The organism is Acetanaerobacterium elongatum, assembly GCF_900103835.1.
Lineage (GTDB): Bacteria > Bacillota > Clostridia > Oscillospirales > Ruminococcaceae > Acetanaerobacterium > Acetanaerobacterium elongatum.
The window spans coordinates 1-41,100 of the sequence record NZ_FNID01000028.1; the positions used below are offsets into that span (position 1 = coordinate 1).

The window sequence follows — 41,100 nt, forward strand, 5'->3', positions numbered from 1 at the left end:
TTATTGCCGGAGAAATAGTTGTATTTATAAAAACTCGGGCAGGACATTTTCTTTCCTCTGCCGTCTGATTTCTGACCTCTTGTATTGGACGGCGTTCCCGACGTCCCCGATTATATCTGAACACTTAAGGTAATGGGACTTTACCCTCTGCGAGCCCGCCCCCAACCCCCTCCCGCGCCGTGGCGTTTCGGTTTTCTTGGGTTTCCTGCGCGGGAGGGGGAGGAATGTTCGGGGGCTTCGCCCCCAAACGGGTACCCCCGTCTATTCGCCGCCCTGCGGCGGGATGTAGTTGCCGGCGTCCCCGACGCCCCGCGGTATCTCCGCCCACCAAAGATAATGGATGTAGGCAACGGTCTTGACCGTTGTGCATTCTATCCACCCGCCCAAAGGGTTTTGTTGTAGGGGCGATTATCAATCGCCCGCGGTATTAAACATGGTGTTCGGTTAGGCCGCAATTGCGCTATGCTTCTATTTGTCCTTTGCCCTCCAAAAGCCCACCCCCAACCCCCTCCCGCATTGTAGGGCACATATTGCCCAAGATTGCTTATGCGGGAGGGGGAGGGATGTTTGGGGGCTTCGCCCCCAAACAGATGCCCCCTCGCTTACGCGGGGTGCACGCTGTTTAATCCCGCAGGGTTCTATTTGATATTGTAGGGGCGATTATCAATCGCCCGCGGTATTAAACATGGTGTTCGGTTAGGCCGCACACGCGCAATACGCGCCCCTGCGGCATAGATCTATATATTTGCAATACTCTCGATATAGCCGCTGCGGCGCTTGAGCGTTACCGATGAAATCTGCGAAACATACACCGTCACCTCGCCGTTTTGTATACACACGCAAAACGACTTGGGTATTTCCGAGGAAACGTTTACGACGCGCCCTTTCCGCTGCGCCTCGGCGAGATAGTTCTTGGTGTGCTTGGAGATGGTGGCGTTTTCAATGTCAAAGATGCCCACGATATCCTCCAGCTTCACCACGGTATCCTGCCCGAGATGTAGATACATAAGTGTAAACCAACCCTTTCCAATCTGACGGATTTATTTGCTTATATAAACTGCGGTGCTGCTTCAGATGCATATATGCGGCTGCTTCATCTTTCCCGCGCGCAAGTTGAGCATGCGGGAGGCGGGGAAGTTCAGCCGAAACCGCAGGGTACGCGCCTTTTTGTTACAACATTTCACGCAGGCACAGCAGCGGATGCAGGCTTTGGCATCGACCTGCAGGGTGCTCTGATCTATGGCACCCATCGGGCAGCGTATTGCACACAGCCCGCAGTGGTTGCAGCGGTCCTGCTCCAAAGTCGGAACCTGCGCATAGAACCGTGTGGTGTTATACCGCAGCAGCTGCTTAAAATAATACAGCAACGGGTTGTAAGGCATCGGGGCGAGTACGGCTTCATCCGGCGTTTTTGCATTCTTGAGCTTTTGGGCAAACTGCCTGCCGAATTCCTGCGCACAGGTGATATCCTCGCTGCTCGGACGCCCCTGTGCCACGGGGTATTTACTGTCAGAGTAGCTGTGCTCGGCAATCATCAGGGCGGCTCCTACCGGAATAAACCCCTGCTTAGAGCACAGCCGGTACAACTGCTGCACCGCGATACCCGCCGATATGTTACCGTAAACCGCCATACAAATTACCGGCTTGCCGTCCCCTTTCAGCTGTTGCAGAAAAGGGTACACCAAAAACGGTATGCCCATGGCGTAAATCGGCATGGCCACAATCACCGCGTCGCCTGTGATGGGGGGAGGCTCTGTGCCGCGCACCGACGGCAGGGTTAAATCCATTTCACCCGCCGCCCTTGCGCCCATCCCGCCGATGACGGCGTGAACCAGTTTGCGGGTGGTGCCGGTGGGGGAGAAGAAGATGGGTGTGACGGTTTGAATGTCCATACTGTCCCGTTTCCGCCGCGCGCCGGATAAGCCTCATGCCTAAACGATGCGCCCGGCCTCTATTTGAAACACCGCGCCGTCCTTTAGCGCGGAGCAGACATTGCTGTCGCAGCAGGTGATGAAAACCTGCTTGTCCTTCACGTGGTTTAGGATATACTCCTGCCGTTTTGCGTCCAGCTCGCTCATCACGTCGTCGAGCAGGATGACGGGGTTCTCCCCGAGGGAGTCCTTCAAAATATTGCTTTCACCGAGCTTTAAGCTGAGCACCGCACTGCGCTTCTGCCCCTGCGAGCCATAAGCCTTTGCCGAAAGCCCGCCTACAGTCACCTCAAAATCGTCCCGGTGTACCCCGCGGGTGGTATACCCCGCACGGATGTCCTCACCTAAGCTTTCCCGCAGCGCCTTCAAAATGGCCTCATACAGCTCCTGCTTCGAGGGCACCTCCGCCTGTGCTGCAACCGACGGCTGATAGACAAGGGTAAAAGGCTCGTCCTCTCCCGCAAGCCCGGCATAGATGGCTTTGGCCTCCTCGCCCAGCTTTTTCAGGTAGCGCAGCCGAAGCTGCATCACCGAGGCACCAAGCTGCGCCAATCGGTCATCCCACAGCTCCACCGTATCCTGCAGCTCGCTGTGGTAGGGAATATCCTTTAACAGGCTGTTGCGCTGGGCAAGAGCCTTCTGGTAATCGCCTAAAAGCTTGATATACATGGGGCGTATCTGCCCGATGGCAAGGTCTAAAAACCGCCTGCGCTCTGCCGGCCCCTCGGCCACAATGCCAAGGTGGGTGGGCGCGAACACCACGGCGCAGAACCTTCCCGCAAGTGCCGCCGAGCTTTCCTTCTGCGCGCCGTTTAGCAGCACCTCTTTCTTCTTTTGCTCATAGAATTTCAGGCCGGCGGTCTGCCCGCGCTCCTCGCCGGTGAATTCCAGCGAAAGAGCGGCAAAGGGCGACCCCATGCGGATAAACTCGTTCTCCTTGGCCCCTCTAAAGCTTTTCGCCCCCGTAAACAGCCACAGCGCCTCAATCAGATTGGTTTTGCCCTGGGCGTTGTCCCCGCAGATGATATTGACATTCGCGGCGGGGGAAAAGCTCATCTCGCTTATATTTCTAAAGTTTGTAAGCTTTACCTTATTAACAATCATGCGCTTTAGCTTTCTTTTCCGGTAACGGTAAGCGTAACGCCGTTAAAGGTTACCACGTCGCCCGCGCGAATCTTCTTGCCGCGCATCAGGCACACCTCGCCGTTTACCTTCACCTCGCCGCCCTGCACCAGCTCCTTGCCCTGCCCGCCGGTATCGGCAAGCCCCGCAAACTTCAGCAGCTGGTCTAGCTTGATATATTCGGTATGGATGGCTATCTCTTGTTTTTTCATCGTATCACCTTTATAGGTATTAGGAATCCTTTGTTACGGAATGTAGGGGAGACCTGTGGTCTCCCGCGGTACTCAATGTGATTCTCCGGTAATACTGCGGGCGAACACAGTTCGCCCCTACGGGGTTTGGTTTAGGGTTTGTAGGGGCGGCCATTGGCCGTCCGCGTAATCATTCGGCTTACGGTAATACCGCAGACGCGCAATGCGCGCCCCTGCATCACTGCCCCTTATACCCAATCACCAGCAGGTTAATCACCGCAAACAGCAGCAGGTGCGCGGGGTAGTAGATATAGAAAAACCACTTGCGCCACGCGCTCTTTTTGCGTGTGCCGTTATACAGCAGCAACAGGGGAATCACACAGAACAACCCAAGCTTTGAAAGCTCAACAATCGGGTTGTGCCCCGTAATAAGGTCAGAGGACACGTTATAGATGATTTTAGCGGCAGCAAACAGTGCAAACGCCGTCATCTGCTTCTTTTTGTCGCCGTAAAAAACGCCGAACGCCAAAATAAACAGCACGCCGAAGATCTGCCAGTCCGACCACCAGGTAACGGCACACAGCGCGATTACGGCAAGCAGGCGCAGCGCGGTATTCTCAATTCTATCCCACGCAATCAGCGCAATCAGCCCGCAAAACAGGGTAAAGATCATGCTAATCTGCGGCGGAAAGGCCAAAAGGTTGCCCAAGCCAAACAGCAGCTGGTAGGGAACCTGCGAGATTGCGGCGAATATGAAAAGCCTCAGGGCATATTTCTTTACGTCGTGCGTATAGTGGTAGCCCTCGGCAATAAAATAGCACATGATAGGTGCCGTAAACCTGCCGAAGAAATGGATAGCGATGCCCAGCGGCGATTCCGCCGAGGCCAGCACCGGGGCCGCATGGTCCAGGGTCATGGCTATTATCGCTATCATCTTTAATACGTCGGCTGAAAGACCTTTTGTTTTTGTTTCTGTCATAAAAGCTCCATATCTATCGGTGTTAAGCTTTTTTAATTAGGCGTTCTCGCTCTTAATGCGCACCGGCAGCACCAAAAACAAAAAGCTGTCGCCCTCGGGGGGCAGTATCTTCATGGGTGAAAGCGGGCCGCTCATCTCTAAAAACACCTCGTCGGTGTCGCAGGCGCGCAGCGCGTCGAGCAAAAACTTGTTGTTAAAGCCAATCTCAACCTTCGCGCCGTCATTCTTGCAGGCCACCTCGTCGTAGGCCTTGCCGATGGTGGTGATGCACGAAATCTTTACCACATCCTGCTCGAATACGCAGCGGATGGGGCTCTTTAAGCGGTCGGTAATCAGCAGCGAGGCACGCTCCACACAGCCGCCGAAACTGCGCACCGAAACCCGAACGCGGGAGGTTCCGCCCTCGGGAATAGCGTTTTTATAATCCAGAAAATCACCCTCCAGCAGGCGGGAGATTACCTTATAGCCGTCCACATCAAAGATGATATGCTTGCGCCCCACATAGATGTTTACCTTTACCTCGTCCTCGCCGATAAGCTTTGAAACCTCCGAAAGGGTTTTGGCGGGCACAATAAACCGCATTACCTTGCCGTTTTGCAGCCGCTCACGGCGCATGGCAAGGCGAAAGCCGTCTACCGAAACAATATTAATCGTATTCTCGTCCAGCTCAAACAGCGAGCCGGTCTGCACCGGGCGGGTATCGGTCACCGCCACCGAGAAGATGGTCTGGTTGATCATGCTCTTTAAAGTAAGCGCGTCAAGCGAAACCTGCTCGCCGCCGCTCACCTCGGGCAGCTCGGGGTAATCCTCGGCCGGAATGCCGATGATATTAAACTCGGTAACACCGCCGCTGATCAGGGTGTACCCCTTCTCGTCGCTTACAATCTGAACGCGCTCGGTAGGCATACGCCTTACCATATCCAGCAATAGCTTTGCCGAAAGCACGATGTCGCCCTCCTCGGCCACCGCGGCCTCCACCTCGGTGCTGATGCCAAGCTCTAAATCGTAAGCGGTCAGGCTTACCGAAGAACCGTGCGCCTTTATCAGAATACCCTCCAATGCCGGCAGCGTGGTTTTGGTCGCCACTGCGCGCGAAACGTTGCCAAGTGCCTCACTAAGAGCGTTCTTGCTGCAGTTTATCTTCATAGAATCAGTCCTTTCTACTGCTCCGGGTTTGCAATGCCATGCAAACCCCATGCCTGTTGTCGGTCTTCCGTACCCTTTGTATCTGCAAAAAGCAGTTATAACCATAGTGTTGGCATAATTTTTGCCGTTTGTACAGCGTAAGCGGTTTTTTATCCATGACGGATAGGATATCATATATAAAAAATAGTCGTAGTAGTAGGGGCCGTTGAGATGTTAAAACCCCATCCCTATGGCGTTCTTTCGGGAAAAAGCAGCCCTTTTTACTCCGCATTCTTTTGTGGACGGTTTGTTAAAAGGTGAGAACCTCGGCAGGTTTTACACAGTATTGTTGAAAACTATGTTGGAAAAGTTGAAAACCTGTGAATAAATAACGGTTTTATGTAAACTAGTTGTAACTTCGACCTGCCGCTGTTCTTAAAAGTGAATTGTTGAGTGTTGAAAACTTTTTGCCTAAAAAAAATTAGCTGTCGCGAATGTTCTTTAAAATATCATCTATGGTTTCCTTGTAGCGCTTGTCCTTTAGCATGCGTGACTCCACCTCTTTTATCGCGTAAACGATGGTGGAATGGTCGCGCCCGCCGAACTCCTCGCCGATGGCCGTCATCGGCATCTGCGTAATCTCGCGCACGATGTATACCGAAACCTGCCGTGCCTGTGAGATAGTGGCCGAACGCTTCTTCGAGCGGATATCGGAAGCGGCGATGCCGTAGGTCTTGGCCACCTCGCCGATAATGCGCTCCACCGTAACGGGTACGGGCTGGTTGTCGTTTAAGATATCGCGGATGGCGTTCTGAGCCATGGTAAGAGAGGGCATGGAACCCAGCAGCTTGTAAGCCTTCAGCTTCTTTACGGCGCCCTCTAGCTGGCGTATGTTGTTCTTTAGGTGGTTGGCGATATACTCCGCCACGTCCTCAGGTATATCGAAGTCTAACAGCTCGGCCTTGCGGCGGATGATGGCGATGCGGGTTTCAAAGTCGGGCGCCTGAATGTCGGCTAACAGGCCGCTTTCAAAACGGGTGCGCAGGCGGTCCTCCAGCGTTTTAATCTCCTTGGGCGGCCGGTCGGAGGTAAGCACAATCTGCTTGCCCGCGATATAGAGCGAATTGAAGGTGTGAAAGAACTCCTCCTGCGTGCTCTCCTTGCCGCCGATAAACTGGATATCGTCCACCAGCAGGATATCGGCGCTGCGGTATTTTGCGTGAAAGTCCGGCGTGGTTTTGTTCTGAATGGCTGCAATCAGCTCGTTGGTGAACTCCTCGCCCTTAACATAGATAATGCACTTGTTGCTGAAGCTCTTGCGTATCTCGTTTAGGATGGCATAGAGCAGGTGGGTTTTGCCAAGCCCCGATTCACCGTAGATAAACAGCGGGTTATACGCACCCGAGGGCTTGGTGGCTACCGCCACCGAGGCGGCGTGGGCAAACTTGTTGCCGTGGCCCACAATAAAGGTTTCAAAGGTGTATTCATATTCGCCGGCGCCGGAGGCAGTGCCCAGGTCGGGCGGCAGCAGGCTCTGTGCGGCTTGTGAGGAGGGGGCATTCTGGTTTCTGTCGCTGTCGGTAATCAGGTTGATGTCTACCTCAAAGCCCAGTATCTCGTTAAAGCCCTGCTTAATTAAGCGCAGGTACTTCTGGTCGATAATCTTTTTCTGAAAGTCGCTCTTTACATAGAGCGTAGCTGTGTTGTTTTCAAAGCCCACAGGTTCGATGCAGCGTATCCATATCTTATGCGCTGTCTCGGAAAGATCGTTTTTGCAGTAGTCACTGACCATCTGAAAAACTTCGTCGAATGATTCCATAAATCCGTTAAGCTCCATTCCGCTAATATATTCTATGGTATTTCAGTCAATCTTCTCAACAAAACAATGGGTACAGGCATGCTGCACCCTGCAAAGTCGCACCGTTATAAACCGGGCTGTTAAAAACCTGCTGAAAAGCTGTTGAATCCCGGTGGAATGGAGAGTGTTGTGAAAAAGTTTCCACCGATTGCACATCTTCTATTTTATCATAAAAGCGACTTTTTTTGCAACTATACATGGGTAAGCCTGCGGCGTTGCTCACGCTGCATCCGGCACACCTATATTAATAGTATACGGTTCTTATTGTAGCAGATTTTAATGCCTTTGAACAGTGCCGAACCCTTGAATTCTGTAAGAATTTTCTGCCGATCTGCAGGTTTGCCGTCATACATTTTACAACAAGTTGTGTACCTTTATACATTGTTTTTTTATACTATACCATATCTGCTAAACCCCCTTTTTTGATGAATTTTTTACTACTTTTTTGGTGAAAAAACCACCCCTTTCCCTTTGTGAATTTTCTGAGAATTACTTGACAATTCAAGCTTTTGTAGGCTATAATAGTACCTTGCAAGGTTTCACCTAAATTGGAACCGACTTGTTTGTTCTTTCTTATGCTGTTTGATGAGATAGAAACTGCAAGGCGTAGAATTATACCGGAATAAGGAGCAAAAACATATGTTAAGAACATACCAGCCCAAAAAGCGTCAGCGGTCTGCAGAGCATGGCTTCCTCAAAAGAATGGCGACCAAGAACGGCCGTAAGGTTCTGGCTCGCAGAAGAGCTAAGGGTAGAAAAAGCTTGACCCTCTAATTAGCAGGCCACAGAATATGTGGTCTTTCTTTTTAGTGGTATAATTTAAAGCCGGCCGCCGTAAACTGTTTGTGTTGCCGGCTTAAAGGTTTTTATTCTTCCTGTTTCATCATCGCATTGGTGATTGAAGCACAGATTATCGGACAAGGATTATAATACTAATCTTCGTTAAAGGTGCGTGCATCTCTTAAACGAAACGAAGTATATGCAGCCATGTTAGGCCTGTTGCAACAGTCAAAGAGCATTGTGCTTTTTATGGCTGTGCGGCGCTGAACACAGAAGTGAGGTTCTTGGCAAAAGATGAAGGTTGTGCAAACGTTTCGCCGCAATAACGATTTTCGCAGGCTGTACGCGCGCGGTAAGTCTTTTGTGCATCCGCTGTTGGTGCTCTATGTGATGAAGAACAACCGCGGGCTAAAGCGCATCGGCATTACGGTAAGCACCAAGGTGGGCAACGCCGTGGTGCGCAACCGCTGTAAGCGCATCCTCCGCGAGGCCTTCCGCCTGCTTGAGCCCGAGATTCCCGCCGGGTGGGATTTTGTTCTGGTGGCGCGCACCAAAACCGCCGCTTCCACCATGCCCGCCGTAAAGAACGTGCTTTCTGCCCAGCTAAAGAAGGCAGGAATTATCGGTTAAAATTAGCATTCAGACATCGTAAGAACTAATGCCGCAAACGCGGCGACGGCCTTTTCAAGGGGGTACTGTTACCATGCGTTGGCTTGCTTTAAAGCTGATACGGCTGTACCAGCGGTTTATCTCGCCGCTGTTTCCCCCCTGCTGCAAATACTACCCCAGCTGTTCTTCCTACGCGTTGGGCGTATTCCAGCGCTTCGGGTTTTTCCGCGGCTTTATTCTTGCCGGCTGGCGCATCCTGCGCTGCAATCCCCTAAGTAACGGCGGCGTCGACTATGTGCCGGAGCATTTCTTTGACGCTTTTAAGCGCAAGAAACGGCAAGCTCATAATTGTATTGAACATTCGCCCCATGAGTAGCCCGGGGCTTTGATAAAGAAACTGTTAGCTTTTGCTGCGTCGTGTGGTTTCACGCGGCAGGCAGCGGCTTAAAAAGAGGCGTATGGCGTGCTGTGCCAAAGTGACACAAGCGCCGGGAAGGGATGGTTGTATAGATGAATTTTATTTACGAGATATTCGGTTACCCGCTTGGTTGGATTATGTGGCTGTGCTATAATGTAATCCCTTATTACGGCTTTGCCCTGATTCTTTTTACCATCTTAATCCGCGGTGCGATGTTCCCGCTTTCCATCAAGCAGAAGCGCGCCACCGCCAAGATGGCCATCTTCCAGCCCAAGATTGCCGAGATACAGAAGAAATACGCTACCGATAAGCAGAAGCAGCAGGAAGCGACGATGAAGCTGTATGAGGAGGAGGGCTATAACCCCATGGGCAGCTGTCTGCCCTCACTCGTTCAGTTTGCCATCCTGTTCGGTCTTATCGATGTTATCTATAAGCCGATGACGCACCTGTTGCGTTTCCCCGCCGATATCATCACCAAGATTTCCGATATCGCCAAGGGCCACAGCATCAATGTCAGCCAGCTCTCCTGGCAGATTAACAGTGTCGGCGATTTTGTAAAGAATCCCTCCGCCTACAGCGGCATCGGTGAGCCCTACCTGCAGCAGCTTTCCTCTTTAAACATGCATTTTATGGGCATGGACTTTACCCAAACCCCGAAGCTCGCCCTTACGGTAGACGGTTCGTTTAACTGGCTTATCCTGCTGCCCATCGCCTCGGGCGTTGCGGCGCTGGTTCAAGGCATCTACACCATGCGGGCAAACAAGCTGCCCGGGCAGGAGAACAACCCTGCCGGCAACAGCATGAAGATTATGATGTATATCATGCCGATCTTCTCGGTGTTCATCGCCTTCAGCTTCCCCGCAGGCTTAAGCTTTTACTGGACCCTTTCCTCGCTCTTAATGCTCCTTCAGGAGTTTATCTTAAATAAGGTTTACAACCCCGCCAAAATACTCGAGAAGCTGCAGGCCGAGCAGGAAGCCAAGAAGGCGCTGCGTAAGGAGATGAAGAAAAATTCATCCGGTATGCAGGGCGCAAGGCGTCTGCCCGAAACCTCCAACGATACCGCTGCCGCAGAGCCCGAGCCGATAAACGAGGCGGCACTCACTCAAAAGGAGCTTGACCGCAAGCGCCTTGCCGAAGCCAGAAAGCGTAATGCCGAACGGTACGGAGACCAGTATGTTGAGGTTAAAGACGAGGATTTGAAATAACCGCTAACCCTTAGTTGAATTGATTATCTTGCCGGGAGATGGAATGCTTCGCTTAATTTGCATCATAGGCAAATAGATGTTTAGCACCTTCATTTATACCCATTTCCCGCATTATAATAGACAGCACTAAAGTATCGTTTATTAAGTAGTAGCGTGTTGTCTGCAAGCGATGTTTAAAACTGATTTTAAGCATTGCCTAGAAGGAAGGGCCGGAGCATCGGCAAAGCCGTAACCGGCAGAATGGAGGGTTGTATGGAAAACGAGATTATCGCTACAGGCAAAACCGTCGAAGAGGCGATTGATTCGGCCTGTGAACAGCTGGGCGTAGCCAGAGAGCAAGTTGAATGGGAGATTTTAGAGCTCCCGAAGAAGAGCCTGTTCCGCTCCACACCCGCAAAGGTTAAGGTAGTGCACAAGGCTTCCAAGGTGAAGTATGCCAAGGATTTTCTGCACGAGGTATTGGGGCAGATGGGCCTTTCAGCCACCGAGATTGCGGTGGAGGAAAAGGCAGACGGCGTAACCTTTACACTGGAGGGGGAGGGCCTGGGTGTTATCATCGGCAGGCGCGGTGAAACCTTAGACGCGCTGCAGTACCTCACCGGCCTTGTTGCCAACAAGATTGACGGCGACTACTTCCGTGTAACCATCGATAGCGGAAACTACCGCTTAAAGCGTGAAAAAACCCTGCAGGAGCTTGCCGTTCGCATGGCAAACACCGCGGTAAAAACCGGGCGCAGCACAACGCTGGAGCCTATGAACCCCTACGAGCGCCGCATCATCCATGCCGCGGTGCAAACGGTAGAGGGCGCAACCTCCAACTCCTTCGGCGAAGAGCCCAACCGCCGCGTGGTAATCTCCTCTAAAAACCCGGTAAAGACCTTCCCGCCCAGAGGCGGCTCAAGGCCCTACAACAACAACCGCCGCGACGGCGCCAAGCCGTACGGAGACCGTAAGCCCTATAACAGCGGTGATAAGCCCGCCAATGAGCGTAAGCCGTATAACAGCGACCGCAAGCCCTACAATAACGACCGTAAGCCTTATGACGGAGAGCGCAAGCCCTACAACAACGATCGTAAGCCGTATAATAACGACCGCAGGCCGTATAACAACAAGCCCGCCGCGGGCCCGGCACCCTCGCAGCAGCCCAAGGCCGTTCCGGCAAAGGATGCCGAGGATAAGCCGCTCTACTCCAAGATTGATCTGGATTAAGCCTTTAACTCAAACCCTCACACCAGTTCTGGCGTGGGGGTTCGTTCATGAAGCCGACAGTTTAAATCTCCTTTCACTAATACCCTGCAAAAGCATAAAGTTGCATAGTTTTTGCTGATGTGTTGAAATTTTTAAAAAATTATTTCACTGTAATGTGTGAAATATCTGCCTCTTTACGCTCACCTCTGGCTTTTAAAAGTCCACCCCCGCACCACCCACTGGCGGCGTTACCCCCACCGTGACAAGTTTTACCGTGCGCCACACAAATACCGCGAAACGGTCAAAACCGTTCCCTACACGGGGAACTCTCTCCCATGCCTATTTTCTCCCCGCCATTGGGTTGCTTTCTACGAAAAGCTAATAACTAGTTCCTAGCTGCTACTTGCCCACCCCCAACCCCCTCCCGCATTTGTAGGCACATATTGCTTAAGATTTCTTTGTGCGGGAGGGGGAGAAATGTCCGGGGGCTTCGCCACCGAACGGGTGCCCCCGTATATTCGCCGCCCTGCGGCGGGTTGTAGGGGCATACCCGTGTGTCTGCCCTAGTAATCGGCAGCGCATATTCCGTAGGGAACGACCCCCGTGTCGTTCCGCGCGCAAAAAGGTTCTAACCGTTGTAGGGGCGAACTGTGTTCGCCCGCATATAACCGCGAATCCACAGTAAGACATGTAGGGGCGCGCATTGCGCGCTTGCGGTTCATCAACCAAGGGCCGATATAATTCCGCGGACGGCCGATGACCGCACCTACAAATTCCAATCTAACCTCGCAGGAAACGGGCTTGACCGTTTTGTGGCAATATTGGACTATGTTAAAACCGCGTGCCAAATCCGCCTGTCGCCCCTGCGCTGTATTGGGGCAGGAGTTGTACCTTTCGCGATAATACCAATCACAGAATATTTGAAAGGCAGATTCAATATGAGCCAAACCATTGCGGCAATCGCCACCGCGCAGGGCGGGGCGGGGATAGGGGTAATCAGAATCTCTGGCGATAATGCCCGGGAGGTTGCCGCGCGCGTATTTACCCCCGCCGCAAAGAAGAAAAGCGTGCTTACCGCCGCCGGCTATACCGCGCTGTTCGGGCGGGTATATGATAAAAACGGCGCGATTGACGAGGCGGTGGCGCTGGTGTTTGCCGCCCCCAAAAGCTACACCGGCGAGGATGTGGTCGAGCTTTCCTGCCACGGCGGCAGCTTTCTGCTGCAGCGTGTGCTTGCTGCGGTACTTGAAAACGGTGCTGCGCCCGCGCAGGCGGGGGAGTTTACCAAGCGCGCGTTTTTAAACGGCAAGCTGGGGCTTACCCAGGCCGAAGCGGTAATGGACATCATCTCGGCTAACGGCGAGCAGGCGGCAAGGGCGGCGCTTGCGGCACACGACGGTGCGCTCTACCATAAGCTCAGCGGCATCGTTGCCGAGCTGGTGAGCCTCTCGGCAAGCCTTGCCGCATGGATAGACTTCCCCGAGGAGGATGTGCCCGCCGTACAGATTGACGCCCTTTCTGCTGCGCTGAACAGCTGTTGCGCCCAACTAGACGTACTGATAGCCGGTTATAATACTACCCGTATTGTCCGCGAGGGTATCCATACCGTGATTGCGGGCAAGCCCAATGTGGGCAAGTCCACCCTCATGAACCTGCTTGCGGGTGAAACCCGCAGCATTGTCACCGACATCCCCGGCACCACGCGCGATGTGGTGGATATCACCGTCCGCCTGGGCAGCGCCGTGCTTCGACTTTCCGATACCGCGGGCATCCGTGCCACCGACGACCCTGTGGAGTGCATCGGCGTAAGCCTTGCCAAACAACGGCTGCTTCAGGCAGACCTGGTGCTTGCGGTGTTTGATAGCTCCGCTGAGTTGACCGATGAGGATAAGCAGCTTACCGAAGCCATCGGCAGCACCCCAGCCATCGCGGTGATTAATAAGAGCGACCTGCCCACACAAATAGACAGAGCGTATATAGAATCACATTATAAACATATTGTAGAAATATCTGCCGCTACCGGTTCCGGCTATCAGCAGCTTACAACCCTCATTGAGCACCTGTTTGCGTTAGAGAATTTCGACCCTATGAAGCCGGTGCTGGCCAACGCCCGCCAGCTTAACTGTGCCCGCCGCGCCCGCGCCCTGCTTGAGGAGGCACTCGGTGCGTTAAGCCTTACCCTGGACGCGGTGTGTGTAAACATCGACTGTGGGCTGGATGCGCTGATGGAGCTTACCGGCGAACGGGTAAGCGACACGGTTATCGAAAGCGTGTTTGAGAGGTTTTGCGTGGGCAAATAGTTTTCAACGGCCAGCCTTTGCGATGTTGAAAACCTTCCGGTTTGTTGCGGTATTCAATAATGCGTACGATTAGTGCGAACACAGTTCGCCCCTACGGTGTATCAATGGTTTTAATACCATCAACAATAACAATTTAGCATGATATAAAGAGGATGAAGATTCATGGTAGAATACCTGGCCGCAGAATATGACGTAGCCGTTATCGGGGCGGGGCACGCGGGCTGCGAGGCAGCACTTGCCGCCGCAAGGCTTGGCTGTGAGACGGTGCTTTTCAGCCTGTCGTTAGATGCCGTTGCCAATATGCCCTGCAACCCCTCTATCGGCGGAACTGCCAAGGGGCATCTGGTGCGCGAGATTGACGCACTCGGCGGCGAGATGGGGCGCATGGCGGATAAAACCCTTATTCAAAGCCGTATGCTCAACCGCGGAAAAGGCCCCGCCGTATACAGCCTGCGCGCGCAGATTGACCGCGTGCGCTATCATAACGAGATGAAGCACCTGCTCGAGCGCACCGAGCACCTCATTGTCAAGCAGGCCGAGGTGGTAGAGGTTCGTAAGGCGCAAGACGGCATACTGCTCGAGGCGGTTACCCGTCTGGGTGCCGTGTACCGCTGCAGGTCGGTGATTGTTTCCACCGGCACCTACCTCAATGGAAAAATCTATGTGGGGGAGTGCTCCTATCCAAGCGGGCCGGATGGCTGTCAGGCCGCCACTCACCTTACCGCGAGCCTCAACCGTCTGGGTATCGCCACCCGCCGCTTTAAGACGGGAACCCCCGCGCGTATTTTAAAAAGCAGTATCGACTTCTCCAAGCTGGAGGAGCAGCCCGGCGACGAGCCGATTGTACCCTTTTCGTTTGAAACCAAGTTGCCGCTTAGAAATGTGGTGCCCTGCCATATCGTTTACACCAACGAGAGAACCCATGAGGTAATCAGGCAAAACCTGCACCGTTCACCGCTCTACGGCGGGATGATTGAGGGTATCGGCCCGCGCTACTGCCCCAGCATTGAGGATAAGGTGGTGCGCTTTTCTGATAAGGAGCGCCACCAGCTGTTCATCGAGCCATTGGGCTTAGATACCGAGGAGATGTACCTGCAGGGGATGTCGTCCTCGCTGCCCGAGGAGGTACAGGTTAAGATGTACCGCACCATTAAAGGGCTGGAGCAGGTGCAGATTATGCGCAACGCCTATGCCATCGAGTACGACTGCTGCAATCCGCTCGACCTGCTGCCCACATTACAGTTTAAGCAGGTAAACGGCCTGTTCGGTGCCGGGCAGTTCAACGGCACCTCCGGCTACGAGGAGGCCGCCGCACAGGGGTTGATTGCGGGTATCAATGCGGCACTTTATGCAAAGGGCAAAGAGCCGCTGCTGCTCGACCGCGCCAGCTCCTACATCGGCACGCTGATTGACGACCTCACCACCAAGGGCTGTCAAGACCCCTACCGCATGATGACCTCGCGTTCGGAGTATCGCCTCTTGCTGCGGCAGGATAACGCCGACAAACGCCTTACCCCCATCGGCTATAGCCTGGGGCTTATCTCAGAGGAGCGCTATCAGGCTTTTGTGGAAAAATACCGTCAGGTTGATGAGGAGATTGCGCGGCTTGACAAGGTGATTGTCGCACCGTCCGAGGCCGTAAACGCTTTACTTGTTTCACGTGAAACAGCGCCGCTTTCCACCGGAGCGCGCCTTTCGGAGCTTGTCCGCCGCCCGCAGGTTTCCTACCTCGACCTTGCCCCGTTTGACGAGCACCGCCCGCCGCTCACCGACGATGTCATCGAGCAGGTGGAGATCGAGATCAAATACGAGGGCTATATCAAACGCCAGCTCGCACAGGTAGAGAGCATGCGCAAGCTGGAGCATAAGGCGCTCTCACCCGACACCCCCTATCAGGAGATCAGCGGCCTTCGTCTGGAGGCACGCGAGAAGCTGCTCAAGGTAAAGCCGCTGAGCATCGGGCAGGCCTCCAGAATTTCAGGCGTAAGCCCCGCGGATATCTCGGTGCTGCTGGTGTGGCTGGCAAGAGGGCAGAAGTGAGATAGAAAAGGGATGTAGGGAGCGGCGTCCTCGACGTCCCGTGTAATATCCGTCCATGATTTTGATGTAGGGGAGACCTGCGGCCTCCGCGGCATTGGTACGTCCCGATAAAACAGCTGGCGAATACCGTTCGCGCTAAGATGCCGCGGCAGCCTCACAGCCTTCGTTAATACCGCAGACGTGCAATGCGCGCCTCTACAAATATATAGTGAACGGTCTTACCCGTTTCGCCCAACATTATTTAATCTATAAATATTGCCGGAAAGGCAGGTAAGCATATGAGCCTTACAACCGATACCCTGAAGAATGCCGCACCCCATTACGGCATAGCGCTTACCGAGCAGCAGCTTGCTAGGTTTGATCTGTACAAAGATCTGCTGCTTGATTGGAGCACCCGCATGAACCTCACCGCCATCAAGGACGAGGAGGGTATCGCGGTAAAGCATTTCTTAGACAGTATTCTTCTGGATGCCAAGCTGCACCTTTCAGAAAACGCCCGTTTAATAGATGTGGGTACCGGCGCCGGCTTTCCCGCCGTACCCGTTAAGATCATGCGCCCGGATATCTTTATCACCCTCGCCGACGGGCTGAACAAGCGCATTACCTTTTTAAAGGAGCTTACCGCGCAGCTTGGGTTGGAGTCCGAGGCTATCCACACCCGTGCGGAGGACTTGGGCAAAAACCCCGCCTATCGCGAACGCTACGACTATGCTACCGCGCGCGCGGTGGCATCACTGAACGAGCTGTGCGAATACTGCCTGCCGTTTGTAAAGCCGGGCGGAATCTTCGCAGCGATGAAGAGCGGAGAGGTAGACGAGGAACTGAAGCAGGCCCAGAATGCCGTAAAGCTGCTGGGCGGGCAGGTGCAGGAGGTTATCCGCTTTGGGCTGCCGGATGAGAGCAAGCGCAGTATTGTGGTGATAAAAAAGATATCGCATACTTTACCAAAATACCCGCGCCCCGGCGCTCAAATTGCAAAAAAGCCTCTTTAATTCTTCAAGATTAATAGTTTCATCGGGCTTTCTGTCATATTCACACAACGGAAAATAGTGGAAAATAAGAACCCTTTATGCTACACTAAGTTCAGCAGCAGTGGACAAGCATAAAGGGTACTTTGTTTCACATGAAACATAGCTGCCGCTGTTACATACCCTCCACTCCTGCGGAATGTTCAAGCTAACAAGGTATTATTACATGTTTATGCGGGAAGGATGGTAGAAACATGTCCGTATTCTCTAAAGAGAAGACCATCAATAAGGTTATCGAGATTAACACAGAGAATATACTTCCAAACCCCGCGCAGCCGCGAAAGATTATGGATAGCGACGAGCTTCAAAGCCTTGCCGAAAGCATCCGCTATAACGGGGTGCTGCAGCCGCTTACGGTTCGGCGCATGAAGGACGGGCTGTATGAGCTGATTGCGGGGGAGCGCAGATTGCGCGCCGCAAAGATGATTCAGCTGGATGTGGTGCCCTGCATTGTGGTAGATACCACCGGCCAGCAGTCGGCACTGCTTTCGGTGCTGGAAAACCTGCAGCGCAAGGATTTAACCTTCTTTGAGGAGGCGATGGCCTACAGCGCACTGATTAGAGACTGGGGTATCACGCAGGAGCAGGCCGCTGTTAAGCTTGGCAAGGCGCAGTCCACCATTGCCAACAAGCTGCGGCTCTTACGGCTTACCGAGGCGGAGCAGAGGCTGATTATTAAGAACCACCTTACCGAGCGGCATGCACGGGCATTGCTCAAGCTTGATGATGAGGCGGAGCGGCAGGAGGCACTGAATACCATTATCGCGAAGGGCTTAAATGTAGGGCAGACCGAGGAGTATATCAGCCGCATTGTAAACCCCATCCTGAAGCCTCGTCAGGAGAAGGTGATTGTGGTAAAGGATGTGCGGCTGTTTATTAATACCGTAACCAAGGCGGTCAACATCATGCAGAAGGCGGGTGTAGACGCGCACGCCAAGCAGGTGGAAAAAGACGATTACATAGAGTATATCGTAACCATCCCCAAGCAGTCGCGCAAGCCAACCCCAAAGCTGCTTGCGCCGTCGGGTGCATAATGGTGCGTTTTACACTTTCCCTGGTGTAAAATATATCACTCATCCCCTGGCTGATTTTATCGCAGAAAGAGCGGCAATAGCCGCTCTTTCTGCGTCTAACAGGGTTGCAGCACGCGGCTAAGGCTGTAGTTGGGTATAAATTCTTGCCAATCAGGTTAATTAAGACTATACTGATAACAACAAGAAGCGTATTTATTGTTTCATGTGAAACAATGATATCGGAAGGAGGGAATCGTGTAAGCAATGATAGAACTGTTGCCGCTGCAGGAAGAAAACCTGCATTATATAGTAGAGTGGAACAATGATAAGGGAAGCAACTTTTTATGTCAGTGGGCGGGGCCTTCCGCCTACAGCTACCCGATTACCGAACAGCAGATTAAAACGCGGCTGGAATATTCCAAGCGCAAGCAGTCGGACTTTAAGATGTACCAGATTATGCTCGACCATAACACCATGATTGGTACGGTAGAGCTGTTTAATATCGAGAAGCACGCTCTGCGCGCAACCATGGGAAGGTTTTTACTGGCCGAGGAATACCGCGGCAAAGGCTACGGGCAGCAGGCCATCAAGGCGGTGTTCCGCATAGCCAAAAACCTGCTGGGGTTGGAGGAGCTTCGCCTGAATGTGTTTGAATACAATATTGCCGCACAAAAATGCTACGAAAAGTCAGGCTTTGTGTTTGACAGCATCCGGGAAGACCCTAAGAACCCAAAATGGAATCTCTACAGCTATGTGATTGAGCTGTATGCCATAGACATCGAAACAGGCAAACGCCTTCTTCCGGATGTGCAGCCGGAGTACAAGCCCGAACAGGACGAGCCGCCGCTGGATATCTATACGCACTAGTCTTATGCGGTTAACAGGCAAATCCGGGAAAGTATTTAGAAAAATATTTACAGTTGCTTCAATAAGTGTGGATGAAAATGGGCTATAATAGGCACATATAAGATAATAAAATATAAGGCACAAATGTTGGGAACCAGTTTATTGGCATTAACAACAAAGAAAAAGGAGACAGTAAAATGAGAAAACGAGTTTATATTACTTCAGGAGTGTTAGTGATTTTGACGCTCTGTATACTATGTTCGTGTAGCTATGGCTTGCAACCGGCTGCAGTATCATCGCAGGCGGCAGAGAAGCCTGCAGCCGAATCGCTGGTTACATTTGATACGTCCAGTAAAACAAGCAGCGATGCCGCTTCATCAGAAGTGAGCTCTGCTCCGTCATCGGAAACATCAACAGAAATTTCATCAGAAGTATCTTCAGAAGCAGTATCCTCAAGTTCCAAAGCAGCAAGTTCCAAAGCAGCAAGTTCCAAAGCAGCAAGTTCCAAAGCGAAAACTGAATCAAGCAAAGCAGCAAGCTCTAAAGCCGCATCCTCAAAGCCTGTCAGCAGCCAGGCAGAATCCAGCAAAAGCAGTGTGAGCACATCAAAAGAACCGTTTCTGTATCTTCTCTATAACGCATCCATAAATACCGAGAAAAAAATTACGGTGAATGGTCCGGATACCTGCAGGATAACAGGCGTACAGGTAAACGGTGTTGAAGATACAGATGCAAGCAGTGCAACTACGGATGTTTCTTACGATAAAGCAACCTTTTCTTTTAAAGCGAGCGCAAAGGGCAGGTATAGTATTCAGGTTTCGGTTGAAAACCCAAGTACCGGAAATATTTATGATCTTACAACTACAATAGTGCTAGGATAACAGTAACAGACCGAAGGGATACCAACAACTTAGGTTCGCTATTGTAACGCTAGAAACAAATTTGTGCTAAGCTTGAAAGTAAGTTAATAAATACTGGGGGAGCAATACCGGTTTCAGTAAGAAACGATTTGCTCCCTGTTTTTGTTTCACATGAAACATTTATCGCAATTTACAGAAAACTAATGCTTTTATTGGAAGATAAATTATGATATAATTCTAAAGAACATTTTGATTGAATTGTAGACAAACAGCACTTCCGGTTAATAGAAACGGATTAGAGCATATCATCGCACAGAAGGCCGGACGACGAGGAAACTGCTGTTCAACAGAAACGGAGAGACTATGGGCAAGATTATTACCATCGCCAACCAGAAGGGCGGGGTAGGAAAAACCACCACAGCAGTAAATCTGGCGGCGGCGGTGGGCGCGGCAGGCAAAAAGGTGCTGCTCGCCGATATTGACCCCCAGGGTAACGCCACCAGCGGCCTTGGGATTGAAAAGCGCTCGGTGGGTGTTTCGGTGTACGATTTGATTATCGGTAATGCCAAGGCCGCCGACGCAGTGGTTCATACGCAGTTTCGCAACGTGGACGTGCTACCCTCCAACATCCAGCTGGCCGGTGCCGAGATCGAGCTGGTGGAGCTGCAGAACCGAGAGAACCGGTTGAAATACGCGTTATCTCAGCTGCGCGACGGCTACGACTATATCTTCATCGACTGCCCGCCCTCGCTGGGGCTGATTACCCTTAACGGGCTGACGGCCTGCGATACGGTGCTGGTACCCATCCAGTGCGAGTATTATGCGCTTGAGGGGTTAAGCCAGCTGATTGCCACCATACGGCAGATAAAAAGGCTTTACAACCCGCAGCTCGAGATCGAGGGTGTACTGCTTACCATGTACGACGCCCGCCTTAACCTGACGGTGCAGGTGGTGGACGAGGTGAAGAAGTTCTTCCCGCAGAAGGTATACAAGAGTGTAATACCAAGAAATGTAAGAATATCCGAGGCGCCCAGCTACGGGCAGCCGATTCTATACTACGATCGTGCCTCAAAAGGCAGTACGGCTTATGACGAGCTTGCCAAAGAGCTGATTAAAATGAATTCCCGCAAGAAATAACTGCATCATTACAGAAAGAGAACAGGTAAAGGAGGAAACAGCCTTGGCGATGAAAAACAGAGGGCTTGGCAAGGGCCTGGACGCGCTGTTTGCCGATAACGCGGCGCCCGACAGTGCCGGTGCCGTTAGCTTAAATATCTCGGAGATTGAGCCCAACAAGGGGCAGCCCAGAAAGAGCTTCGACGAGAAGGCTCTGGCCGAGCTTGCCGATTCTATCCGTCAGCACGGGGTAATCACCCCCATACTGGTGCGTCCGCTTACGGGCGGCGGCTACCAGCTGGTGGCGGGCGAGCGGCGCTGGCGTGCGGCAAGGATGGCAGGATTAAGCGAAGTTCCGGTGCTCATCAAGGAGCTTACCGACGCGCAGACGATGGAGATTGCGCTGGTGGAGAATCTGCAGCGTGAGGACTTAAACCCCATCGAAGAGGCCGAGGGCTACCGCTCGCTGATGGATACCTACAACCTCACACAGGATGAGGTAGCCGAGCGCGTAAACAAGTCCCGCCCGGCGGTGGCAAACGCCGTGCGTCTTTTAAACCTGCCAAAGCCGGTGCGCGAGCAGGTGAAAAACGGCAGCATCTCCGGCGGCCACGCGCGCGCACTGCTTGCGTTTGAAAGCGAGGCGCGGATGGAGTCTGTTGCGGGCGAGATTGTAAAGAAGCAGCTTACCGTACGCGATATCGAGCGCATGGCAAAGGACGAGAAGAGAAATCAGCAGCCCGCAAAGCCCAAGGGAAACAAGGGGCTACTGCGCGACAGCTTTTTTACCGAGATGGAGCTTGCCCTCAAAGCCGAGCTGGGGCGCAAGGTGAGCATCACCGAAAACGCCAAGGGGCAGGGAACCATCGAGCTTGCGTTTTTTGACAAGGAAGACCTTGCCGAAATCGCACAGCGGTTAGCAGGGCGCTCCCGCTGAGGGCGGGAAATAGAATAATAAATTTTAATTCAAATACCCACCCCCAACCCCCTCCCGTTACGTAAGTGTACTAAGTCAACGGCTTGGCAAAACGGTAGGGGGAGGAATGCGAGGGGGCTTCGCCCCCTCGCCGAAAACCCCTTTTGCTTCATCATAGGGACGATACTATCGGCTTCAGAGAGTTGCGGTTGGGGAAAAGTTTACTGAAGAAGTGATGGGAAGAACAGATGCGCCGGGATACAGCCGTTTCATCGAAATTCTTCAAGCTAAGGTAAAATGCAAAAGCGGGAGCGTTAAGCGTTCCCTACAGATAAAAAGGGAATACTACTACTATTATTACTTTATAAAACCGAAACAAAGGAGTAATTATTAACATGCTGGACATTAAACTCATCCGTGAAAACCCCGACCTTGTAAAGGCGGGAATGAAGCGGCGCAATAAGAACTTAGACGACGTCATTGACGAGATACTTGCCATAGATGTCAAACGCCGCGAGGTAAGCTCCAAGGCTGACGCCATGAAGAACGAGCAGAACAAGGCAAACAAGGAGATTCCCGCCGTGAAGAAGGCGGGCGGCGACGTAAGCGCCATCATGGAGCAGATGAAGGCACTCTCAGACAAAATCAAGGAGTGCACCACGCAGGTAAGCGAGCTGGAGGAAAAGCAGAGAACCCTGCTTCTTAACATCCCCAACGTGCCCAATGCGGGCATCCCCGACGGTGTGGACGACCACGACAACAAGGAGATTCGCAAAAGCGGCGAGCCGCGCAAGTTTGATTTTGAGCCCAAGGCACACTGGGATATCGGCAGCGACCTTGGCATACTCGACCCTGAAACCGCCGCCAAGGTAACCGGCGCGCGCTTTCACTTCTACAAGGGCCTGGGTGCACGGCTGGAGCGCAGCATCATCAGCTACTTTTTAAACACCCACACCGCGCACGGCTACACCGAGATTCTGCCGCCCTACCTTGTAAACCGCGCCTCGATGACCGGCACCGGCCAGCTCCCCAAGTTTGAGGAGGACGCCTACAAGCTGACAAGCGAGGATTACTTCCTGATTCCCACCGCCGAGGTGCCGGTAACCAATATGCACCGCGACGAGATTTTAGACGGCAGCAAGCTGCCCATCTGCTACGCAGCCTATTCCGCCTGCTTCCGCGGCGAGGTGGGTGCCGCCGGGCGCGACCAGAAGGGGCTTATCCGCCAGCACCAGTTCAACAAGGTGGAGCTGGTGAAGTTCACCAAGCCCGAGGAATCCTACGCCGAGCTGGAAAAGCTGACAAACGATGCCGAGCGCGTGCTGCAGGGCCTGGGGCTGCCGTACCGCGTGGTTTGCCTGTGCACGGGCGACCTTGGCTTCTCGAGCGCCAAGACCTACGACATCGAGGTTTGGATGCCCTCGTACAACCGCTATGTAGAGATCTCCAGCTGCTCGGATTTTGAAGACTATCAGGCGCGCCGCGCCAACATCCGCTTTAAGAACAGCCCGCAGGATAAAGCACAGCTGGTGCACACCCTCAACGGCTCGGGTGTTGCGGTAGGCAGAACGGTTGCAGCTATCTTAGAGAACTACCAGAACGCCGACGGCTCGGTAACTGTGCCAGAGGCCCTTCGCCCCCTGATGGGTGTGGATGTGATTCGCTAGAACTAATGAAACTATCGGGCGGAGGCGGCAAAGGCTGCAGCCGCCCGATTTTATGTGGGGCATCGGCGGCTCGGGGGTAGAAAACGGTTTAGCCGCTCCGCAATTTCCTCAAAAGCCATAGGGATAGCGCCTGTTTCCTTGCAGGGGAGATTATCAATGCCGCGGTATCCATACAGCGTGCCCAAACGCCGTGATGGCGGGTACCCTCTCCCGCAGAAGGAAAACCACAGATAAGCGAAACCCCAAAAGCGGGAGGGGGTTGGGGGTGGGTTTATACAGCAGCCTTTTATGTGTGCCCGTACTATAGACGCATTCATTTAGCACAACCTGGAGTAGGGCTCGTATGTTGAAAATGCAGCAATTTCTCATGGTTTTATACGCCTAGAGTTTTTAAGACACTTAAAGAATTACCGAATAAGGATGGATGACATGAAGATAACGGTTTTTGATTTAGGGAAAGATGCAGGAAATGAACCGCTCGCCCAAGCGGTTAAGAATTATTACATAGAAACGAATCCAAAAGCGGAGGTAGTTATTCATAATTACAGTGAAACCGAAATAAAGGATTGCAGAGGCTGCTGGAGCTGCTGGTGGAAGACCCCGGGGCAATGCGCCCTGAGGGATGCCGATAATCTGTATCGGGACTATATGAACAGCGATGAAGTGGTTCTGCTTTTTAATACGGAGAATGGCTTTATAAACGGAAAGGGAAAAACCTTTCTGGATAGGGCAATACAGCATTATATGCCCTATATTCATATCCGAAACGGCGAATGCGGCCATCTGAAAAGATATGATAAATACCCCGTTATGAACTTCTACTTCGAGAAAAACGGCTTGAGCGCAGAGGAAGCAGCAGTAATCAGGTGCTATCTTGCGCGAACAGCCTACCATTTTAGCAGCACCGGCAAAGAGCTTGTGGTTGAAAACGAAGGCCTGCGGGTTGCTGATTTAGAAGATACAAAGCCGATGGATGAGGTTTTGTCTAATGAAGTTGCAGAAAGAAAGACAAACGGCAAGTGGGTAATCTATAACGGCTCGCCCAGAGGAACCCATTCCAACAGCAGGCTGATGATCGAACAGATCATAACGGGAATGAGAGCACAGGGTGCAGAGGATATCGAGGTAAGAGACCTGATCGATACAAAGGAACATAAAACATGGGCGGAGACTTTCAGCAGCAGCGAGAACAACCTGTTTGTCTTCCCGCTTTATGTTCATGCGATGCCCGGGCTTGTAATGAAGTTTTTTGAGCAGCTGAAACCAGTCAACAATAAGAAGGTTCACATGGCGTTTCTTGTTCAGTCCGGCTTTCCCGAGACCAGCCAGTCCTACTATCTGAGGCCCTATCTTGAACTGCTGACCAAAAGACTGGGAACGGCCTTTGACGGAACCATCATTAGGGGTAATGTGGAAGGCATTCAACAGCAAACAGAAAAGCAGAACAAGAAGTTCTTTGATGAGCTGAAGCAGATAGGGGAAACCTATGCAAGCAAAGGAATCATGGATGTAACCCTGAAAAAGGAATATGAAAAGATGGCATACCTGCCAAAGGCCGCGCAGGTAATATTCTCGATACTTTCCGTCTTCGGCGTGACAAACGGCTATTGGAACTCCAACCTGAAGAAAAATGGGGCTTACGAAAAAAGATATGCAAGGCCGTATATGGAGTGATGATATGGCGATTTGTATTTCTTAACAGGTAGATGGCAGGTGTCCTGAGGGAGCCCCTAATTATAGGGGGATGAACCCGCGGGCTTGCTCCTTCGGAGAACCAAAGGCTTATTTGTAGGGGAGGTTATTAACCTCCCGTGGGGATACCGTTAATCTGTATGAGAGTATCCGCGGGCGATTGATAATCGCCCCTACGTCTCCGACGAAGATTTGATAATAAACTGCGGGGCGTCGAGGATGCCGCCCCCTACAATTATCGTAGGTTGCGGTGGAATATGCGGGTGATTGCTGGGCGATATTCGCCTATGCCTCTACAAAAATATGATGAAGGTTGTAGGGGCGGCCACTGGAAGTCAGAGGGTTTCATGCAACGTCTGGCAAGACCGCGGACGCGCAATGCGCGCCCCTACATTTTAATAATTCAAGAAGCATAATTATTTCAACACCCAAGGCACCGCCTGTTGAAAACAAAGGAGCGATTACTTATGGCTGCCTACACAAAGCAATTCCTTGTCGCCTACCCGGAGTGCGACATCAATAACCACATGCGGCTCTCGGGCATCATGCGGCAGATTCAGCAGATCGGCGGCGAGCACCTCGACCATCTGGGGCTGACCTACAAACGGATGGAGGACGATGGCTTTGTGCTGCTGCTGGCAAAGGAGGGGCTTACCATACGGCGCATACCCGCCGCGGGGGAGCATATCACCCTTGAAACCACGCCGCGCAGGCCCAAGGGTGCGAACCTGTTCCGTGACTGCACCTTCTATGACGAAAGCGGCAGGGAGCTGATCTTTGCCGAAACCACTTGGGTGGCCGCAAACCCCGCCGACCACCGCATCGTGCGCCCAAAGGAGCTGCCGTATGACTTTGTGGAATCATTAGAGGAAAAGGACTATGCCGTAACCGGCCAGCGCGTGCGGCTGCCCGGCGAGGCGAAGAGTGTGGGGAAGCGCCGCATCGTGTTCTCGGATATCGACTGCAACCGCCACCTGAACAACGCTGTGTACGGGGATATCGTTTACGACTTTTTGCCCTTTGAGGTTGCGCAGGGGCGGGCGCTTTCCACCTTCTTTATTCACTTCCAGCGCGAGGCGGTGCTGGGGGAGGAGATTGACATCTTCTACGCGCAGCCCGACAGCGACACCTGCATCCTCTCCGGCCTAAAGGATGGGGGAGAGGCGTGCTTTACGGCGCAGTTGACCTTTGCGTAAGCCGTAGTGCCGCGATTAGAGGAACTACTATCCTTATCACAGGTATTATATCAAATGAAAGCAAAAGGGCAGACGCACGGTCTGCCCTCAATTTATAGGTTGGGATTATCTAAAATCTTATCCAGATACTCGACCATGTTATCCTTCATGGTGCCTTTATAGATAGAATCGCGAATCACCTTCACCTTGGCCATAGTAAGCAGCACGGAGATGCCCACGCGGGATTTTATATTGCGCTGCGGGAAGTCGCGGTAGATGCCCAGCCTCTTATACGCCTTGTGGTCGGCCACAAAGGGGAAGCGCAGCTCGCCCCAAATCTCGTCGCGGAAGATCTTCCAGCCGCCCACCCCCAAAAAGGTTTTGGGCTTGTGGTATTGCAGCGCCGAATAGTCGGTAAGGTTACAGGCCAGCGCGTACAGCTGCGCATCAATTCCGGCGGAGGTGGGGGCCTCGTCGGTCGCGAAGCCCACGAGGGTTGCCATCTGCCATTGAGTATAGATATCAAAGACCTCTGCGAGGTTTTGGTTTTGCGCAAGCGGGCCGGAGATAATAAACCCAAGCTGCTTACCCTGTAAAACAGGAGTATGGGTGTTAAAGAAAGAACGGTCGAAGAAGCGCTTCCATGCAAAGGAGAGGTAGCGATCCTTCATGGCTCCCGCAAACACCAGGATATCGGCGGTTATAATGTGGGTGTTAAAGAAGTCGATGAAACCGTCCTTGCCGGTGTAGGCACATTCGTAGTTGTAGCCGCACTGCAGGCACCCGAGGCAGCCACCCTTGATGTCGATATCCTCCAGACAAAACAGCTCCGGCGGCTGAACGAAGCAGTTTCTAAAGCCGTCAACCATCGCACGCAGGTTCGGGTTTTGCAGGCTGTCGGCAATCACCACCGCTCTCTTGCCGAGCAAATCCAGCTTTGCGGGGGCAGTGGCGGGAGAATAGTGCACCGACGAGTGGGTGAGGGGTGCAAAACGTCGGAGCGTGGGGTGCTGCTGTTCGATGGCGGTGAAATAATGCTGCGCGAATTGCAGCAGGGCCTGACGGCCGTCATCAAGGGTAAGATCCTGCATATGGGGAGTAAAAGCGTCGACATAACGCATTTCTAAATCGTCGCAGATGCCCTGCATGTAGTTTACCGCTGTATGGTCGGAAAAATGAATGGAGGTGGTGAGCACCGCCGCGTATTTTCCTTTGAAAGCGGCCTGCGCATTGCGTTCAAAGATCAGCTCAATAAACCGCTTGTACTGCGCAATTACGACGAAGATATATAGCGGAAACGCCCACAGCACGCCGTCAGCGGAATGAATCTCATCGAGAATACGGGTGAACTCCTGTTCGTTCTTCTCAATGCCGTTAATCTGGTGCGCAATATTCAGCACCTTCAGCTCATGCTGCGGGTAGTGCTTTTGGATGTAGGCAACATATCGCATGGTTACGCTGACATCCCCCTTGGGGCTGCCGTTTAAAACAACAATCTTCACTGTTCTGTCAATCCTTTCACGTTGCTATACTAAAGGCATATATTATAGATTCTGCAGGTATCGGCTGTACCAGTCAATGATGAAGGTGTAGTAGTCAAGGCCGAAATCGAGGGTGCTCAGCTCGAACCCGTTGGCATGGAGGATAACCAGCTCCCGAAGCTTTGTCAGCCCCTGCCTGTATTCGTCAATATCCCTGATATACCCGTGCAGCAGGGCCGCTGCCTGTTCCTTCGGCAGGTAGCTTAAAAAGAATATCTTGGTAAGCGAACCGGAGATATTGTTCTTAGACGCCTCAATCGGGGAGCCGAGCCACTTAGAAAAGCTCTCGCGACCTGCGTTGGTAATAGAGTAAACCTTTTTCAGCTTGCCGCCCTCTACCACCTCGCTGAGAGAGATCAGCCCCTTCTCGGTAAGGCGCTTTAACGCGGGGTAGATGCTGCCGAAACTGGCATCCATAAAGTAGGCGGTACTGTAGCCCATATACTGCTTGATATCATAGCCTGTCATAGCCTGCCGCATCAAAAACCCCAGAATAATGTATTCAATCATAACAGAGCCCCTTTATATCGTAATGATATATATCGTAACGATATAGTAACACAGCAATATGGATGTGTCAAGATAAAATTGTAAAATAGATGGAGTGGGTGATGTATGTTTAAAACCGCGCCATTGCGTTCATAGGCCATTTATGATATCCTAGTAATATTCCAATATCAAGCATATCGCCTGCCATCGGGCGGCAAAATGCTATACATATAGTTAATCAACGCCCATATACTACAAAAGGTAAGTATTGCAGAGGCACACTACCCGCAGAAAGGAAATAGTACGACATGGATATTATCAAAACCCTCACCGAGGAATTTAAGCTGCGCACCGAGCAGGTAACCAATGTGGTAAAGCTGATTGACGACGGCAACACCATCCCGTTTATCGCGCGCTACCGCAAGGAGATGCACGGGTCGCTCGACGATCAGGTGCTGCGCGAGCTGGACGAGCGCCTAACCTATCTGCGCGGGCTTGAGAAACGCAAGGAGGAGATATTGTCCAGCATCGAGAGCCAGGGCAAGCTTACCGACGAGCTGCGCGCGAGCATTGAGGCCGCAAAAACCCTTGCAGAGGCGGAGGATTATTACCGCCCGTATAAACAGAAGAGAAAAACACGCGCTTCGGTGGCACGCGAGAAGGGCTTGGAGCCGCTTGCAAACTATATCTTTTTGCAGCAGCGCGGCTGTGCCGACCCGCTGACCGTAGCGCCCGACTATATCGACGAGGAAAAGGGTGTGGCCACCGCCGAGGAGGCCATGCAGGGCGCGTTGGATATCATCGCCGAGAATATCTCGGACGACGCGTCCATACGCAAAGAGCTGCGCGAGTTTTTACTGAAAACCGCGCTCATCGTCTCTAAGGCCGCAAAGGAAGAGGACAGCGTTTACGCGATGTACTACGATTACAGCGAGGCGGTTTCCCGCATTGCGGGGCACCGGATTCTGGCGGTAGACCGCGGCGAGCGAGAGGAATTTTTAAAGGTATCGGTGGAATGCGACCGCGAAAAGGCGCTTTTCATCGTGTTCAAGGCTTCGGTGCGCGAGGGCTCGCCCTGCACATCGTATGTCCGCACCGCGGCGGAGGATTCGTACGACCGCCTGATCTACCCGTCGCTCGAGCGCGAGGTGAGGAGCATCCTTACCGAAAACGCCGCCAAGCAGGCCATCAAGGTGTTCGGCGTAAACCTCAAGCAGCTATTGATGCAGCCGCCGATTAAGGGCTACACCGTGCTTGGGTGCGACCCCGGCTACCGCACCGGCTGCAAGCTGGCGGTGGTGGACGCAACCGGCCGTGTGCTGGATACGGGCGTGATTTACCCCGCACCGCCGCACAGCAAGCTGGAGGAAGCGAAAAAAACGGTAACCAGACTGATTGAAAAGCACCGCATCAACGCCATCGCCATCGGCAACGGCACCGCCTCGCGCGAGACCGAGGCGTTCATCGCGGACGTGATTAAGTCCATCGGCGGCGGGGCTTCATATATGATGGTGAGCGAGGCGGGGGCCTCGGTTTACTCGGCCTCCAAGCTGGCGGCGGAGGAGTTCCCCGACTATGATGTTTCACTGAGAAGTGCGGTATCCATCGCGCGCCGTATGCAGGACCCGCTGGCGGAGCTGGTGAAGATCGACCCCAAGGCTATCGGCGTGGGGCAGTACCAGCACGACATGCCCAAGGCGGAATTAGAGGGCGCGCTCACCGGCGTGGTGGAGGACTGCGTAAACACCGTGGGGGTCGACCTGAACACCGCCTCGCACTCGCTGCTGGCGCGGGTTTCGGGCGTAAACAGCGGTGTTGCGAAGAATATTGTGAAGTACCGTGAGGATAACGGAGCGTTTAAAACCCGAAAGGATCTACTCAGCGTACCGAAGCTTGGCAAGAAGGCATTCGAGCAGTGCGCGGGTTTTCTGCGGGTGCCCGAGAGCGAAAACGTGCTGGATAACACCGGCGTGCACCCCGAAAGCTATGACGCTGCCCAGAAGTTATTAAAGCTGTGCGGCTACACCATCGCCGACGTGCGCGCGGGCAATTTAAAGGATATGCCCGAGCGCGTGAAGCAGAAGAGTGCGGTGGACCTAGCCAAGGAGCTGGAGATCGGCGTGCCGACCCTAAACGATATTGTCAAGGAGCTGCTCAAGCCCGGGCGCGACCCGCGTGACGAGCTGCCTAAGCCGATTCTGCGTACCGATGTATTGTCGCTGGAGGACTTAAAGCCCGGTATGGAGCTGATGGGCACCGTGCGCAACGTGATTGATTTCGGCGCGTTTGTGGATATCGGCGTGCACGACGACGGGCTGGTGCACATCTCGCAGATCTGCGACCGCTACATCAAGCACCCGAGCGAGGTGCTCAAGGTGGGGGATGTGGTGAAGGTGCGGGTGCTGGATGTGGACATGAAGAAGCACCGCGTGTCGCTGACGATGAAGGAAGCGAAGCAGCAGTAATGAGAAGTACGACCGGAAAGGGTGACGGCAAAGATGGAGCAGCAGATTAAGGAGCTTGTTTTGAGCCTTGGGGCGGATGTTTGCGGGATTGCGGGCATCGGGCGGTTTGAGAGTGCGCCCGAGGGCTTTCACCCAAAGGATATCTACCCGGACTGCAAATCGGTGGTGGTTTTCGGGGTTGCCCTGCCAAAGGGGCTTGCCAAGGTGGAGCCGCGGCTGGTTTACGGGCACTACAACGATATTTGCAAACCGCAGGCAGACCGGATTGCCTTATTTGCGGCGAAGGCTATTGAGGAGCGGTTTAAAACCTTCGCGGTGCCGGTGCCGTCGGACAACCCTTATGAGTACTGGGATGCCGAGAAGCTGGAGGGGCGCGGCCTGATTTCGATGAAACACGCGGCCTGCCTTGCGGGGCTTGGCACGTTTGGCAAGAGCACGCTGCTGCTGAACTGCCAATACGGCAGCCTGTTAACCCTTGGTGCGGTACTCACAGCGCTTGACCTTGCCTCCGACCCGATGGCCGATAGTATCTGTATCGCGGGCTGCACACGGTGCATCGATTCCTGCCCGGTTCAGGCGCTGGACGGCAAGGGCGGGGTCAATCAGGCGAAATGCCGGAGGAATACATACGGTAAAAACGCGAGAGGTTTTAACACTGTGGATTGCAACCGATGCCGCACGGTCTGCCCCATGCGGTTTGGCACTCAGCAGCAGGAGAGCTAGCGGTGCCCAAGGCCGGGGATGTGGTGACGGTGCGGGTGCTGAATAAGAATCGAACAAGGATGGGATAACCCGTCCTTGTTCGATATTATGTATTGCGTTTTTAAGGCAAATGCCTATTTAAAACTAGCCCTTCTCGAAATCCATTTGGATATGTATATTCTAAACGCTTCTTATCAAAGACTGGGTTTAACGCATGGATAATGCTATGGTAGTTCGGACACACAATAAGCTGATTATTTGAATTGTTATTTAAGCTGTTAACGTAATAATCAATATGATGTGCTTCAATAACATGAGTGCCATAGGAATCGCCGATGAGTTTGCCGCATATCTGACAGCGGTAATTATAAAGAAGTTTTAGATTCTCACCTATGCTCTTGTTTAATTTTCTGATTTTTATTATTCGCTTATCTTCAATAATAGTTGATGCAATGTCTTCAGCCTCATAATTAAAATTAGTTTCAAATATTCTCTCTTGCTGATTCTGAGTTGCTTGTTTTAAGTAACTGATATCACTAGAATCAATGGTTTCAAAAATATAAGTGTCTTCAAATTCGGTAGTATAAATTGCGATATACTCAATATATTCTTCCGGCAATTTGATAACCGAACGATCATGAGCAGGACGCATTTCCATTTGGGTAAGAATGTATTTATAGCTTTTAGAAAAGCATTCTTGCAATGCCTGTGCAAACAAACCGTTTCTTGGATATCTTATTTGTAGTGTGTCTTTTTTACGTTTAAACTTTTCATTGAAATTAACATTTCTAATCTGTGCTTTATAACTTTTGCCACATAGAAAGATATTGATTTCTCGTGATTGTCCTCTTTGCAGAAAATCACCCATGTTTCGCGCGAAGATTACTTGATTATCAACAGGCAGAGTAATACCTTCCGTTAATAAAGAATAATTCACCTCTGCTGTATAGACATAATTCTCGTCGCCCATTTGAAATCACTTCTTACCCTCTCATATTATGCAGTTTTTTACGCAAACAGGTAATACAAATAATATTAGACAGTATTATTTTACCATGCAAAATCAAGTAAATCAATTAAACAAAAATATTCAACCCACTCAAGATAAGCTACAATGTCAAACGGATTACATTAATAGCACCAGCAATTAAGTAACGCGTCTAAATATACTACAGACTAATTGTAACACCAAATACAATAATGATAATCAATGGAATAACGCGGGCAAAAAACAGCTTTTAATTCAGAGGTGTGTCTCGTTGTGCAAATTCCCTTGAAAACCCAAGAAAATAGGCATATAATTAAAAAGTTATGGAAAAAGGGGAAATACTGTTTTCAATTACTATATAATATTTAAAGTAAGTATTGGAAACTCCCAAAGAGGGGCATGATAGAGACAATGGAACCACGCGAGATATGGGATATGCACTGCCACATCTATCCCGATAAGATTGCCGAAAAGGCGGCTCAGGCCATCGGCAGGTTTTACAATATTGAGATGAGCTACCCGGGCAGAAGCGAGACGCTGCTGGAAAGCGGCGCGCGCATCGGGGTAAAGCACTATCTGGTTTGCTCGGCGGCGACGGCGCCCGAGCAGGTGGAATCGATTAATAACTTTATTGCGCAGGAGTGCGACAATCACCCCGAGTTTACGGGCTTCGGCACGCTGCACCCCGATATGGAGCGGTTTGAGCCGGAGATAAAGCGCCTGATCTCGCTGGGGCTGCGGGGGGTGAAGCTGCACCCGGATTTTCAGCACTTTCAGATCGACAGCCCGCGCGCGATAGAGATGTACAGGGTCGCCTCGGAATACGGGCTGCCGTTTTTGTTCCATACGGGGGATAAGCGCTTTGATTATTCCTCACCGCGGCGGCTTGCAAGCGCCATGGACAAGGTGCCCAGGCTGGTGGCCATTGCCGCGCACTTTGGCGGGTACACGGAATGGGAGCAGGTGGCCGATTGCTTAAACCGCCCGAACGTTTTTTTTGATACCTCCAGCACGCTGTTTGAGCTGCCGCCCAAGGAGGCTGTTTCTCTGCTGCGCACCTTAGGGGTGGAGCGGTTCTTTTTTGGGGTGGACTTCCCGATGTGGGACCACGAGGAGGAGCTGGAACGCTTTAACCGTCTGCCGCTTACCGAGGGGGAGCGGGCGCAGATATTCTCGCTTAACGCCAGGCGCTTTTTTGAGCGTTACCGGCCGGAGGACATTTAAAAGCACAATATCAGCAGGGGTAATTAAGCTTCAAAACAAAAAAAGTAATGATGGTCAACAATTTTTTTATGGTTTGTTTACAAAAAATTCTGGAATCTCTGCTATGATAACAAAGTCATAATAAGTTAACCCGTTTTCGGTATGTTTTCGGGTTATCTGTTATATATAGATGCTGTTCTTTAGTTTCTTCGTTAGGGGCAACCCATTCAACATGATTAGGGAGGAAGAACAATGATTGAGGTAAAAAACCTCACAAAACGCTACGGAGGCAAACGCGCGGTAGACAACATCAGCTTCCGGGTGGAAAAAGGCGAAATCCTTGGGTTCCTCGGGCCTAACGGCGCGGGAAAATCTACGACCATGAACATCCTTACGGGGTATCTTTCATCCACCGAGGGCACGGCGCTCATCGATGAATTCGATATCCTCGAAAACCCGATTGAGGCCAAGAAGAAGATCGGTTACCTTCCCGAGCAGCCTCCCCTCTACATGGATATGACGGTGAAGGATTACCTGGACTTCATGTATGAGCTGAAGAAGGTTACGCTGCCCAAAAAGCAGCATATCAGCGAGGTTTGCGAGCTTGTAAAGATCACCGATGTTTATGGCCGCATTATCAAGAACCTCTCCAAGGGCTATAAGCAGCGCGTAGGGCTTGCGCAGGCACTGTTGGGCAACCCCGATGTGCTTATCCTGGACGAGCCGACGGTTGGCCTTGACCCGAAGCAGATCATCGAGATCCGCAACCTCATCAAGAGCCTTGGCAAGAAGCACACCATCATCCTTTCGTCGCATATCCTGCCCGAGGTACAGGCCACCTGTGAGCGGGTAGTGGTTATTAATAAAGGTAAGATCGTTGCCGACGATACGCCGGACAACCTCTCCAAGAGCCTTTCCACCGACCACAACTTTATTGTGCGCATTGAAGGGCCGGAGGGCGAGGTTATGAAGCTTATCAGCACCATCCCCGGTATGGTGAAGGTAACCAACATGGGCCCGCGTGAAAAGAGCGCGTTTGATTACACCCTAGAGGCGGAAGAGGGCGTTGACGTTCGCCGCGAGCTGTTTACCCGCCTGGCCGACCGCAAATGGCCGATACTGGCGCTCAAGAGCACCGAGCTGACGCTGGAGGACATCTTCCTGCAGCTGACGCGCGACGACGCAGCTGCCTTAACCAATGACGGAGGTGACAAATAATGCTTGCTATTCTAAAGCGTGAGCTGAAGGCGTACTTCGCTTCGCCCATCGGCTACATCTTTTTAGCGGTATTCTGCCTGTTTGCGGGGCTGTTCTTCTTTGCAGGCTGCATATCAAATGCATCCTCCGATATCAGCGTTGTATTCTCTTCGATGTTTACCATCACCCTCTTCTTAATGCCGATTCTCACCATGAGGCTGCTAAGTGAAGAGCGCAAGCAGAAAACCGACCAAGCGCTGCTCACCGCACCCGTAAACCTGTTTGGGCTGGTGATGGGCAAGTTTTTGGCGGCGCTTCTGCTCTTTACCATCGCGCTGTGTGTAACCATTTTCATGGTGCTGCTGCTGGCGGCCATGGGCCCCATAGAGTGGGCGAAGTTCTTCGGTAACTTCTTAGGGCTGTTTTTGGTGGGCGCGTCGCTGATTTCTATCGGCCTGTTTATCTCGTCGCTTACCGAAAATCAGGTAATCGCCGCCGTTGGCAGCTTTGCGGTGATGCTGGCGCTCTATATGCTGGACGCTGTATCCTCGCTGATAAACAACAGCGTTGTGAAGACAATCGTAGACAGCATCTCGATCTCGCAGCGGTATTCCGACTTTACCATGGGCGTGTTCAACTTTGCCAACGCCATCTTCTTTTTAAGCATTATTTCGATATTTATCTTCTTTACCATTCGAGTATTTGAGAAGAGGAGGTGGGGTTGATGAAAGGCGTGAAGAATCTCTTTACCAACCGCCGTTTCAAATACGGCACCTTCGCTACCCTGATAGCCGTCGGCTTTGTTGCGGCGGTTGTAATTATAAATATTATTTCTTCCCTGCTGGTGGATAGGTTCCCCCTTTCGGTGGACCTTACCAAGAACAAGATCTTTGAGGTTTCTGACCAGACCAAGGAGTTTTTAAACACCTTAAACACCGATGTAGAGATTATGGTGCTGGCCGAGAAGAAGGACTTCTTAAACGCCAGCGAATACCATGCACAGGCCATTACGGTGCTGGACACCTACGGTAAGCTCTCAAACAGGGTGAAGATAAGCTATGTAAACCTGGTAAACGACCCGACGCTTGCCTCCAAATACCCTGACCTGCAGCTTACCACCGGCGATATTTTGATTCGCACCGATAAGCGCACCAGAAAGATCGCGGCAAGCGACCTGTTTAACACCGAAATCAACCAGTACACCTACCAGCAAAGCATCACCTCCTCCAAGGCCGAGCAGACCTTAACCTCTGCGCTGGCGGCGGTTACCTCCAACGAGTCGGTGCTGGTAACCTTAATCTCGGGCCACGACGAGGAGGAGAGCAGCGGCTTAAGCGGAATCCTTTCTTCCAACAGCTACGATACCGCCACCGTAAAGCTGGTGAGCGAGGACATTAAAAAGGAATCAAAGTTCGTGGTAATCAACAACCCCAAGCGCGACTTTACCGCCGACGAACTGAAGAAGCTGGATGTATTTTTGAGCAACGACGGCAAGCTGGGCAAAACCCTGCTCTATTTTGCAGGCAGCGAGCAGCCCGCGCTGCCCAACCTGGAGGGCTTCTTAAAGGAGTGGGGCATTGAGGTTGGCACCGGCATTGTATACGAGAGCGACAACAACATGCTGTTCTCTAACAATTACTTTGCCACCAGTGCCGAATACAGCACCACCGATTATGCGGGCAACCTGGCAAGCCGCAACCTGTTGGTGGGTATGCCCAACGGCAGGCCGCTAAAGCAGGTTTATGAAACCAAGGGCAGCATTACCACCACCAAGCTGCTGAGTTACTCTAAGGGCAGCCGTCTGCGCCCGGCCGATGCGCCCGAGAACTATCAGCTTGACCCCAACAAGGACGCACAGGGCCCGTTTGCTGCCGTAATACGCGCGCAGAAGCAGGCTTATATCAATAACGAGCCGCAGAACAGCAATGTGATTGTCTTTTCTACCAGCGTTGCCATAGACGAGCAGCTGACCTCACAGTCGGTTGTGGGCAACGGCGAGTATATCGCGGGTATGCTGAATGATATCAGCGAGAAGAAGAATGCCATCAGCATCGTGCCCAAGGAGATTGGCACCTCGCAGCTGCAGATTAACGGCGCGCAGATGGTTATTATCGGCCTTGTCTTTGTCATCCTGCTGCCGCTGGCCATTTTGGTTTGCGGAATCGTTATTTGGATTAAGAGGAGAAACAGATAATGAGCGGCAAGAAGCTGGGGAAAAAGCCCCTTACATTAATTATCGGCATTGTTGTGCTGTTGCTGCTGGCCGGTTTGATGGTTTATCTGCTGAAAACACCGGCAGATAAGAACGCATCTTCCTCGGCGGCAAGCTCCGAGGGCCCCACAATCCTTGGCAAAACCGTAAAGGACATTAAGAGCGTAGACGTTGTAAACGAAACCGGCAGCTTTACCATCAGCAAATCCGGAGAGAATTACACCGTAACCAACTTCCTGGCGCCCGGCGCCACCGAGGTGAATACACTTTCCGCGGCAAAGTTCTCTTCCTCGGTAATTGCATCCGCGGTAGAAAGCCTTACCACCATGACGAGCGGCGGAACGGTAGAGGATGGCACCAAGAACCTGGCACTCTACGGATTGGATAAGCCCGCAGCAACCCTGAAGATTAACTTTAACGACGGCAAGAGCTTTGCGCTGGATGTGGGCAAAGAGGCGCCGGATAATATCAACTACTATGTGCTTGATAAGCAGGCAAACAAGGTGCTGCTGATTGCGAACACCTCGATGGCGATTTCGAAGAACGCAAAAGAGACCTATGCCGATACCACCCTCTTCCCGACGGCGGAATCGGTAATGCCCGCCTCCTCTGATGCTTCGTCATCCAATTCGCAGGCAAAACCCACCGTAAAGCAGTTCACCTTCGGCGGCACACTGCGCCCCGAACCGGTGGTGCTGGAGCAAAAGCCCGCGACCGAAGCCAAAAACGAGAAATCGGCACTAACCGACAGCGGCTTTAGAGTGGTATCGCCCAAAAACCGTATTGCCGGCCTTAACCCGGTAAGCAAGACGGAGCAGGCGATGTGGGGCGTAACGGCGTCCTCTACCTATGCGGTTGCACCCACCCCCGAGCAGCTGGCCGAAACGGGCCTTGCCGAGCCTTATTCCACCATGAAGGTGGTTTATGAAGGCGGGCAGGCGGAGCTGAAGCTCGGCAAGCAGACCGCGGAGGGCTACTACTGCCAGACCTCGCTGAGCGATGCCATCTTTGTGGTAGCAAAGTCCAGCGTGCCGTGGGCGGAGTATACGGCGTTTGATTTTTACGACAAGTTTACCATCATCCCCAACATCAAGGATGTTTCGGCGCTGACGATAGACGTAAACGGAAAATCCTACCGCTTTGAGATTGGCCACGACAAGAGCGACGACACTAAGATTATTGTAAAGCAGGCCGGCAAGGACGTAAACGACGAGGCGTTCCGCTCGCTCTACCGCCTGTGCATCGGCGCGGCGGGTGAATCTATCTTAACCGAGCAGCCCACCACACCGGCGGTGATGAAGTTCACCTATGAGTATGTGGATACCAGCCGCAAGGCGGATGTGCTGGAGTTTAAGGCGATAAACGAACGCCAGCTCGGGCTGATTGTAAACGGGCAGGGCGATTTCGCCATCCGTTCCATCTATATGGATAAGGTGATTGCCAGCATCGACCCGGTGCTTAAGGGCGAAAAGATCGAGACTGAGTGGTAACTAACCAGTAATGTGATACAGCCGTGAAGGAGAGTAATGCTCTTTCACGGCTGTGTTTTTAAGGAGTGACATCAAATGAAGGTTACGGCTATCTGCGGCAGTGCACATAAAGACGGAAACACCGAAACAATCATGAAGCTGGTGCTGCGGGAGCTGCAGGCACAGCAGATTGAAACCGAGCTGATACCCTTGTGCGACCTTGAGATTCAACCGTGCAGGGGCTGCTTTGCGTGCAGGGGCAAAGGGCAGTGTACTGCCATCAGGGACGATTTCGGAGGGTGCTTTGAGCGGATGGTTTCGGCACAGGGTATTTTGCTGGGCTCCCCGGTATACTCTGCGGATATATCGGCTAAAATGAAAGCGTTTCTGGAGCGCGCCGGTGTGGTGGCGGCCTGCAACCCCGGGCTTCTTAAATACAAGGTGTGCGCCTCGGTGGCCGCGGTGCGGCGGGGCGGGGGGCTTACGACAGTAGACACCATGAACCACTTCTTTTTGAATAAAGAAACCGTTCTGGTGGGCTCCACCTACTGGAACATGGTTTACGGCAAGGAGAGCGGGGAGGTGCTTCAAGACGAAGAGGGTATTAAAAACATGAAGAACCTTGGGGAGAATATGGCGTGGGTGCTAAAGAGATTATTTTGATGAGCGCATAAAAGATGAATATAAAGTGATGTTCCCCTTCCTTCTTCCGTTAGCTGCCGAAAGAAGGAAGGGGGTTTTTTTGCATTGACATACTAATGCCACAATTGCTGTTTATAATGAAGCCAAACCAGAAGAGGGGGCATTACTATGAACAAACCCGGTAAAGGCCGATGGATTCGGCCAACAGTTCAGATTACATTTTTAATGATTGTTTTGCTTACGGCGGTAGGAAAGGGCCTGAAGGAAGCGGGGTTTAGTCTGCCGTTTTTTGAGGAGGCTTCGCTTCACGCCATCTGCCCCTTCGGCGGAGTAGAAACGCTTTACAGCCTGTTTGCCGACGGGCGGCTGATTCAGAAGATACACAGCGCGTCGGTGATTCTGATGCTTGCCGTGCTGGTGATCTCGCTGCTTTTTGGGCCGGCCTTCTGCGGATGGATCTGCCCGTTCGGCACATTTCAGGAGTACATAGGCAAGATAGGGAAGAGGCTTTTAGGCAAGCGGTATAACAACCTTGTGCCAGGGAAGCTGGATAGTATTCTGAGATACCTGCGATACGGGGTGCTCGCCTTGGTGTTGTACAATACCGCAGTTACGGCGAAGCTTGTTTTTCAGAATGCAGACCCGTATTATGCGCTGTTTAATATGTTTAGCAATGAGGTTGCGGTTACGGCATATATCGCGCTTGCGGTAATCGCAGCGCTGTCGCTGGTGGCAGAACGGCCCTTCTGCAAATATGCCTGCCCCTACGGGGCGGTGCTGGGGCTGTTTAATCTGGTGAGGATTTTTAAGATTAAACGCAACGCTGCCACCTGCACGGGCTGTAAAAGCTGCGACAGAAGCTGCCCGATGAATATCGAGGTTTCAAAAAGAACAACGGTATACAACCATCAATGTATCTCCTGCCTGCAATGTACCAGCGAAAATGGCTGCGTAAGGGAGAATACCGTTGCGCTGCAAGCGGGGAGGCAAAAGTAAATGGTGATAAACCAAAAGATTTTAGGCCTGACGATTACGATTCTTCTTTTTGGAACGGTACTGGTTACCGCCGTTACGGGGCTATGGAAAACAACCAATACCAAGGTTCCCGCAAAGTATAGCACCGGTTCTTACCAAAACGAGTACAATCCCGCGGACATACGGGGCTCGTACACGTTTGGAGAAATCAGCGAACTTTTCGGTATACCGCTTGATGACTTAGCGAAAGCCTTTGATGTACGGCAGAACGCGGCGGCGTTTCAGTGCAAGCAGCTGGAGGCGGGCTACGAATGGGCGAAAGCCGAGGGAAAAGAGGTTGGAACAGATTCTGTGAAGCTGTTTGTCGCGCTGTATAAGGGGCTGCCGATAGAGCTGAGCGACAGCACCTACTTCCCCAAGCCGGCACAGGCAATTCTGCTGAACAGGGAAAGCATTACAACAGAGCAGAAAGCCTTTGTTTCGGCGCATCTTGTGGAAAAGCCAAACACGGCGGCATCTTCAGCCGCCCCAAGCGCCACAACACAAGAAACCGCCTCGAGCGGCGGGAAGACTGCGTCCATTACGGGCAAAACCACCTTTGACGAGGTAATCGCGTTAGGGGTTGGGAAGGAGAGCCTGGAAAAGCTGCTGAACAAGCCTGTTTTAGATACCTCGGTTACCGTTAAAGACTTCTGCACGCAAAACGGCATAGAGTTTTCCGGCATCAAAAGCGGCATACAAGGGCTGATTGACGCGGCGTGAAAATAAGAGAGGCAGGTCATAACGGCCTGCCTTAGGCTGCCGAAAAAGGTTAAATTGAAATAACATTGCGAGGCGGACATGCGCCGCCGGAGCAATACCGCTAAAAATGTCTGCGGTGAGCAGACATTTTTGCTTGGGGGTGTTCATGAGGGGGACGGCTGAAAAACCAAACCACTTGGTTTGGTGACGAACGAAGTCCCCCTTATGGAGCGTGTCGAGTTTCTCGACACGCTCAGGCAGGTCATAACGGCCTGCCTAGCTTTAATTCCCGCAGAACCTCCCTAAGCGGCAGGCCCTTTACGCGGTGGGTTTTGTGCGCCGCGCTGCCGCTTTCGGAATAGGTGTAGACAATTACATCGCACAGGCCGATTCGTTTTTGAAATAGGTTCTGGC

Annotated in this window: 37 protein-coding genes; 26 read left to right on the forward strand and 11 right to left on the reverse strand. The window is 52.3% G+C overall.

The window, feature by feature from the left end; all coding sequences use genetic code 11:
• Positions 1–737: 737 nt before the first annotated feature.
• The 7 genes from remB to dnaA all read right to left on the reverse strand — a co-directional run bounded on the left by remB (position 738) and on the right by dnaA (position 7,167).
• Positions 738–1,007: an extracellular matrix regulator RemB gene (gene remB / locus BLR50_RS10240; protein WP_092641621.1), complete on the reverse strand. Its 270-nt coding sequence runs from the start codon at positions 1,005–1,007 to the stop codon at positions 738–740.
• A gap of 63 nt (positions 1,008–1,070) precedes the next feature.
• Positions 1,071–1,892 carry an EFR1 family ferrodoxin gene (locus tag BLR50_RS10245; protein WP_092641624.1) on the reverse strand — a complete coding sequence of 274 codons (822 nt, stop codon included), beginning with the start codon at positions 1,890–1,892 and terminating at the stop codon, positions 1,071–1,073.
• Positions 1,893–1,931: 39 nt separating this feature from the next.
• Entirely contained in the window at positions 1,932–3,035 is a 1,104-nt protein-coding gene (gene recF, locus BLR50_RS10250; RefSeq protein ID WP_092641627.1) for a DNA replication/repair protein RecF, read from the reverse strand.
• Between the two features lie 5 nt (positions 3,036–3,040).
• Complete coding sequence (locus BLR50_RS10255) at positions 3,041–3,265, reverse strand: RNA-binding S4 domain-containing protein (protein WP_092641630.1); 225 nt, start codon at positions 3,263–3,265, stop codon at positions 3,041–3,043.
• 217 nt (positions 3,266–3,482) lie between these two features.
• Positions 3,483–4,223: a TraX family protein gene (locus BLR50_RS10260; RefSeq protein WP_092641633.1), complete on the reverse strand. Its 741-nt coding sequence runs from the start codon at positions 4,221–4,223 to the stop codon at positions 3,483–3,485.
• Between the two features lie 36 nt (positions 4,224–4,259).
• Complete coding sequence (gene dnaN, locus BLR50_RS10265) at positions 4,260–5,369, reverse strand: DNA polymerase III subunit beta (protein ID WP_092641636.1); 1,110 nt, start codon at positions 5,367–5,369, stop codon at positions 4,260–4,262.
• A gap of 460 nt (positions 5,370–5,829) precedes the next feature.
• The gene (gene dnaA, locus BLR50_RS10270; protein WP_092641728.1) at positions 5,830–7,167 is read right to left on the reverse strand and encodes a chromosomal replication initiator protein DnaA; all 1,338 of its coding nucleotides are present in this window, start codon (positions 7,165–7,167) and stop codon (positions 5,830–5,832) included.
• 678 nt (positions 7,168–7,845) lie between these two features.
• Between dnaA and rpmH the strand changes: the two genes are divergently transcribed.
• From rpmH to BLR50_RS10320, 10 genes are all read left to right on the forward strand, one after another.
• Positions 7,846–7,980: a 50S ribosomal protein L34 gene (gene rpmH, locus BLR50_RS10275; RefSeq protein WP_092641639.1), complete on the forward strand. Its 135-nt coding sequence runs from the start codon at positions 7,846–7,848 to the stop codon at positions 7,978–7,980.
• Between the two features lie 300 nt (positions 7,981–8,280).
• Positions 8,281–8,616, forward strand: coding sequence for a ribonuclease P protein component (gene rnpA, locus BLR50_RS10280; RefSeq protein ID WP_092641642.1), 336 nt, complete (start codon positions 8,281–8,283; stop codon positions 8,614–8,616).
• A 73-nt stretch (positions 8,617–8,689) separates the two neighbouring features.
• A complete protein-coding gene (gene yidD / locus BLR50_RS10285) occupies positions 8,690–8,971 on the forward strand; it encodes a membrane protein insertion efficiency factor YidD (RefSeq protein WP_092641645.1) in 282 nt (93 codons plus the stop codon).
• A 134-nt stretch (positions 8,972–9,105) separates the two neighbouring features.
• Positions 9,106–10,221: a YidC/Oxa1 family membrane protein insertase gene (locus BLR50_RS10290; RefSeq protein ID WP_092641648.1), complete on the forward strand. Its 1,116-nt coding sequence runs from the start codon at positions 9,106–9,108 to the stop codon at positions 10,219–10,221.
• A gap of 252 nt (positions 10,222–10,473) precedes the next feature.
• Positions 10,474–11,430, forward strand: coding sequence for an RNA-binding cell elongation regulator Jag/EloR (gene jag / locus BLR50_RS10295; protein WP_092641731.1), 957 nt, complete (start codon positions 10,474–10,476; stop codon positions 11,428–11,430).
• A gap of 917 nt (positions 11,431–12,347) precedes the next feature.
• A complete protein-coding gene (mnmE, locus tag BLR50_RS10300) occupies positions 12,348–13,709 on the forward strand; it encodes a tRNA uridine-5-carboxymethylaminomethyl(34) synthesis GTPase MnmE (RefSeq protein ID WP_092641651.1) in 1,362 nt (453 codons plus the stop codon).
• A 162-nt stretch (positions 13,710–13,871) separates the two neighbouring features.
• Positions 13,872–15,749 (forward strand): tRNA uridine-5-carboxymethylaminomethyl(34) synthesis enzyme MnmG, encoded by a 1,878-nt coding sequence (gene mnmG, locus BLR50_RS10305; RefSeq protein WP_092641654.1) that lies wholly within the window; start codon positions 13,872–13,874, stop codon positions 15,747–15,749.
• Between the two features lie 278 nt (positions 15,750–16,027).
• Positions 16,028–16,741, forward strand: coding sequence for a 16S rRNA (guanine(527)-N(7))-methyltransferase RsmG (rsmG, locus tag BLR50_RS10310; RefSeq protein WP_092641657.1), 714 nt, complete (start codon positions 16,028–16,030; stop codon positions 16,739–16,741).
• Positions 16,742–16,971: 230 nt separating this feature from the next.
• Positions 16,972–17,811 (forward strand): ParB/RepB/Spo0J family partition protein, encoded by an 840-nt coding sequence (locus BLR50_RS10315; protein WP_092641660.1) that lies wholly within the window; start codon positions 16,972–16,974, stop codon positions 17,809–17,811.
• 243 nt (positions 17,812–18,054) lie between these two features.
• Positions 18,055–18,657 carry a GNAT family N-acetyltransferase gene (locus tag BLR50_RS10320; RefSeq protein WP_092641663.1) on the forward strand — a complete coding sequence of 201 codons (603 nt, stop codon included), beginning with the start codon at positions 18,055–18,057 and terminating at the stop codon, positions 18,655–18,657.
• A gap of 247 nt (positions 18,658–18,904) precedes the next feature.
• Here the strand turns inward: BLR50_RS10320 and BLR50_RS10325 are convergent, their stop codons facing one another.
• Complete coding sequence (locus tag BLR50_RS10325; protein ID WP_092641666.1) at positions 18,905–19,240, reverse strand: hypothetical protein; 336 nt, start codon at positions 19,238–19,240, stop codon at positions 18,905–18,907.
• Here BLR50_RS10325 and BLR50_RS10330 point away from each other — a divergent pair.
• The 6 genes from BLR50_RS10330 (at position 19,233) to BLR50_RS10355 (ending at position 26,083) form a co-directional block, all read left to right on the forward strand.
• Positions 19,233–19,517, forward strand: coding sequence for a hypothetical protein (locus BLR50_RS10330; protein WP_092641669.1), 285 nt, complete (start codon positions 19,233–19,235; stop codon positions 19,515–19,517). The two genes, BLR50_RS10325 and BLR50_RS10330, sit on opposite strands and share 8 nt — an antisense overlap.
• Before the next feature lie 342 nt (positions 19,518–19,859).
• On the forward strand, positions 19,860–20,633 hold the full coding sequence (locus tag BLR50_RS10335; protein ID WP_092641672.1) for a ParA family protein: 774 nt from the start codon (positions 19,860–19,862) through the stop codon (positions 20,631–20,633).
• Positions 20,634–20,682: 49 nt separating this feature from the next.
• The gene (locus tag BLR50_RS10340) at positions 20,683–21,549 is read left to right on the forward strand and encodes a ParB/RepB/Spo0J family partition protein (RefSeq protein ID WP_092641675.1); all 867 of its coding nucleotides are present in this window, start codon (positions 20,683–20,685) and stop codon (positions 21,547–21,549) included.
• Between the two features lie 374 nt (positions 21,550–21,923).
• Positions 21,924–23,195 (forward strand): serine--tRNA ligase, encoded by a 1,272-nt coding sequence (gene serS / locus BLR50_RS10345; protein ID WP_092641678.1) that lies wholly within the window; start codon positions 21,924–21,926, stop codon positions 23,193–23,195.
• A gap of 429 nt (positions 23,196–23,624) precedes the next feature.
• Positions 23,625–24,869 carry an NAD(P)H-dependent oxidoreductase gene (locus BLR50_RS10350; RefSeq protein WP_092641681.1) on the forward strand — a complete coding sequence of 415 codons (1,245 nt, stop codon included), beginning with the start codon at positions 23,625–23,627 and terminating at the stop codon, positions 24,867–24,869.
• 485 nt (positions 24,870–25,354) lie between these two features.
• A complete protein-coding gene (locus tag BLR50_RS10355; RefSeq protein ID WP_092641685.1) occupies positions 25,355–26,083 on the forward strand; it encodes an acyl-[acyl-carrier-protein] thioesterase in 729 nt (242 codons plus the stop codon).
• A gap of 92 nt (positions 26,084–26,175) precedes the next feature.
• Here BLR50_RS10355 and BLR50_RS10360 read toward each other — a convergent pair whose 3' ends face one another.
• Together BLR50_RS10360 and BLR50_RS10365 are read right to left on the reverse strand one after the other, a co-directional pair.
• The gene (locus BLR50_RS10360) at positions 26,176–27,564 is read right to left on the reverse strand and encodes an NAD(P)H-dependent oxidoreductase (RefSeq protein WP_162840404.1); all 1,389 of its coding nucleotides are present in this window, start codon (positions 27,562–27,564) and stop codon (positions 26,176–26,178) included.
• 42 nt (positions 27,565–27,606) lie between these two features.
• A complete protein-coding gene (locus tag BLR50_RS10365) occupies positions 27,607–28,113 on the reverse strand; it encodes a PadR family transcriptional regulator (RefSeq protein ID WP_092641691.1) in 507 nt (168 codons plus the stop codon).
• 287 nt (positions 28,114–28,400) lie between these two features.
• Here BLR50_RS10365 and BLR50_RS10370 point away from each other — a divergent pair, with 287 nt between their 5' ends.
• Positions 28,401–30,557: a Tex family protein gene (locus BLR50_RS10370; RefSeq protein WP_092641694.1), complete on the forward strand. Its 2,157-nt coding sequence runs from the start codon at positions 28,401–28,403 to the stop codon at positions 30,555–30,557.
• A 33-nt stretch (positions 30,558–30,590) separates the two neighbouring features.
• Complete coding sequence (locus BLR50_RS10375; RefSeq protein ID WP_092641698.1) at positions 30,591–31,280, forward strand: epoxyqueuosine reductase; 690 nt, start codon at positions 30,591–30,593, stop codon at positions 31,278–31,280.
• Between the two features lie 100 nt (positions 31,281–31,380).
• On the opposite strand, the gene BLR50_RS10380 is transcribed toward BLR50_RS10375, so the two are convergent.
• Complete coding sequence (locus BLR50_RS10380) at positions 31,381–32,229, reverse strand: HNH endonuclease (protein WP_092641701.1); 849 nt, start codon at positions 32,227–32,229, stop codon at positions 31,381–31,383.
• A gap of 417 nt (positions 32,230–32,646) precedes the next feature.
• On the opposite strand from BLR50_RS10380, the gene BLR50_RS10385 reads away from it, so the two are divergent.
• The 8 genes from BLR50_RS10385 (at position 32,647) to BLR50_RS10420 (ending at position 40,707) form a co-directional block, all read left to right on the forward strand.
• On the forward strand, positions 32,647–33,471 hold the full coding sequence (locus tag BLR50_RS10385; RefSeq protein ID WP_092641704.1) for an amidohydrolase family protein: 825 nt from the start codon (positions 32,647–32,649) through the stop codon (positions 33,469–33,471).
• Positions 33,472–33,702: 231 nt separating this feature from the next.
• Entirely contained in the window at positions 33,703–34,668 is a 966-nt protein-coding gene (locus BLR50_RS10390; RefSeq protein WP_092641707.1) for an ABC transporter ATP-binding protein, read from the forward strand.
• Positions 34,668–35,372 (forward strand): ABC transporter permease, encoded by a 705-nt coding sequence (locus BLR50_RS10395; RefSeq protein ID WP_092641710.1) that lies wholly within the window; start codon positions 34,668–34,670, stop codon positions 35,370–35,372. Before BLR50_RS10390 ends, BLR50_RS10395 begins: the two co-directional genes overlap by 1 nt.
• Positions 35,372–36,841 carry a GldG family protein gene (locus tag BLR50_RS10400; protein WP_092641713.1) on the forward strand — a complete coding sequence of 490 codons (1,470 nt, stop codon included), beginning with the start codon at positions 35,372–35,374 and terminating at the stop codon, positions 36,839–36,841. The genes BLR50_RS10395 and BLR50_RS10400 overlap by 1 nt, the downstream gene beginning before the upstream one ends.
• A complete protein-coding gene (locus BLR50_RS10405; RefSeq protein ID WP_092641716.1) occupies positions 36,841–38,349 on the forward strand; it encodes a DUF4340 domain-containing protein in 1,509 nt (502 codons plus the stop codon). The genes BLR50_RS10400 and BLR50_RS10405 overlap by 1 nt, the downstream gene beginning before the upstream one ends.
• A 75-nt stretch (positions 38,350–38,424) precedes the next feature.
• Positions 38,425–38,991, forward strand: coding sequence for a flavodoxin family protein (locus tag BLR50_RS10410; protein ID WP_092641719.1), 567 nt, complete (start codon positions 38,425–38,427; stop codon positions 38,989–38,991).
• A gap of 147 nt (positions 38,992–39,138) precedes the next feature.
• Complete coding sequence (locus BLR50_RS10415) at positions 39,139–39,966, forward strand: 4Fe-4S binding protein (RefSeq protein WP_092641722.1); 828 nt, start codon at positions 39,139–39,141, stop codon at positions 39,964–39,966.
• Positions 39,967–40,707, forward strand: a complete 741-nt coding sequence (locus tag BLR50_RS10420) for a hypothetical protein (protein ID WP_092641725.1) — start codon at positions 39,967–39,969, stop codon at positions 40,705–40,707.
• Positions 40,708–41,100 lie beyond the last annotated feature (393 nt).

Excerpts from the sequence above, each read along its gene's own strand:
- remB (WP_092641621.1), bottom strand. The coding sequence starts at position 1,007 with ATGTATCTACATCTCGGGCAGGATACCGTGGTGAAGCTGGAGGATATC.
- BLR50_RS10245 (WP_092641624.1), bottom strand. The coding sequence starts at position 1,892 with ATGGACATTCAAACCGTCACACCCATCTTCTTCTCCCCCACCGGCACC.
- recF (WP_092641627.1), bottom strand. The coding sequence starts at position 3,035 with ATGATTGTTAATAAGGTAAAGCTTACAAACTTTAGAAATATAAGCGAG.
- BLR50_RS10255 (WP_092641630.1), bottom strand. The coding sequence starts at position 3,265 with ATGAAAAAACAAGAGATAGCCATCCATACCGAATATATCAAGCTAGAC.
- BLR50_RS10260 (WP_092641633.1), bottom strand. The coding sequence starts at position 4,223 with ATGACAGAAACAAAAACAAAAGGTCTTTCAGCCGACGTATTAAAGATG.
- dnaN (WP_092641636.1), bottom strand. The coding sequence starts at position 5,369 with ATGAAGATAAACTGCAGCAAGAACGCTCTTAGTGAGGCACTTGGCAAC.
- dnaA (WP_092641728.1), bottom strand. The coding sequence starts at position 7,167 with ATGGAATCATTCGACGAAGTTTTTCAGATGGTCAGTGACTACTGCAAA.
- rpmH (WP_092641639.1), top strand. The coding sequence starts at position 7,846 with ATGTTAAGAACATACCAGCCCAAAAAGCGTCAGCGGTCTGCAGAGCAT.
- rnpA (WP_092641642.1), top strand. The coding sequence starts at position 8,281 with ATGAAGGTTGTGCAAACGTTTCGCCGCAATAACGATTTTCGCAGGCTG.
- yidD (WP_092641645.1), top strand. The coding sequence starts at position 8,690 with ATGCGTTGGCTTGCTTTAAAGCTGATACGGCTGTACCAGCGGTTTATC.
- BLR50_RS10290 (WP_092641648.1), top strand. The coding sequence starts at position 9,106 with ATGAATTTTATTTACGAGATATTCGGTTACCCGCTTGGTTGGATTATG.
- jag (WP_092641731.1), top strand. The coding sequence starts at position 10,474 with ATGGAAAACGAGATTATCGCTACAGGCAAAACCGTCGAAGAGGCGATT.
- mnmE (WP_092641651.1), top strand. The coding sequence starts at position 12,348 with ATGAGCCAAACCATTGCGGCAATCGCCACCGCGCAGGGCGGGGCGGGG.
- mnmG (WP_092641654.1), top strand. The coding sequence starts at position 13,872 with ATGGTAGAATACCTGGCCGCAGAATATGACGTAGCCGTTATCGGGGCG.
- rsmG (WP_092641657.1), top strand. The coding sequence starts at position 16,028 with ATGAGCCTTACAACCGATACCCTGAAGAATGCCGCACCCCATTACGGC.
- BLR50_RS10315 (WP_092641660.1), top strand. The coding sequence starts at position 16,972 with ATGTCCGTATTCTCTAAAGAGAAGACCATCAATAAGGTTATCGAGATT.
- BLR50_RS10320 (WP_092641663.1), top strand. The coding sequence starts at position 18,055 with ATGATAGAACTGTTGCCGCTGCAGGAAGAAAACCTGCATTATATAGTA.
- BLR50_RS10335 (WP_092641672.1), top strand. The coding sequence starts at position 19,860 with ATGGGCAAGATTATTACCATCGCCAACCAGAAGGGCGGGGTAGGAAAA.
- BLR50_RS10340 (WP_092641675.1), top strand. The coding sequence starts at position 20,683 with ATGAAAAACAGAGGGCTTGGCAAGGGCCTGGACGCGCTGTTTGCCGAT.
- serS (WP_092641678.1), top strand. The coding sequence starts at position 21,924 with ATGCTGGACATTAAACTCATCCGTGAAAACCCCGACCTTGTAAAGGCG.
- BLR50_RS10350 (WP_092641681.1), top strand. The coding sequence starts at position 23,625 with ATGAAGATAACGGTTTTTGATTTAGGGAAAGATGCAGGAAATGAACCG.
- BLR50_RS10355 (WP_092641685.1), top strand. The coding sequence starts at position 25,355 with ATGGCTGCCTACACAAAGCAATTCCTTGTCGCCTACCCGGAGTGCGAC.
- BLR50_RS10365 (WP_092641691.1), bottom strand. The coding sequence starts at position 28,113 with ATGATTGAATACATTATTCTGGGGTTTTTGATGCGGCAGGCTATGACA.
- BLR50_RS10370 (WP_092641694.1), top strand. The coding sequence starts at position 28,401 with ATGGATATTATCAAAACCCTCACCGAGGAATTTAAGCTGCGCACCGAG.
- BLR50_RS10375 (WP_092641698.1), top strand. The coding sequence starts at position 30,591 with ATGGAGCAGCAGATTAAGGAGCTTGTTTTGAGCCTTGGGGCGGATGTT.
- BLR50_RS10380 (WP_092641701.1), bottom strand. The coding sequence starts at position 32,229 with ATGGGCGACGAGAATTATGTCTATACAGCAGAGGTGAATTATTCTTTA.
- BLR50_RS10385 (WP_092641704.1), top strand. The coding sequence starts at position 32,647 with ATGATAGAGACAATGGAACCACGCGAGATATGGGATATGCACTGCCAC.
- BLR50_RS10390 (WP_092641707.1), top strand. The coding sequence starts at position 33,703 with ATGATTGAGGTAAAAAACCTCACAAAACGCTACGGAGGCAAACGCGCG.
- BLR50_RS10395 (WP_092641710.1), top strand. The coding sequence starts at position 34,668 with ATGCTTGCTATTCTAAAGCGTGAGCTGAAGGCGTACTTCGCTTCGCCC.
- BLR50_RS10400 (WP_092641713.1), top strand. The coding sequence starts at position 35,372 with ATGAAAGGCGTGAAGAATCTCTTTACCAACCGCCGTTTCAAATACGGC.
- BLR50_RS10405 (WP_092641716.1), top strand. The coding sequence starts at position 36,841 with ATGAGCGGCAAGAAGCTGGGGAAAAAGCCCCTTACATTAATTATCGGC.
- BLR50_RS10410 (WP_092641719.1), top strand. The coding sequence starts at position 38,425 with ATGAAGGTTACGGCTATCTGCGGCAGTGCACATAAAGACGGAAACACC.
- BLR50_RS10415 (WP_092641722.1), top strand. The coding sequence starts at position 39,139 with ATGAACAAACCCGGTAAAGGCCGATGGATTCGGCCAACAGTTCAGATT.
- BLR50_RS10420 (WP_092641725.1), top strand. The coding sequence starts at position 39,967 with ATGGTGATAAACCAAAAGATTTTAGGCCTGACGATTACGATTCTTCTT.